Here is a 55,117-nt window from a genome sequence, read left to right on the forward strand (position 1 = left end):
GAACCCGAGATCGGAGCCCACGACCTGCCCGCACTCACCGCCTGAACCACCAACGAAGGAGAACGCAGCGCTACACCACTACCTGGGACTTGACCCAGGATCCCGCACCGGGTCGTTCCGCGAGCCCATCGGCAACCGAGAGCGCCAGATCGGGAGCTTCCTGTCGGGGCCGTCGCCTACTGTCCCGGTATGCAAGAGGATCGACGCTTTCACCAACTGAACGAGGAGTTCTACTCGGGCAACACCCCGAGCACGTACTTCCGCGATCGACTGACGCTGCTGGCTCTCCGAGCGGCGAAGCCCGAGGCGTTGGTCGATGCGGCCGGAAACGGCATCCTGTGGGGCCAACTCTGGATCGCAAGCGACGACGAGGGCAATGCCGAGATGCCAGAGGGCTACGAGGACGCCGCCCGCACCCGGTTCATCGCCACCGAATCCCAGGTCCTGTTCCATCACACAGTCGAGGCGTTGCTGCGGATGGTGCTGGCCCACGAGGGTCGGCCGGAGTGCCCGTGGCTTGAGATTGCAGCTCAGAAGGATCACGGAGCGTTTCGGGTCGCCGTTGCGGAGCTTGCGAAGTCGTCCTGGTCGGAGGAGCGGACCGCCCGGATCGCTGAGGTGCTCATGGGCGGGGTGCCGAAGGAGCCCACGCCAGAATGGATCGAGCACCGTGACAACGCGATCCGCCTCATCCGCATGCTTGCAGCTCGGCTCAACTCGCAGAGCACCCTGTACAACGCCGCTAAGCACGGGCTGACGATGATCGGCGGCACCGCCTCCATCCACTTCGTCCCTGCCGCCCAGAACCCGGATGAGCCTGAGTTCGACCCGGCGGCACCCTCCGCGCGCGTCATCAACGAGCGGGGCGTCGTTGGCGCCAACGGCATCAACGACGTCTACCTGGAGCGGGAGGGCAAGGCCAAGACCGGCTACACCTGGCATCACGTCACCCGCTGGTTCAGCCCAGAGGAGGCAGCGCTCCTCACGCACGTCTCGTTGATCTTGATGGATGCCCTCTGGGCTGTCGCGAAGGTCCGCTACCTGGATCAAGCGCCGCCAGTCCGAATGCAGTGGATCAACGGTGAGGTATTCGACGCGCTTGGCAAGATCGAGCGGGGCGGCCCCATTCAGACGTGGCGTAGGCAGGTGGCAACCGAGATGGCCGATCGCCCGCGGGCTGAGGAGGGTACCGGTGACTCACCCGACTCGGGGTGACGACTACGGCACGCCTTTGCCTGCGGCGGATCCGCGTGGTGGCACAGGAGAGACCTCGCGGGGGGCGCGATCGGGAGTAAGTCCCCCGCCGCCTAATGGAACAGGGACAGATCGCTTGTCTCGCTGAGGTCGCGAAAGCGCTTATCCCACGCTGACTCGCCGCGCTGCCGGATGCGCTCTATTGCCTCCTGCGGCAGGATGCCCGCAAGGGCGACCTCGTCGATGATGGCTTCGACGATTTCACGACCCTGCAGCGCCACACGCGCTGCGTTCGTGCTGCGGGGCTCGTCGAGGCCGACAAACCCGCGGCGAGTCTCGTCGTCGTCATCGTCAGCGGCGACGAAGACCAGCAGGTGCCGGCGAGCCCCGCCCTCGCCCTTCTGCCACAGGCATCGCCCGAAGCGCACCTGCAGGGGCTCGTCCTGCACTCCGATCCGCCGCAGGTCGAAGTAGTGGGTGGTCTCACCCTCGTTCCGCAACCTTTGCTCGATGATGTGGTGCTCGAGCGTCTCGCTGTCCTCGAAACTCGGCGCGACCTCTGTGACGATCATGAGCGTGCGGTCCCCGGTGGCGTCGCGCTCGTCGTAATGCGATGGCGTGAGCGTGAGCCCGAGGAACTCTAGGCGCTCCGCGCGCACCTCCTCGACCTCGCGTAGTGCGACGGTGAAGTGCCACGCCCCGCCGTTGGTGTTGGAGTGGCTGTGAGTTCCGACTACCCATCGGGTGCCGTCGTCGCCCTCCAGGGCGGCGCTCTCCTTGCGAGCAGCGTTGAGGTCGTCGGTGAGCTGGTCGGCCGCCGCGTCGGCACAGTTGAAGCCGATCTCGACCTCACGTAGGAGTCGACGCGAGTGTCGTGAGGTCTTGCCCTCGCCCTCCGTCGAGTCCACGTCGCGGAACTGGTCCAAGAGCTTCAGCATCATCTCAACATGTTGACACGAGGCACCGACAGTCAGGGTCTCGGACTTCGGGCGTGTCCAAGCCGACAAGCCATCCGCTTGTGGTGAGCGACACGCGCTGCGCCGTGAGCACTGCCTACGAGGGACCTCGATTTGGTCCCGCCCTCCGAGCTTCGTTCGTGGCGAGTCGAGCGCACTGAACGATGCATAGCCGATGCACGGGACAAGCAAAACGGCCCGCGATCTGCGTTTCCGCAGGTCACGGGCCGTTTCTGGGTGCTCCCCCGATTGGACTCGAACCAATAACCCTCCGGTTAACAGCCGAATGCTCTGCCAGTTGAGCTACAGGGGATCGCTTGTGCAGCGGGTGAAACCTTAGCAAGTCCGATCGGGTGGTGAGAAATCAGGAGTGCATCTAGAGACCCACGTCGGCACGGGCCGCGGCCAGCGCAGCCGCGGAGGCCCGGGCAACGGCCGGGTCGTCGGGGTCCACGCCCTCGTCGTACTCGAAGAACCACTCGATCTCGCCGTGTCCGCGCGACGGACGGCGACCGATCACCCGGACGCCGCGGCGCCCTGCCAGGGGCACGTGCCGCTGCAGCACCACGCTGGCCGTGACGCGTTCGCGGACGAGCTCGAGGAGTCGTCCCGGCTCGGTGAGGGCGTGGGAGTGGACGACCTTCTCCTCGCCCCACGCACCGACCAGCGAGACGCGGAGGGCGGATCCGTCGCGGTCCCAGTCGGCGGCCTCGACCCGCTCCCACGGCACCCGCACGACCGGGTCGGAGCCGATGTAGAAGGCGTCACGGGTCCCCGCGAGCACGACCCCGTCGACGCTCTCGCAGGAGGCGAGCACGCGCTCCCCCGCCGGCACGGCGAGCGGAGCCGGCGTCCTGCGCAACGACCTCACCAGCGACCTCATTGGGTCTTCACCTGCTGGTCGCGCAGGTTGCGGCGGTACTGCTCGAGCGCGACCAGCTCACCGAACATCTTGTTGTACGCCGCCGCGTGCTCGACCGGGTTGGTGCGCTGCAGGCGCGACTTCAGCTCGGCGATGCGCCGCATGGTGGTGAGCTCCTGGAGGCGGTAGACGTGCATGGCGACATAGGTCGCGGTCGGTGCGCTCGGGGTCAGGACCGGCTCCACACCGAGCTCGCTGATCGCCGAGGAGACAGCCGGATCGGCGACGGAGGACCGCACGCGGGTGCTCCACCCCTGGTCCTCGACACCGGCGGCCGGGCCACCGGCGGCGGCCACGGCCTCCCACACCCCGCGGTAGGTCGGGTGGCTGAAGTCGTCGGGTCCGACGCCGTTGATGACGCGACCGACGGAAGCCGGGTGCTGGATGACGATCTTGAGCGTCTCGCGCTCGATGGCGAACCGGGGGTCGCGCAGACTGGGCACCTGGGGCCGGGCCGGAGCGGCGGGCTCGGCGGATCCGTGGGCTGCCTGCGGCGTACGCCGATCGGCGGGCGGGCGAGAGGCCCGCGCGGCCGCACGGCGGACTTCGGAGCGCGCATCGTCGACGTCGACCCCGAGCATGCCCGCGATCTCGCGGGCGAAGGCGTCGACCTTCGACTTGTCGCGGATGCTCGAGACCAGGCCGGCCGCCTCGCGCAGCGCATCGATCCGGCCGTCGGCGCGGTCGAGGTCGTACTTGGAGGCGACGTTGGTGAGCACGAAGCGGTAGAGCGGCTGCCGCTTGGCGACGAGCTCGCGCACTGCCGCGTCGCCCTTCTGGATCCGCAGGTCGCACGGGTCGAGGCCCTCGGGCTCGATCGCGACGTAGGTCTGGGAGACGAAGTTCTGGTCGCCGTTGAAGGCCTTGAGCGCCGCTGCCTGCCCGGCCGAGTCGCCGTCGAAGGTGAAGATGACCTCGCCGCGGAACTCCTCGTGGTCGTGCAGGAAGCGGCGCAGCACCCGCGCGTGGTCGTCGCCGAAGGCGGTGCCGCAGGTCGCGACGGCCGTCGGGACGCCGGCGAGGTGGCAGGCCATGACGTCGGTGTAGCCCTCGACCACGACGGCCTGCGACGAGCGCGCCATGTCCCGGCGCGCGAGGTCGATGCCGTAGAGCACCTGGCTCTTCTTGTAGATCGACGTCTCGGAGGTGTTGAGGTACTTCGCCTCGATCTTGTCGTCGTCGAAGATGCGCCGAGCGCCGAAGCCGATCGTGTCGCCGCTGGCATCGCGGATCGGCCACAGCAGTCGTCCCCGGAAGCGGTCGTAGACCGATCGGCCGGAGGCCACCAGCCCGGCAGCGATCGACTCCTCGTCGGTCAGGCCGCGCCCTCGCAGGTGCCTGGCCAGCGCCTCGCCGTCGCGGGGCGCGAAGCCGAGGCCGAAGGTCGCCGCGGCGTCCTTGTCGAAGCCGCGCTGCGTCAAGAAGTCGCGGGCAGCGACGGCGTCGGCAGTCTCCAGCTGGCCGGCGTAGAACTCCTGGGCGATCTTGTTGGCCTCGATCAAGCGGCCGCGGGCCGGCCCCCTCGGGCGCTCCGGCGGACCGTCGCCGTCCTCGCGACGCAGCTGGACGCCGTACTTGTCGGCGAGGCGCTCGACCGTCTCTCCGAAGCTGAGGCCGTCGATCTTCATGAGGAAGGCGATGACGTCGCCGCCCTCCTGGCAGCCGAAGCAGTTGCCCGTGAGGATGTTGTCCTCGAGCGTGAAGGCGTGGCCTTCCGGTACCTCGGCGCAGAAGACCTCCTCGACGCGATCCGTCGGCTCGACGGACCGGACGACCCAACCGCGACGCGCATATGCCTTCGTGGTCGCGACGAAGCGCTCTCGGTGTTCGTCGATCAGGAAGAAGTTCTCCTGCAGGTCCTGGGAGACGAGGTGCACCCGGTGGAGGTCCGAGGGGTCGCGGCCCTCGAATCCCACCCGGGACTGGGTCGTGATCCCGTACGTCGCGATCCCCAGGCGAGTGCAGACGTCGCGAACGAACTCGAGGTTCTCCTTCTTTGCGGAATTGAGGATGACCGTGCCGTCGGCTGCGACGCACCCGTCCGCCGCGAAGTAGCCGGCGAGCCAACCGTAGAGATACGACACCGACTCGGTGAGAGACGGCAGCTCCTTGAAGAATGCGGGCAGATCGTGGACCAAGAGGTTGGGACCGGAGCTGCTGGTGTGGCACTGCGGGAACCACTTGAGCATCACTGCGTCCTTGGGCGGGCACAGGAGTGCCATCGCGCCGGTGCCGGAACGAGTGCCGTCGCCGAACGTGAATCCGTGTGCGACTCCGAATGGGGACGGTCGCGAGCGACGGATCTTGGAGCCCGGGAACTTGGTGACCAAGGTGTCGCCGGCCTTGAGGTCCGACGTCAGCAGTTCCTTGGAGTTCTTGAGCCCCTTGCCCGAGCGGATGAACCAGCGGTGCCCGTCGGTGGCGTAGAGCTCCTTGACCTGCTGGTTGCGCGTCACCGTGATCTTGTGGAGCCGCTGGACGCCGTACGACTTGAAGGGCGCATCAACCCACTGCGCGTTGGCACCGAGAACCCGATGGATGCCCCCGGCGAGGTCGCGAATCTCTTGGATCCCCTCACTCGTCAGGACCCGGGTCTCACCAGCGAGGCAGTGGAAGAACCCGCGCGAGGGCGTGACGTGGAAGGAGGGCGACTTCTCGTCGTGGAAGGGGCACAGCCCCTTGAGAGAGCCGCCGCCGGCCTTGCGGAGGGTGACATAGCCGGACACGACGTCGTCGATGCGTGCCTTCTCGCGCACTTCTGAGATGTCGTCCTCGCGGATCCTGCCTGCCACGTGGCGGAGTCTACGGGCGCCCACCCCCACCCGTAGGGGCGGAGGACATTCGATTCCGCGCGCCGACTTTGGCACTGTGGATCTCATGACCCACCACACCGGAGACGACCAGACTCTCGGGGCGCTGGTCCACCAGCTGACCACGCAGGTCCCCGAGCTCATCCGCTCCGAGATCAGGCTCGCGCAGGCCGAGGTGGCCCAGAAGGGCAAGGCCGCCGGGCTCGGGATCGGCATGTTCAGCGTGTCCGGGCTGCTGGGGTTCTTCGCCCTCGCCACGCTCGTCGCGGCAGCGGTGCTTGCGCTCGCCCTGGTGCTGGACGCCTGGCTGGCCGCGCTGGTCGTGGCGTGCGTGCTGCTGGTCGCGGCCGCGATCGCCGGCCTCGTCGGCAAGAAGAAGGTGGCCGCCGCCGGACCGCCGAAGCCCGAGCTGGCCATCGCCGGGCTCCAGGAGGACCTCAACGTCGTGAAGGGGAACCGCCATGTCTGAACAGAAGAGCCCCGCCCAGCTCGAGGCGGAGATCGAGGCCCAGCGCCTCGGGCTCGCCGAGACGGTGGACCAGCTCACCGCCAAGCTCGACGTGAAGTCACATGCCCGGGCTCGAGCGGCGGAGGCGCGCGACCGGGCCACCACCGCGGACGGCAAGCCACGACCTGAGGTCGTCGCGGCGGCCGGCGCGCTGGTCGCCGTCGTTGTCGCCCTCGTCGCCCTGCGCCGTCACCGCCGCTGACCACCTCAACGAACACCACAGGGAGCAATGCCATGAAGAAGCTCGTACTACTCGCAGCCGGCGGAGTCGGCTATGTCCTGGGCGCCCGCGCCGGACGCGGCCGCTACGACCAGATCGCCGGTCTGGCCACGAAGGTGAAGCAGGACCCGCGCGTCCAGGACGCCGCGCACCACGCCACCGAGACGGCTCGGGCGCAGGCCCCGGTCGTCAAGGACAAGGTGAGCTCGGCGGCCGGAGCGGCCGCCGACAAGGTGCGACCGTCCGGCTCGCACGCCGACCTGGAGTCACAGCTCAACCCGGACAACGTGGCCCTCCAGGACAACCCCTACCCCCAGGGCAACCTGCCCTGAGCCCGCAGCCCACCGTCAGCGCGTCAGCTCGGCGTGCCGGTTGGTCGCGCGCGCATCGGTGTAGGAGGCCACCTGGTCGACGATCACCCGGCGGCGGGCCGAGTCGTCCCCGGCGGCGTGCCAGTCCTCGACGAAGGACGGGTCGAGCCCGTCGGGGCCGAGCGCCCACAGCGCCTCGAACAGCTCGGCCATCAGGGTGCGCTGGCGCTCCATCAGGTCGACCCGGTCCTGGGCCTGCATGACGTAGTGGGCGGCGATCCCCTTGAGGATGCCGATCTCGATCTCGGTCTCCCGGGGCACCACCAGGTCCGCGCGGTGGCGGACGAAGGGGCCGTCGGACGCGGCGAAGGTGGCCGCCTGCACGCTGCCGCAGAACCGGCCGATGAGGTCGCTGGTGAGGTTCTTGATCGCGGCGAGCGAGCGCCGGCTCCCGTCGTACGGCGCCTGCGGCCAGCTCGCCTGGGCGCGCATCGACGCCAGGGACGCCGAGAGCTCCGCGTCGTCGCAGTCGGGGAGGTACCACGCGCGCACCGTCTCCCACAGCGCGTCGAGGTCGAGCCGGGTGAGGTCGAGCCGGGCCGCGACGATGCCGTCCTCGACGTCGTGGACGGAGTAGGCCACGTCGTCGGCGAGGTCCATCACCTGCGCCTCGAGGCACTTGCGGGTGCCGGCGATCCCCTGCCGCAGCCAGTCGAAGACCGCGCGGTCGTCGTCGTAGACGCCGAACTTGACCACGAAGCGCGGGGTGCCGTCGGCGTGCACTCCCCCGGGGTCGGTCGCCAGTGACCGGGTCCATGGGTACTTCGTGCACGCGTCGAGCGTGGCGCGGGTGAGGTTGAGGCCCACCGACCCGGACTCGTCGAACGTCTTGGCCTCCAGCCGCGTCAGCAGCCGCAGCGTCTGGGCGTTGCCCTCGAAACCGCCGCAGTCCTGGCTCAGCCCGGCCAGCGCGCGCTCGCCGTTGTGGCCGAAGGGCGGGTGGCCGAGGTCGTGGGCGAGCGCCGCGGTCTCGGTGACGTCGGGGTGGCAGCCGAGCGCCCGGGCCAGGTCGCGCGCCACCTGGGCGACCTCGAGGCTGTGGGTCAGGCGGTTGCGCACGAAGTCGTCGGACTGCGGGCCGACCACCTGGGTCTTGGCCGCGAGCCGCCGCGAGGCCGCTGCGTGCACCACTCGGGCGCGGTCGCGCTCGAAGGCGGTGCGAACCGGCGCGTCCACCCGCTTGGGCGGCTCCGCGACCAGGCGCTCGCGGTCGGCGTCGCCGTACAGCTCCTCGATGCTCATCGACTCGCGAGCCTAGCCCCGGGCACCGACGTCGTAGGCGTCGGCCAGCTGCGCCTCGGCGACGTCGAGATATCCCGCCAGCGTTCGCTCGGCCCCGGCGAGGTCGCCCGACTCGAGCAGCTCGAGGATCAGCCGGTTGTCGGCGAGGTAGGGCTGGTGGAAGGTCTGCGGTGCGGCCATGACGTGGAAGACGAGGCGGAGCTCGGCCAGCACGTGCTGCATGGACTCGTCGATGCGGGCGCTGCCCGCCAGTGCGGCGATCGCCTGGTGGAAGCGCATGTTGGCCGTGCCGACGTCGGCCCAGCGACCTTCATCAGCTGCCACTTCCCCGGCCTCGACGGCGGCGCGGACGTCGTCGAGCCCGTGCCCGCCGGCCCGGGCGATGGCCCCGCACTCCACGATCCGGCGGAAGCGGTAGAGGTCGCGGACGTCGTCGACGCTCAGCTTGCGCACGAACACGCCGCGGTTGAACTCGTGCACCAGGAGCCGCTCGTGGGTGAGCAGGCGGAACGCCTCGCGCAGCGTGTTGCGCGACACCCCCAGGGCAGCACAGATGTCCTCCTCCGAGAGCCGGGTGCCCGGCGCGAGCAGGCCCTCGGTGACGTGGGTGCGCAGCACGTCGGCCACGCGCGCGGCGGTGCTGGCGCGACCCAGCGCCGTACGCTCCGCGCCGAGTGCCTCGATCCATCCGTCCGACCCGTTCGCTGCTGCCACCGGACCCACCCCTTCCACGCTCCTCGCACCGCTGTGGCGGTGTCTCCTGCGCAGTGTAGGCCGATGAGGGTATTGACAGATTGTTGAACAATCCCTCATCGTGGTGTGACGCCGGTCTCAGCACCGGGATCCTCGACCGAAGGCACCGACATGGACAACGAGGCAACAGCAACGCAGCCCAGGCGGCCGGCCGCGGCAGCAGGGCGGGGCGCTCTCCTTGGCGCGATGTTCCTGATGGCGACGAGCGCGATCGGTCCGGGCTTCATCACCCAGACGACCGTCTTCACCGCGCAGCTCGGCGCAGCCTTCGCCTTCGCCATCGTCGTGTCGATCCTGGTCGACATCGCGGTTCAGCTGAACGTGTGGCGCGTCATCGGCGTCTCGGGCCTGCACGCCCAGGACCTCGCCAACAAGGTGCTCCCCGGCTCGGGCTACGTCCTCGCCGTCCTCGTCGTGCTGGGCGGCGCGGTCTTCAACATCGGCAACATCGGCGGCACCGCGCTGGGCATGAACGCCATGTTCGGCATGGACGTGAAGCTCGGTGGGGCGATCTCGGCGGCCATCGCCGTGGCCATCTTCCTGAGCAAGCGCGCCGGGGTCGCGATGGACCGGATCGTCGTCGTGCTCGGCGTGCTGATGATCTCGATGGTGCTCTACGTCGCGATCGTGTCCGACCCGCCCGTCGGCGAGGCCCTGCGCCAGAGCGTCCTGCCCGACGAGGTGAGCTTCCTGATCATCACCACCCTGATCGGCGGCACCGTCGGCGGCTACATCACCTACGCCGGCGCCCACCGTCTCGTCGACTCCGGCATCACCGGGACCGAGCACATCTCGATGATCACCCGCGGCTCCGTCACCGGGATCATCGTCACCGGCATCATGCGCGCGCTGCTCTTCCTCGCCGTCCTCGGCGTGGTGGCCGGCGGCGCCGTCCTCGCGACGGACAACCCGCCCGCCTCGGCCTTCCAGCACGCGCTCGGCGACGTCGGCGTCCGCATCTTCGGCGTCATCCTGTGGGCCGCCAGCATCACCTCGGTCATCGGCGCCTCCTACACCTCGGTCTCGTTCATGGCCGGCTTCATGGGCCGGCTGCGCGAGCAGCGCAACCTGCTGGTGGTCGGCTTCATCACCGTCTGCGCCGTGGCCTTCCTGGCGCTCGGCAAGGCACCGGTCACCCTGCTCGTGCTCGCCGGCGCGCTCAACGGGCTCATCCTCCCGGTCGGCCTCGCGATCATCCTGTGGGCGGCCGCCCGCCGCTCCGGCGACCTGCTCAAGGGCTACGCCTATCCGAAGTACCTCCTGGTGATCGGCATCCTGGTGTGGATGCTCACCGTCTACCTCGGCTGGAAGTCGCTCGGCGGCATCAGCGCGCTGTGGGGCTGAGGACGGTGCGCATCGACCTCAACGCCGACCTCGGTGAGGGCTTCGGCCAGTGGCGCCTCGGCGACGACGACGCACTGCTCGACGTCGTCACCAGCGCCAACATCGCCTGCGGCTTCCACGCCGGCGACCCCACCGTGCTGCGGCGGACGTGTGAACGGGCAGCCGAGCGCGGCGTCGTGATCGGGGCGCAGGTCGGCTACCGCGACCTGGCGGGCTTCGGGCGCAGGTTCATCGACATGGAACCGCACGACCTGACCAACGACGTGCTCTACCAGATCGGCGCCCTCGAGGCGTTCGCCCGCGTCGCGGGGACCAGGGTCAGCTACGTCAAGCCGCACGGCGCGCTCTACAACACGATCGTGCACCACGAGGCCCAGGCGGCTGCCGTCGTCGATGCCGTACGGCGATACGACCCCGACCTCGCCGTGCTGGGCCTGCCCGGCTCGGTGTGGTTGCGCCTCGCCGAGGAGGCCGGGCTGACCGTGGTCGCCGAGGCCTTCGCCGACCGTGCCTACACCCCGGAGGGCACGCTGGTCTCGCGGCGCGAGCCCGACGCGGTCCTTCATGACCCCGCGCTGGTCGCCGCTCGGTGCGTGCGGATGGCCACCGAGCGGCAGCTGGAGGCGGTGGACGGCTCGGTGATCGCTGTCGACGCCGGCTCCCTGTGCGTGCACGGCGACAGTCCCGGAGCCGTGCAGATGGCCACCGCCGTTCGCCGCGGGCTCGAGGAGGCGGGGGTGCAGATCACTCCCTTCGTCGAGGGACCACGGCCGTGAGGCTGCTGCCCTGCGCCGACACGGCGCTGCTGGTCGAGCTGACAGACCTGGACGAGGTGCTGGCGCTCTACACCGCGCTCGTCGACGATCCCCCCGACGGTGTCATCGACCTGGTGCCGGCGGCGCGCACGCTGCTGCTGCGCATCGATCCGGGGTCGACCGACGTCGGGCAGGTCGCGCGCTCGGTGCGACGCACCACGCCCCGGCGGGGGGCTCGGCCCGATGCGGGACGAGTCGAGATCCCGGTGCACTACGACGGTGAGGACCTCGCCGAGGTGGGTCGCCTCACCGGGCTGGGTGAACGCGGTGTCATCGACGCCCACACCGGCCGGGAGTGGACGGTCGCGTTCTGTGGCTTCGCTCCCGGCTTCGGCTACCTCGTGGGCGGCGACGAGCGACTCCGCGTCCCGCGCCGCAGCACGCCGCGCACCCGGGTGCCGGCCGGAGCGGTGGCGCTGGCCGGCGAGTTCGCCAGCGTCTATCCGCGGGAGTCGCCGGGTGGGTGGCAGCTGATCGGACACACGGAGGTCCGACCCTGGGACCTCGACCGCGACCCGCCCGCGCTGATGCTGCCCGGCGCCCGGGTCCAGTTCCTGGAGGCGTCATGAACAGCATCGAGGTGCTCGACGCGGGCCCCCTGACCACGGTCCAGGATCTCGGTCGCCCCGGTCTGGCGGCGCTGGGCGTCGGACAGTCGGGCGCAGCGGACGTCGCGGCGATGCGTCTCGCCAATCGCCTCGTCGGCAACGCCGAGCGCGCGGCGACGCTCGAGGTCACGTTCGGCGGCCTCCAGCTGCGCGCCCACGGGGGCGCCTGGGTCTCGGTCACGGGCGCTCCGTGCCCGATGAGCGTCGGTGGGCGCGCGGTGGCGCCGTACTCCGTGTTCTGGGTGCCGGACGGCGACGTGCTCCGTCTCGGCCTGCCCACGACCGGACTGCGCAGCTACCTGGCCGTGCGCGGGGGCGTCGAGGTGCGGCCCGTGATCGACTCGCGTTCGACCGACACCCTCTCGGCCGTCGGGCCTGCTCCGCTCGCCGCCGGCGATCGTCTGGAGATCGGCCACCGGCAGGCGGCGTTGTTGTCCGTCGACGTGGCGCCGGTGCGCCAGCCCGCGGCCGGTGACCTGCGTCTGCGGGTCGTGCTGGGCCCGCGCGACGACTGGTTCACTGGTGACGCGCGGCGGGCCCTGCTCGGCGAGCCCTACGAAGTGACCGCCGAGAGCAACCGCATCGGCATGCGCCTGGGAGGTACGCCGCTGGCGCGGTCGCGCACCGAGGAGCTGCCCAGCGAGGGGATGGTCTGCGGGGCACTGCAGGTGCCGCCGTCGGGCCAGCCCACGCTGTTCCTGGCCGACCACCCGGTCACGGGTGGTTATCCGGTGATCGCTGTCGTGGTCGCCGCCGACATCGGGCTGGCCGCCCAGGCGCGCCCCGGCCAGCGCTTGTTCTTCACCGAGGTGAAGGGGCCGGACCTCGGCTGAGGATCGTCAGGTCAGTAGACCGTGACGTGCACGTGGTCGTAGTGGTTGGCGGTGGTGGAGCCACGGTCGGACATGTAGCGCCAGCCCTCGCCACTGCGCTCCACGGACCACATCTTCTGGGAGTAGATGATGTATTCGATGCCCAGGGCGGAGTAGTTGGCACGCAGGAACTCCGCGATCTCCCACCCGGTGTCGCCACTGATCATGATGTCGATGGCGCGGCCCTCGCCGTGCTCGCCGTCGTTGCGCCAGGTGCCGTAGGACGTGATCTCGGGCCAGTTGGCGCACACCGCGTCGTGGATCTCGTAGAGGGACGCGCGGCCCGCGTCGATGACGGAGCCGTTGGTGCAGGCGCCGCCGAGCGACGGACCGGTCTCGGGCTTCTCGTCCGTGAGGTAGCCGGCGCTGACCCAGCGCGACTTGCCGTCGATGACGACCTCGACACGATCGTTGTCCTTGCGGCCGGTGAGGAGCACCTTCTCGATGCCGTCGAGGACGCCGAGCTTGTCGGCCTGCTTCTCCGGGCCGGACCACAGGTTGAGCTCGGTGGTGGTCCACAGCTTCGTGTCCGCGCGCTCGATCGCACGGAGCGTCGCCTTCTGCTCCTGCTTGGCCTCGCGCTTGGCGATCTTGCGTGCGAGCAGGCGGGACTCGGAGCGGGAGACGATGTCGTCCCGGGTGACGGCGTTGGACAGGGAGCCTGCGGCGGCGCTGATGTCTCCGGCGCCGGCACTGCTGGGGGTGGCCAGGAGGTTGTCGTTCTGCGGGGTCGCGGTCAGGACACCGAGGCTGACGGCGGACACCGTCGCCATGATGGCGATGGGTCCTGCGACCTGGATGGCCTTGGGGCGGCGGGCATTGGTTTCCCGCTTGTGGCGATGCTGAGCCACAGCGTTGGTCCTTTGCTGATCGTGTGCAGGGGCTGCGTCAGGCGCTCAAGCGGGGAAGGCGAGCACGAGACACGATTGACGAGTCAAGCACAGGTTCGTGGCCCTGTCCCATTTCCCGGCGGGTGTTGTGGAGGTGTTTCCGCTCACCCGCCGGTGACCTCGTTGGCGTCCTCACGCACGTGCAGGTCGCGTCCGTCGGTGTCGTCGAGCCACCCCTCCGGCAGCACGACGCGCTTGCGCGGAGCCCCCTGGCGACCACGCGGGGTGCCGAGCTCGCCGGTCGGGAACGGTGCGCTCGCGTCCAGCTCGGTGAGCAGGACCTCCAAGGTGGCCAGCGAGTCGATCAGCGCCAGCGAGCGGCGCAGCTCGCCCCCGGCCGGGAAGCCCTTGAGGTACCACGTGACGTGCTTGCGGAACTCCTTGCAGCCGCGCTCCTCCCCCATGTGCTCGCTCAGCAGCTCGGCGTGGCGGTGCATCATGCGGGCCACCTCGCCGAGGTTGGGCAGGGTGGACACGGCCTCGCCGTTGAACGCGGCCGCGAGGTCGCGGAACAGCCAGGGCCGCCCGAGGCAGCCGCGTCCGACCACGACGCCGGCCACCCCGGTCTCCTCGACCATCCGCAGCGCGTCGGCCGCCTCCCAGATGTCGCCGTTGCCCAGGACCGGGATGTCGACGGACTCGACCAGCTGTCCGATCGCGTCCCAGTCGGCGCTGCCGGAGTAGGCCTGCTCGACGGTCCGACCGTGCAGGGCGATCGCCGCCGCACCGGTCTCCTGCGCGATCCGCCCGGCGTCGAGGAAGGTGAGGTGGTCCTCGTCGAGTCCCTTGCGGGTCTTCATCGTCACGGGCACGTCGTACGCCGCTGCGGCGCCGACCGCAGCGGTGAGGATGTCCGCCAGCAGGCCGCGCTTCCACGGCAGCGCTCCCCCGCCGCCCTTGCGGGTGACCTTGGGGACCGGGCAGCCGAAGTTGAGGTCGACGTGGGCGACGCCGTAGTCACCGCACAGGATCTCGACCGCCTTGCCGACGTAGACCGGGTCGGTGCCGTACAGCTGGACGCTCCGGACGGACTCGAGCTCGTCGAAGACGAGCATCTTCTTCGTGGTCTCGTCGCCCTCGACCAGACCGCGCGAGGTGATCATCTCGCAGACGTAGAGCCCTGCGCCCTGCTCGGCACACAGGCGGCGGTAGGCCGCGTTGGTGATGCCGGCCATCGGCGCGAGCACGACCGGGGTCTCGATGGTCAACGACCCGAGGGTCAACGGGGTGGAGCGGGACATGCACCCATTCTCACCGGTCACCGCGGCGCACCACGATTCAGCGGCGCTTCCGCGCCGGCTCCTGCCCCCTCTTGCCCTTCTTCCTGACGGGCTTGTCGACCGTGAGGTCACCCGACCAGGTGATCGGCGCCACCTCCGTCGACGGCTGGAAGGTCACGGACTCGAACGTCGCCCCCGGCGAGCCGAAGAAGACGAGGCAGAGCTCCACCTCGCTGCCCGGCCCGAACGGCACCGGCAGCGGCCCCGAGTCGCACGGCCCGAATGCCCGGGCGAACCCCCAGGGCGGGCTCAGGACGCCGTTGGAGTCCTGGAGGTAGAGGGGCGCGTCGAGCCCGCCGAAGTCGACCTCTCCCTCGTTGGAGATGACCGCATCGACGTAGAACGGCTGGTTGGCCTCGGTGATCCCGGACCCGCCGAGACCGGCGAAGTCGCTGAAGTAACCCTCGCGGACGCGGTCGACGCTGATCGTCAGCGCGCCCGCCAGGCTGGTTGTCGGGGCCCACTCGACGGGCTGCACGTAGCCGAACGCCAGCCGGGTCGGCTCCGCCGGCACCGTGGGGGTCGGCGACGCGGTCGTCGGGACCACCGCGTCGGGCTCCGCTGACCGCGAGGCGCACGAGGTGAGCGAGCTGAGCGCGCACGCCAGCGCGAGGGGCAGGAGCGCACGACGCATCATGGCGTCATTGTGCCCGAGAGGATCAGCAGCCCAGCAGCTTCTCGGCGAAGTAGCGGCTGATGCCGTCGAGGCTCACCCGCTCCTGGCTCATCGTGTCGCGCTCTCGGACGGTGACGGCGTTGTCGTCGATGCTCTCGAAGTCGACGGTCACGCAGAACGGCGTGCCGATCTCGTCCTGGCGGCGGTAGCGGCGACCGATGGCCCCGGAGTCGTCGAACTCGACGTTCCAGTTCTGGCGCAGCTCGGTCGACAGGGCCTTCGCCTTGGGCGACAGGTCGGCGTTGCGGCTCAGCGGCAGCACCGCGACCTTGACCGGCGCGAGGCGCGGGTCGAGCTTGAGCACGACGCGCTTGTCGACGCCGCCCTTGGTGTTGGGGGCCTCGTCCTCGGTGTAGGCGTCGATCAGGAACGCCATCAGGCTGCGCGTGAGACCGGCCGCCGGCTCGATGACGTAGGGGATGTAGCGCTCGTTGCTGGCCTGGTCGAAGTAGGAGAGGTCCTTGCCGGAGAACTCGCTGTGCTGCTTGAGGTCGAAGTCGGTGCGGTTGGCGATGCCCTCGAGCTCCTCGAAGTCACGCCCGGAGAAGCCGAAGCGGTATTCGATGTCGACGGTGCGCTTGGAGTAGTGCGAGAGCTTCTCCGCCGGGTGCTCGAAGTGGCGGATGTTGTCGGGGTTGATGCCCAGGTCGACGTACCACTGCGTCCGCTGGTCGATCCAGTGCTGGTGCCAGTCCTCGTCCTCGCCGGGCTTGACGAAGAACTCCATCTCCATCTGCTCGAACTCGCGGGTGCGGAAGATGAAGTTGCCGGGGGTGATCTCGTTGCGGAACGACTTGCCCATCTGGGCGATGCCGAACGGCGGCTTGCTGCGGCTCGTGGTCACCACGTTGGCGAAGTTGAGGAAGATGCCCTGGGCGGTCTCGGGGCGCAGGTAGTGCAGGCCCGACTCGTCCTCGATGACGCCGAGGTAGGTCTTGAGCATCATGTTGAAGTTGCGCGGCTCGGTCCACGCGCCACGGGTGCCGCAGTTGGGGCAGGCGACGAGCTCGTTGATGTTGACGGTGTCGGGGTCCTCGATGCCCTTCTTCGTCGCGTAGTCCTCCTGCAGGTGGTCCTCGCGGAAGCGCTTGTGGCACGACTGGCACTCGGTGAGCGGGTCGCTGAACGTCTTCAGGTGGCCCGAGGCCTCCCACGTCTTCGTCGGCAGGATGACGCTGGAGTCGAGGCCGACCACGTCGTCGCGACGGGTGACCATGAACTTCCACCACTGCCGCTTGATGTTCTCCTTCAGCTCGACCCCGAGCGGGCCGTAGTCCCACGCCGACTTGGTGCCGCCGTAGATCTCGCCGCAGGGGTAGACGAAGCCGCGACGCTTCGCGAGCGAGACGACGTTGTCGAGGGCGGTGGGAGCAGGCTTGGCCACAGTGAATCCTTGGGGTCGGCTGGCTGGCTGCCAGTCAGGAGATGAGCGAGCACTCAGCCTAGTGCGCGGGGCGAGGCGACATTGAGGTCGGTGCCTGGCTCGACGACTTCGTAGGCGCTCGGTTCGTCGAGCGCCCTGCTCAGGAGGGGTACGGCGTGCATCTTGACGTCGTAGGCCGACAGCGCGCGCCGATAGGCGCCGACGTGCTCCCATCGTGTCGAGAGCACCCACAGGTCGGGGTCGTCGACATTGCGCCCCAGGGTGCCGCGGACGTAGCCGGGCCGCGCGGCCAGCGCGGCGTGCGCGACCTCCATGTCGCGGCGGAACGCGTCGACCTCGGCTGCGGGGACACGGAAGCGGGAGACGACGAGCACGGTCGAAGGGTACTGCCACCCATTTTGACAACGATTCTCAGCAAAGCGAGAATCATTCTCATGTTGACCGGTTCTCGCGCCCTCGTCGCCCTCACCCTCGCTCCGCTGCTGCTCACCGGCTGTGCCGGGGGCACCGAGGCGGGCAGCGACGACCACCGGGCGGTGGCTGCGTTCTATCCGCTGCAGTGGGTCACCGAGCAGGTGGCCGGCGAGACGTGGCAGGTCACCGGCCTGACCTCCCCCGGCGCCGAGCCGCACGACCTCGCCCTGGGGATCTCCCAGACGCTCGCCCTCGACGAGGCCGACGTCGTGGTCTTCCAGCACGGCTTCCAGCCCGCCGTGGACGAGGCCGTCGACAACGTCGGCGACGCCACCGTGGTCGACGCCGAGCAGGTGATCGACCTGCTGCCGGCCGAGGAGGGTCACGAGCACGAGGAGGAGACCGACGCCGAGCACGCCGAGCACGGCGACTCCGACCCGCACTTCTGGCTGGACCCGCTGCGGATGGCCGACCTCGCCGACGCAGTCGCCGAGGCGCTGACCGAGTCCGATCCCGACGGCGCCGGCGACTACACGGCCAACGCCGAGGCGCTGCGCGCTGACCTCGAGGAGCTCGACGCGACGTACGCCGAGGGCCTGGCGTCCTGCGAGCGCGACCACGTCGTCGTCAGCCACGACGCGTTCGGCTACCTCGAGCGCTACGGACTGCACTTCGAGGGCATCGCCGGGCTGACCCCCGACGCCGAGCCCGCCCCGGCCGTGCTCGCCCACCTCCAGGACCTCATCGCCCGCGAAGGCATCACCACGGTCTTTTCCGAGCGCCTCGCCTCCCCCGCGATGGCCGAGTCGCTGGCCGGCGACGCCGGGGTCGAGACCGCGGTGCTCGACCCCCTCGAGGGACCCGGCGACGACGGTGCAGGCAGCGACTACGTTGCTCTCATGGAGCAGAACCTGACGGCCCTCAAGGTGGCCAACGGATGTTGAACGCCCTCGGCGCACCGGTCGTGGAGGCGCAGGCGGTGACGGTCACCATCGGTGGCCGGCCGGTGCTGCGCGGCAACGACCTGACCGTGCGCGAGGGTGAGTTCGTGGCCCTGATGGGTGCCAACGGCTCGGGCAAGTCCACCCTGGTGCGGGCCCTGACCGGGCTGCGTCCGCTGACCCAGGGGTCGGTCCACCTCTTCGGCACGCCCTTGGAGGACTTCCGCGACCGCAGCCGCATCGGCTTCGTCCCCCAGCGCGCGACCGCCGCCGGCGGTGTCCCGGCGAGCGTGCGCGAGGTCGTCGCCTCGGGTCGGCTGACCCGGCGGCGCCTGCTGCGCCTGCCGAGCCGCGCCGACCGTACGGCGATCGACGACGCCCTCGAGGTCGTCGGTCTGGCCCATCGGGCTCACGACGGCGTCTCCACGCTGTCCGGCGGGCAGCAGCAGCGGGTGCTGATCGCCCGGGCCCTCGCGGGCCAGCCCGACCTGTTCTTCCTCGACGAGCCGACCGCGGGCGTCGACCTCCCCAACCAGCACGCGCTCGCCGCTGCCCTGCGCACGCTCTCCGAGCGCGGCGCGACGGTGGTGCTGGTCGCCCACGAGCTCGGCCCGATGGCGTCGCTGGTCGACCGCTCGGTCGTCATGCGCGACGGCCGGATCGCCTACGACGGACCTCCCCTCTCCGAGCAGGCCGTGCACGGGCACCACCACCCGGCTCCGGGCCGCCACGACCACGTGCCGCACGTGGGCTCGCCCTTCGACACCTTGGAGGGCGGCCGATGAACCTCCTCGACCTGCTCGGCCACGACTTCATGCAGCGCGCGCTGCTCGCGGCGCTCTTCACCGGCCTGGCCGCACCGGCCATCGGCACCTTCCTGGTGCAGCGGCGGCTGGCGCTGCTCGGCGACGGCATCGGCCACGTCGCGGTCACCGGCGTGGCGCTCGGGCTGCTCACCGGCACCTCTCCGACCTGGACCGCGGTCGTCGTGGCCATCCTCGGTGCGGTGGCGATCGAGGTCATCCGCGAGCTCGGGCACACCAACGGTGACGTGGCGCTGGCCCTGCTGTTCTACGGCGGTCTCGCCGGCGGCGTGCTCATCACCGGGCTGGCCGGTCAGGGCGCCAACAAGCTGCACTCCTACCTCTTCGGCTCGATCACGAGCCTGTCCGACGCGGACGTCTGGTTCACCATCGGGCTCGGCGTCTGCATCGTGGCCATCACGCTCGGGCTGCTCCCGCAGCTGTTCGCCGTCGCCTCCGACCCCGAGTTCGCCCAGGTCGCCGGGCTGCGCGTGCGCGGCTACAACCTCCTGGTCGCTGTGCTCGCAGCCGTCACGGTCACCGTCGCGATGCGCACCGTCGGCCTGCTCCTCGTCTCCGCCCTGATGGTCGTGCCGGTCGCCACGTCCCAGCAGCTGGCCGGGTCGTTCCGGTCGACGCTGGCCGGCGCGATGGGCGTCGGCGGCCTGGCCGCGGTGGGCGGCCTGCTCATCGCCGCGTCGTTCCCGGTCGGCATCACCGTGGCGCCGGGGCCGACGATCGTGCTGCTGGCGCTGGCCATGTTCGCCTCGACCTGGCCGATCGGCGTCTGGTTGCGGCACCGCCGCCGGGTCCGGGCACCCTTCCCCGCCGTACCGGACGACGGGCACGACCACCACGTCATCGAGGACGGCCACGCCCACGTGCACGGGGACGACTGCGGGCACCCGGCCGTGCAGCACGGCGACCATGTCGACTACGTCCACGACGGCCACCGGCACGCGCCCCACGGAGAGCACTATGACGAGCACTGAGCGCACGGATCGCCCGACCATGCGACCGACGCGGCAGCGGACCGCCGTGGTCGAGGCGATGACGTCCTTCGACGACTTCCGCTCCGCGCAGGACATCCACGACCTGCTCGGCAGGGGAACGACCCCGGTCGGCCTGGCCACGGTCTACCGCACGCTGAACGCGCTGGTCGAGGCCGGCGAGGTCGACATGCTCCGCACCGAGGACGGCGAGGCGATCTACCGCCGCTGCTCGGAGACCCACCACCATCACCTGGTGTGCCGCGAGTGCGGTGCCACCATCGAGGTCGAGGGGCCGGCCGTCGAGCGCTGGACCCGCACGATCGCCGCCGAGCACGGCTACTCCGACGTCGCGCACACCTTGGAGATCTTCGGGACCTGCGCCGCCTGCCGGCGGGCCTAGAAGTTGGGCGCTGCTCCGCCGTACCGCCGGTCGCGGCCGGCGTAGATCTCGATCGCGCGCCACAGGTCGCGACGGTCGACGTCGGGCCAGAGGACGTCGGTGAAGACGAACTCGCTGTAGGCCGCCTGCCAGAGCATGAAGTTGGAGAGCCGCTGCTCCCCCGACGTCCGCCAGATCAGGTCGGCATCGGCCAGCTCGGGGACGTAGAGGTGGCGGGCGATCGCGCGCTCGTCGATCTTGTCGGGCTTGATCTTCCCGGCGGCGACCTCGCGGGCGACACCGCGCACGGCGTCGACCAGCTCGGAGCGGCCGCCGTAGTTGACGCACATCGTCAACGTGCAGACGTCGTTGTCCTTGGTCAGCTCCTCGGCGACCTTGAGCTCCTTGATCACCGACTTCCACAGCCGCGGCGCGCGCCCGGCCCAGCGCACCCGCACCCCGAGCTCGTGCATCTCGTCGCGGCGCCGGCGGATCACGTCGCGGTTGAATCCCATCAGGAAGCGCACCTCGTCGGGCGAGCGCGACCAGTTCTCGGTCGAGAACGCATAGGCCGAGATCGCCTTCACGCCGATCTCGATCGCGCCCTCGACGACGTCGAAGAGCGAGCTCTCACCCTGCTCGTGACCGGCGGTGCGCGGCAGGCCACGGTCCTTGGCCCACCGGCCGTTGCCGTCCATCACGATCGCGACGTGCCTCGGCACGAGATCGGCGGGTACGGCGGGTGGTCGCGCGCCGCTGGGGTGCGGGGTCGGCCGGCGGACGGATCGGTTCACGGGCGAAGACTAACGAGCGTGCTCGCTCAGCGCTCGACGTACGCCATCGAACGCAGTCCGCGCTCGAGGTGCCAGGCGAGGTACGCGGCGACCAGCGAGCTCGCCTCGCGCAGGTGGCGGGGGTCTGTGGCACCGACGCACGCCCAGTCGCCGGTGAGCAGCGCGGAGAGGACGCGGATCGTCTCGTGGGCGGGCGAGGCGGAGCCGGGGATCTTGCACGTCGTGCAGAGCACGCCGCCGGCCGACGGGTTGAAGTAGCGATGGGGACCCTCGACGCCACAGCTCGTGCAGTGGTCGAAGGACGGCGCATAGCCGGAGACGGCGAGCGAGCGGAGGAGGTAGGAGTCGAGGACCTGGTTGGCGGCGTGCTCCTCGGCGGCCATCGCGCGCAGCCCGCCGACGAGCAGGAGGAAGTGCTGGACCGAGGGCTGCTTCTCCTCGGTCACCAGCCGCTCGGCGGTCTCGAGCATCGCGGTGCCGGCGGTGTAGCGCTCGTAGTCGAGGCCGAGCCGCGCGTGGAACGGGTCGATCGTCTCGGCCTGGGTGATCGTGTCGAGGTTGCGGCCCTCGGCGAGCTGGAGGTCGACGTGCATGAACGGCTCGAGCCGCGAGCCCCAGCGCGAGGTCGTGCGGCGCACTCCCTTGGCAACGGCGCGCACCCGCCCGTGCTGACGGGTCAGGAGGGTGATGATGCGGTCGGCCTCGCCCAGCTTGTGGGTGCGCAGCACGATCGCCTCGTCGCGATAGAGAGGCACGGAGCCATTCTCCCCCATCGCCGGGCCGGCGCCGGGATCTGCGGGCCGTGACCTCAGGTGGCGCGGCGGCGCGAGCGCTTCGGGGTCTCCCAGCAGGACGTCGCGAAGTCGACCGCGAGGGCGGTGAGTCGCTCGGGCCGGGCGCGCCACTCCAGGATGGAGCGGGCGCTCACGAAGGTCGCGTTGGGCATCTCCTCGGCCACCATGGCGGCGTCCGCGGCGGGGTGGATCGGGTCGGCCGGGTGGCCGATGACCAGCGCCGGGACGGTGATCGCGCGGCGCTGTCGCGACGAGGGTGCGATCCGGCCGAAGAAGATGCCGTGGACGGTGGCCGCCATCGGCTCCGCGCGCTGGTTGCAGGTGTCGAGGACGATGCCGGCCCAGAACGGCACGATCCCGCGCGGGATCGGCCGGGTCACCCAGCGCAGCGCCGAGACCGTCAGCGGCAGGAACCTGGCGGTGAACAGCAGCGGGCCGAAGGTCATCAGCCCTGCCTCGAGGCCATTGTCGAGGACGGGCATCTCGAGCAGCAGCCCCTTGACCCGCCCCGGTGCGAGCACCGCGACCTCGAGGGACACGTTGGCCCCCAGGCTGGTGCCGCCGACGACTGCCCGGTCGACGCCGAGGTGGTCGAGCAGCGCGACGACCTGCTCGGCGAAGGCCGTCATCGAGTAGACCAGCGGGTCCGCCGGGCGGTCCGAGCGGCCGTGGCCGAGCAGGTCGAGGGTCACCACGTGCAGGCCGTGGCCCGCGAGCGCACGCGCCAGCGGCTGGTGCATCCGGCGCGGCATCAGCTGCCCGTGCAGCAGCACCACCCAGTGGTCGCCGGAGCCGTACTCCGTGTACTCCAGTCGGTCCCGACCGCTGTCGGGGTGACTCAGGAAGAACTGCCCAATGCGCTCGGAGACCAACATGGCCCGAATCTAGGTGAAATCTCCGCGGTTCCGCGGGACGTCCACCTAGCGGTTGGCGCGGTTGACCGCGCTGATCACGGCCTTGAGGCTCGCGGTCACGATGTTGGCGTCGAGCCCGACCCCCCACAGGACGTGGTCGCCGACCGCGCACTCGACGTAGGCCGCGGCGATCGCGTCGCCACCGGCGCTGAGTGCGTGCTCGTGGTAGTCGAGCACCCGCACGTCGAAGGAGTCGTGGTTGGCGCGCTGCACCGCGTTGATCGCGGTGACGAAGGCCGACAGCGGGCCGTTGCCCTCTCCGGACAGGGCATGCAGCTGGCCGTCGACGTAGACGTTGACCTTGAGCTGGTCCTTCTCCCCCTCGGCGCTGGAGGTGTGCACGGAGTCGAGCTTGAGCGGGGCCTCGCGCTCGAGGTACTCGGTCGAGAACGTCTCCCAGATCTGCTCCGGGCTGACCTCGCCGCCCTCGGAGTCCGTGTGGGCCTGGATGACCCGCGAGAACTCGATCTGCGCGCGTCGCGGCAGGTCGAGCTTGTGGTCGTTCTTGAGGATGTAGGCCACGCCGCCCTTGCCGGACTGGCTGTTGACGCGGATCACCGCTTCGTAGGACCGGCCGACGTCCTTGGGGTCGATCGGCAGGTAGGGCACGGCCCACGGCTGCTCGTCGACCGGCACGCCCGCGCGCGCGGCGTCGCGCTCGAGTGCCTCGAAGCCCTTCTTGATCGCGTCCTGGTGGGAGCCGGAGAACGCGGTGTAGACGAGGTCGCCGCCGTAGGGGTGGCGCTCGGCGACCGGCAGCTGGTTGCAGTACTCGACCGTGCGGCGGATCTCGTCGATGTCGCTGAAGTCGATCTGCGGGTCGATGCCCTGGGTGAACAGGTTGAGGCCGAGCGTCACCAGGCACACGTTGCCGGTGCGCTCGCCGTTGCCGAACAGGCAACCCTCGATCCGGTCGGCGCCGGCGAGGTAGCCGAGCTCGGCCGCCGCCACCGCCGTACCGCGATCGTTGTGGGGGTGCAGCGAGAGGAGGACGAACTCGCGGCTGCGCAGGTGGCGCCCCATCCACTCGATGGAGTCGGCATAGACGTTGGGCGTCGCCATCTCGACGGTCGCGGGCAGGTTGATGATGACCGGCTTGTCGGCCGTCGGCTTCCACACGTCGATGACGGCGTTGCAGACGCGGACGGCGTACTCCAGCTCGGTGCCGGTGTAGGACTCGGGCGAGTACTCGTAGTAGATCTCGGTGTCCGGCAGCAGCTCTTCGTACTTCTTGCAGATCTCCGCGCCGCGTACGGCGATGTCGAGGATGCCCTCCTCGTCGAGACCGAACACCACGCGCCGCTGGAGGGTGGACGTCGAGTTGTAGAGGTGCACGATGGCCTGCTTGGCGCCGCGCAGGGACTCGTAGGTGCGCTCGATCAGCTCCTCGCGCGCCTGGGTGAGGACCTGGATGACGACGTCATCGGGGATCAGGTCCTCCTCGATCAGCATCCGCACGAAGTCGAAGTCGGTCTGGCTCGCCGCCGGGAACCCGACCTCGATCTCCTTGTAGCCCATCTTCACGAGGAGCTCGAACATCTTCTTCTTGCGGGCGGGGCTCATCGGGTCGATGAGCGCCTGGTTGCCGTCGCGGAGGTCGACCGCGCACCAGCGCGGGGCCTGGCTCATCCGCTTGGTCGGCCAGGTGCGGTCGGTCAGGTCGACCGGGATGAACGGCTCGTAGCGCTGGTGGGGCATGCCACTCGACTGCTGCGGGTTGCGGTCGTGTGCTGGGCTGCTGGAGATCATGACGGTGTCCTCGAACTGGTGTGGGTGGTGCCGGCGCGCACACACTCTCCGCAGCGAGGGGTCCGGCTGGTCAGGCCCCGCTGCGGCAGCGAAGAAGGAGGCTGCGCGTCATGATGAGGACAGCCTAGCCCCGTCGGGTTCACGACGAAAAGTTGTCCCGGCATCGTGAGACGCGACCCGTCCTCGCACCGCGAACGCGACGGCGGTGATCTCGAACGGACCGTCGCCGAGCTGGGCCCGGCAGTGCTCGCGCAACCGCTGCACGCCCGCCTCGTCGAGGGCCGCGACCGCCTCGCCGATCGGACCGACGCCGTGGAGGTAGGGCTCCCACCACTCCTCGAAGTCCGGGTGGGTGACGGTGACCGCGAGCTCGGTGCCCTCGACGTCGTGCAGTCCGGCCCCGACGAAGAGCTCCTCGAGCTGGCCGGCAGCCCCGCCCGGCAGCGACCGCTCGCCCGACGGAGCCGCCTGCGCGGGGCCGACCGCTGCGAGCGCGGACCACACGGGCGCCATCGGGGCGCGCTCGCCGGCGAGGTCCCACACCGTCGCGCCGACCCAGCAGCCCGGACGGGTGACCCGGGCCATCTCGGCGATGCCTGCCGCGGGGTCCGCCATGAAGTGCACGACGAGACAGGCGCCTGCGAGGTCGAACGACGCATCGCCGTACGGCAAGGACTCGGCGCTGCCCTGGCGCACGTCGACGACGGGGAACCGCTCCCGGCACGCGTCCACGAAGGAGGGCGACGGATCGACGGCCGAGACCCGGCCGGCCCCGAGACGCTGCACGAGGTGCTCGGTCCAGGCGCCGGGGCCGCAGCCGACGTCGAGGGCACGCTCCCCGGCCCGCACGTCGAGCCAGTCGGTCAGCGCACCGGCCAGCGGTCGCGAGTAGCGCCCCATGAACCGGTCGTATGCCTCGCCTGCCACGTCGAACGTCACGGCATCCGACGCTACTCCTGTGCCCGCCCCGAGTGGCCTGTTCTCTTCTAGGCTGACGGCATGGCCCGACTCCTGATCGTCCACCACTCCCCCACCCCGACGGTGAGCGCGCTGACCGAGGCCGTGGTCGCGGGCGCCGGCGACGAGGCGATCGAGGGTGTCGAGGTCGTGGTGCGCGAGGCGCTCGCGGCCAGCGCGGACGACGTGCTCGCCGCCGACGGCTACCTGCTCGGCACGACCGCCAACTTCGGCTACATGTCCGGCGCGCTCAAGCACTTCTTCGACACGATCTTCCTCCAGGCCGGCGGCGCGCTGGCCGACGACGGGTCCGCGGGGTCAGCGACCGGCGGCCGCAAGCCCTACGGGCTGTGGGTGCACGGGCGCTACGACACGACCGGCGCCGTGCGGTCGGTCCAGTCGATCGTGCAGGCCCTCGGCTGGCAGCAGTCGGCCTCCGTGCTGGAGGTCCTCGGCGACGTCGGCGACGAGGAACGCGCGTCCGGCTACGAGCTCGGGGGTACGATCGCGGCGCTGCTGAGCGAGTGACGAGACGGGGAGACACATGGCCGAGCGCCTGCTGACGGTTCCCCTCCTCACCCTGCTGCTGCTCGCCACTGCGTGCTCCCAGGACACGGGCGCGGAGGACGCGACCTCGGTGGCGGCTCCCGAGCTCGGCGCCTGCCGCCTGTTGGCTCCCGATGACGTCGCCGCGTCGGCCAACTCCGCCCCCACCGTCGACTGCGCGGAGGACCACACGGCCGAGACCTATGCCGTCGGGCCGCTGCCCTCCGAGCTCGACGACGCGGCGTACGACGATCCCGACATCGGTGCCTTCGCCTATCAGACCTGCACGCGGGCGTTCATGAACTTCCTGGGCGCCGACGAGAGCCTGGCGATGCGCACGCTCTTGTCGTGGGCATGGTTCCGCCCGTCCGAGGAGGCGTGGGACAACGGCGCGCGCTGGTACCGCTGCGACCTCGTCGGCGGCACGGAGGAGGCGACCGAGTTCGTCACGCTGCCCGAGACGGCCGAGGGGCTGATGTCCTCCGGCGTGCCGGACGACCAGTGGATGTCGTGCGTCGACGGCGAGGCCGTGCCCGGCGCACCCCGGATCCCCTGCAGCGAGGACCACACGTGGCGCGCGGTGACCACGATCAAGGTCGGCGCCGAGGGCGACCCCTATCCCGGTGACCGGCTCGTCGAGGTCACGTCGCGCGACTACTGCGACGACTCGGTGAGCGCCTGGCTCGGCTACCCCTTGCAGTACAAGTTCGCCTACACGTGGTTCCACGAGGCCGAGTGGAAGACCGGCAACCGGCGCTCGATCTGCTGGGCCTGGACGACGACATGAGACCCATCGCCGTGCTGCTCCTGGCGATCGTGCTGGCGGGCTGCACCGATCCCGCACCGCCCGTCCCGTCGTCCTCCCCGTCCCCCTCGGCGTCCTCGTCCGAGCCGTCAACCACCGCGACCTCCTTGCCCCCGCGTCCGGTCCGCAACGGCTGCCACCGCCTGAGCTACCGGCAGGCCGTCGCGCCCGTCGTCGGCGGCACCGACGTCTCGTGCAGGAAGCCGCACACGTCGCAGACCTACAAGGTCGGCAGGCTCTCTCTCCTCTCCGACGGCCACCTGCTGGCGGTCGACTCCCCGTCGGTCCAGGACGCCGTGGCGACCTCGTGCACCTCGCTGCTGGGTGCCCACGTCGGCGGCTCGCCGGAGGACCTGCGCCTGAGCATGGTCCAGGCGGTCTGGTTCACACCGTCCGTCGAGGAGGCGGCCGCGGGCGCGGACTGGTTCCGCTGCGACGTCGTCGCCCTCGCGAGCGATGGCCGGCTCGCTCCGCTGCCCCGGTCCTCAGCGGGTCTCGTGGGGTCGTCCTCCCGCTTCGCGATGTGCGGTACGGCGACGCCGGACGCTGCGTCGCACCGGCGGGTCACCTGCTCGGCGAAGCACTCGTGGGTGGCCGTCGCGACGGTGGCCCTCACCGGGAAGTCCTATCCGTCCGCCGTCGAGGCCAGCACGCAGATGGAGTCGGCCTGTCGCGCCGCCGCCCGCTCGCGCGCCGACGACCCGCTCGACTTCACCTGGTCCGAGGAGCGCCCGTCCCGCGCCCAGTGGGACGCCGGCCAGCACCACGGCATCTGCTGGGCACCCGCGTGAGCCCGGCATGAGCATCGTCGAGCTCGGACCCGAGGACTGGCAGGAGTGCCGCGCCATCCGGTTGCGGGCGCTCGCCGACGCCCCGGACGCCTTCTCGGTCATGCTCGTGGACGCCGAGCAGCGACCCGACGAGCTGTGGCGCGAACCCCTGTCGCTGCAAGGCCCGACCATCGCCGTACGCACCGCCGGCGGGCTCGTCGCGATGGGCGGCGGCTACCTGTCGCCCGAGCAGCCGGACGTGATGATGGTGTGGGGCATGTGGACCGCCCCCGAGGCCCGCGGTCGCGGTCACGCCCGCTCCCTGGTCTCCTGGCTGCTGGACTGGGCGCGGGCCCACGGCATCAGCACCGTCGAGCTGCACGTCACCGAGGGCAACGACGCCGCGCGCGCCCTCTACGAGAGCTGTGGTTTCGTCGCCACCGGCGAGTGGGGATCGCTGCGCGAGGGCTCGCCGCTCCGGATCGAGCTGCTCAGACGATCCAGCACCCGCGCATCAGAAGACACTCAGAAGCCGAGCTTGCGCAGCTGACGCGGGTCGCGCTGCCAGTCCTTGGCGATCTTGACCTGCAGGTCGAGGTAGACCGGGGTGCCGAGGAGCGCCTCGATCTGCTTGCGGGCGGCGGTGCCGACCTCGCGCAGGCGGGCGCCCTTGTGGCCGATCATGATCCCCTTCTGCGAGTCGCGCTCGACGTAGAGGTTGGCGTAGATGTCGAGCAGCGGCTTGTCGTCGTCGCGGCCCTCACGCAGGCCCATCTCGTCGACCAGGACGGCGATCGAGTGGGGCAGCTCGTCGCGGACGCCCTCGAGCGCGGCCTCGCGGATCAGCTCGGCGACGAGGACGGCCTCGGGCGCATCGGTCAGGTCGCCGTCGGGGTAGAGCGGCGGTCCCTCGGGCAGGAGCGCGAGGAGCAGGTCGGCCAGCAGGCTGACCTGGTCGCCCGAGACGGCCGAGACCGGGACGATCTCGGCCCACTCGGTGTCGGTCTCGGTGCCGAGCGTGGCGATGTCGAGGAGGTGCTCGCCGAGCTGCTCGGGGGTGACGAGGTCGGTCTTGGTCGCGACCGCGATCTTGATCGTACGGCGGACCTTGCCGAGCTCCTTGACGATGAACCGGTCTCCGGGACCGATCTTCTCGTTGGCCGGGAAGCACACCGCGACCACGTCGACCTCGGCCCACGTCGTCTTCACCAGGTCGTTGAGCCGCTCGCCGAGCAGGGTGCGCGGACGGTGCAGGCCGGGGGTGTCGACCAGGATCAGCTGGCCGTCCGGTCGGTGCACGATGCCGCGCACGACCGTGCGGGTCGTCTGCGGCTTGGAGGACGTGATGACGACCTTGGAGCCGACGAGCGCGTTGGTGAGCGTGGACTTCCCCGCATTGGGCCGGCCGACGAAGCTGGCGAAGCCGCTGCGGAAGCCCTCGGGACGGGTGCCGTAGATCGGGCCCGCGGGCTCGATCCCGCTGACGTCGAAGTCCTTGTCCCGCTCACTGTCGTGCTCGTTGCTCATTCGGTCTTCTCTCGTGCTGCGTCGTAGTCGGCCCAGATCTGCTCGTCACTCTTCCCTGCCGCCTTGCCGGCGCGCCAGATGGGTCCCGGATCGACCGCGCGGGGCTGCCGCTTCTGGCCACCGCCGCGCCAGTAGCCCATGACGTCGTACGCCGCCGACGGCAGCTGTCGCTCCCGCATGAGGTGCTTGCGGATCGCCCGCATCTGGGCCGACTCCCCCGCCATCCAGAAGTAGCCGGACCCCTCCGGCCAGTCGATGGCGGTGACGATGTCCGACGTCGCGGTCTCCAGGCCGTCGGGCGGCGTGGACCAGCTGACGTCCCCGTCGACGTACGCACGGATCGGCTCGTCGGGCGTCTCGACCCACGCCGTGACCGGGACCGACACCGTCTCCATGATCCGCGCGACCGCGGGCAGGGCGGTGAGGTCGCCGACGAGCAGCAGCCACGAGGCGTCGGCGGGCATCGCGAAGGAGCCCTTCGGCTCGCTCACCGTGACCACGTCGCCGACGCAGTCCGTCGAGGCCCACTCGGTGACCAGGCCGTGCTCGTGGACGACGATGTCGAGCGTGAGCTCGGCCCCGTCCCACGCACGCACGGTGTAGTAGCGCATCTGGAACTGGCCGGGGATGACGAGCGCGACCCACTCGTCGGGGATGCCGGTCGAGGCGAACTCCGCGAGTCCGGGACCGCCGAGGACGAGGCGCACGAAGTGCGACGAGAGCTGCTCCCGTCGCACGACCTGCGCCTGGAACTGCCTTGCTCGGGTGCTCACCGGGCAAGGTTACGGCGTCCAGTCCGGGCGCAGCGGGAAGGCTGCCGGCCCGGTCTCCTCCGCACGCGTCGCGAGCACGTGGTGCAGCTCGATCTCGCCGCGCTCGAAGCCGATCCGGGACCCGGCCATGTAGAGCCCCCAGACCCGGGCGGTGCTCTCGCCCACCTCGGCGACGCACTCGTCCCAGCCGACCTCGAGGTTGTGGCACCACTGGGCGAGCGTGAGCGCGTAGTGCTGGCGCAGGTTCTCCGTGTGCTGCACCTCGAGCCCGGCGTCCTGCGCCGCGCGGATGACGCTGCCCGACCCGATCAGCTCCCCGTCGGGGAAGACGTAGCGGTCGATGAACGCCCCGGTCTCCTGCCTGCGGTTGTGCGGTCGGGTGATGCAGTGGTTGAGCAGCCGGCCACCGGGCTTGAGCCGGTCGCGCAGGTGGGCGAAGTAGGCGGCGTGGTTGCGCACCCCGATGTGCTCGGTCAGCCCGATCGAGCTGACCGCGTCGAAGCCGTCCTCGACCACGTCGCGGTAGTCGAGGTGGCGCACCTCGGCGAGGTCGCCGAGGCCCTCACGATCGATCGCCGCCTTCGCCCACTCGGCCTGCTGCAGGGACAGCGTGACGCCGAGCGACCGGACGCCGTGCTCCCGGGCGGCGTGGCGCACCATCCCGCCCCAGCCGCACCCGACGTCGAGCAGCCACTGCCCCGGCTCGAGGGCCAGCTTGCGGCAGATGAGGTCGAACTTGGCCGCCTGCGCCTCCTCGAGGGTGGCGTCCGGCTCCTCGAAGACCGCGCAGGTGTAGGCCATGGACGGACCGAGCACGAGCTCGTAGAAGCGGTTGGAGACGTCGTAGTGGTGGGCGATCACCTCGGCGTCGCGGGCCATCGAGTGCCGCACCCCCTCGACCGCGCGGCGCCAGCGCGGCAGGTGCTCCTGCGGCGGAGGAGGCGGGGGCCGAAGCCGGCCCAGGCCGAGGTCGCGCACCAGCGCCAAGGCCTCGGCCGGCGGCGGCATCCGGAACCGCACGTTGTCCTTGAGCAGCAGGAGCGCGTCGTAGGGATCACCCGGGTGGACGCCGGACAGGTCGAGGTCGCCCATGACGTAGGCGCGTGCCATGCCGAGGTCGCCGGGCGCCGTCAGGAGGTAGGCCAGGCCGCGCTCGTTGTGCAGGTGCAGGCCGATCGCCGCGCCTGCGGGGCCGGTCTCACTGCCGTCGTAGGCCGTGAAGCGCACCGGCATCCCGCCGCGCATCAAGGTCGCGAAGGCGTCCGCGATGGTCGTGCTCATCTCCGCTCCACCACCTTCTCGTAGAGACCGGTCAGCCGGTCGTCGGGGTCGTACCTCTTCTTCACGGCCGCGAGGTTGGCGCCGGCATAGAGCGCGTCGAACGTGTCCCGGTCGTAGAACGCCTCGGAGTAGAGCGACTTGTGGCCGCCGAGCTCGTGCACCTTCGTCTCGATCGCCCGGTTGCGCGGGGAGGTCGGCGCCTCCTGCCCGACCGGGACGTTGCCCCAGAACCCGACGTTGACGTAGGTGGTGCCGGCCCGTAGCGGATAGGAGGGCCACGGCTGGGCCGGGCTCGTGCGGCGCAGGCGCAGGGGGCACAACCACACCGGCCGCATCCCGATCTCGGCGTCGAACCAGGCCAGGAACTCCGGCAGCCGCTCGACCGGGACCTCGACGTCCTGGACGACCCGCTCGCTGCGCGGGCGGCCGGCGCGCCGGTCGAGGCGGTCGCCGATCCCCCACCGGCGATCGAGGGCGACCAGCGACATGTAGACGTCGGATCGGCGGAGGCGACGGGGCCACAGGCGGCGTACGACCGGGTGCTGTGCCCCGAAGGCGCGCGAGCACCAGAACCAGTCGGTGTCCCAGCGCCACACGTGGTCGAGCATGCTCAGCCGGTCGGTCGAGCGCTGCTGGATCGAGCGGTAGTAGACCTGCTGGCCGGTGTAGTCGCTGGTCGGCCCGGGCTCGTCGGTCCAGCGCGCCAGCGTCAGGTAGGCCTCGTCGGGCGCGAAGACGACACCGTCGAGGCCGTCGACGCGCTCGCCCTCCCACTCGCCCGTCGCGACGATCCGCGAGATGGCCTGGGGCAGGCCCTCGGGATCGTCGAGGCGCACGTGCCGCAGAGCGGCGTACGGCGAGACCCGCTCGAGCTCGATCCGCAGCCGTGTCGCATAGCCCAGCGAGCCGTAGGAGTTGGGGAAGGCGTCGAACAGGTCACGGTGCTCGTCTCCCGGGCAAGGCCGGGTGGTGACGACCTCCCCCGCGCCGGTGAGGACGTCCATCTCGAGCACCGACTCGTGCGGCAGTCCGTTGCGGAAGCTGGTCGACTCGATGCCGAGCCCGCTCACCGCACCACCGAGGGTGATCGTCCGCAGCTGCGGCACCACGAGCGGGATCAGGCCGTGCGCGAGCGTGACCTCGACGAGGTGCTCGTAGGTGCACATGCCCTGCACCTCGGCGACGCTGCGGCCGTCCGCACGCTCGACGGCGATGACCCCGTCCAGGCCAGAGACGTCGAGGCCGGCGCCCCGGGGAGCGCGCCCGCGGAACAGGTTGGACGTGGGCTTGGCCAGCCGCACGGGAGCATCACCGGGCAGTGCGGCCCAGGACTGACGGAGCCGCGCGACACCCTCCCGATGTGTCTCCCACCCGACCGCGGTGCGCACTCCTCCACGCTAGCGCGTCGGCTGCCTCAGGTGGAGAGGGTCGAGCCGATGGTTCCGCGGACGTCGCCGACGTGGACCGGCACCCCGGCCCCGGCGAACTCCGTCGCAGCGGCCAGCCCGGGCACCTCCTCGGCGGAGGTGAGCACGACGGCCGCCTCGAGCCCGCGCGAACCGGACGCGATCGCCATTGCCACGCACACGTCGAGCGCAGCCAGGGCCAGCGACGGCAGCGCGACGGTCGCCGCGGCATAGGTCCGGCCGTCGAGGTCGCGGACGGCGGCCCCCTCGGCGGCGTTGGTGCGGGCGCGGGTGGCGCGCGCGAGCGTCACCAGCTTCTGGTCCTCGGCGCTGAGGTCAGTCATCGTCGTTCTCCTGCTCGTCGTCATCGTCGTCCTCGACCACCACGCTCACCAGCACGGTGCCGATCTTGTTGCGTCGACCGGTGAGGCGCTCGGCCTCGAACCGGAGCCCGTGGCACTCGACCACCGATCCGGGGATCGGCACCCGGCCGAGGTGCTTGGCCATAAGCCCGCCGACGCTGTCGACCTCCTCGTCGTGCACCTCGATGCCGACGACCTCGTCCAGGTCGTCCACGGGGAAGCGTGAGGAGACGCGGTACGTCGAGTCGTCGACGTACTCGACCTCGATCTCCTCCTCGTCGTACTCGTCGGTGATCTCGCCGACGATCTCCTCCAGGACGTCCTCGATGGTCACGATGCCGGCAGTGCCGCCGTATTCGTCGATGACGACCGCGATGTGCTGGCGCCGGGCCTGGAGCTCGGTGAGCAACGCGTCGACGGGCTTCGACTCGGGCACCCAGTGCACCGGCCGCATGACCTCGTCGACGCGCTGGGTGAACTCGACGTCCGGCTGCTCGAAGTCGCGGCGGACGAGGTCCTTGAGGTAGGCGATGCCGACGACCTTGTCGAGGTTGTCGTCGATGACGGGCACCCGGGAGAAGCCGCTGCGCAAGAACAGCGACATCGTCTGGCGGAGGTTCTTGTGGCGCTCGATGTAGACGACGTCGGTGCGCGGGACCATCACCTCGCGGGTCGTGGTGTCACCGAGCTCGAACACCGAGTGGATCATCTTGCGCTCGCCCGACTCGATCACGGCGGACGCCTCGGCGAGGTCGACGAGCTCGCGCAGCTCGGTCTCCGTGGAGAACGGTCCCTCGCGGAAGCCGCGGCCCGGGGTGAGGGCGTTGCCGACGAGGATGAGCAGCTGCGGGAGCGGACCCAGGATCGAGGTGACGAAGTAGAGCGGGGCTGCCGCGAACAGCGCCACCGACGCGTCGTGCTGGCGTCCCAGGGTGCGCGGGGCGACCCCGATCGCGACGAAGGAGACCAGCAGCATCGAGCCCACGGCCGTGAGGTAGGCCGGCCAGAAGTCACCGTCGTAGAGGTCGTGGATCCACAGCGCCACCAGCACGATCGCGGCCGTCTCGCACAGCAACCGGATGAGCAGCGCGGTGTTGAGGTAGCGAGCCGGGTCGTCGAGGATCCGCACCAGCCGGCGCGAACCGGGCCGGCCCTCGTCCTCGAGCTCCTCGGCACGGGCGTGCGAGAACCCCGCGAGAGCGGCATCGGCGGCGGAGAAGAGTCCGGCCAGGAGGACGAGCAAGGCTGCTACGAGGAGCAGCCACAGATCGCCGCTCACTGGGCCGGGTCAGCGGCGGGGGCTCGCCACTCCTCCAGCAACCGGTCCTGCAGCCCGAACATCTCGCGGTGCTCCTCCGGCTCGGCGTGGTCGTAGCCGAGGAGGTGCAAGATGCCGTGGACGGTGAGCAGCTCGATCTCGGCGTCTCGGCCGTGACCGGCCTCGACTCCCTGGCGCTCGGCGATGGCCGGGCAGAGCACGAGGTCGCCGAGCACGCCCTCCTCCGGCTCCTCGGTCACCTTGCCGGGACGCAGCTCGTCCATCGGGAAGGCCAGCACGTCGGTGGGACCGGACTTGTCCATCCACTGCTCGTTGAGCAGCGCGATGGTGTCCTCGTCGACGGCCTTGATGCACAGCTCGGCCTGCGGGTGGACCCGCATCTTGTCCATGACGAACCGGGACAGGGTCGAGAGGCGGCGTACGTCGATGTCGGTGCCGGACTCGTTGAGGATCTCGACACTCATGAACGGGTCCCCCGGGGTCGGCCGGGCTCGGCGTGCGGAGCGGAGGCGTCGAACTCGTCGTAGGCCGCGACGATCCTGCCCACCAGCTTGTGGCGGACGACGTCGCTGGCGGTGAGGCGGTTGAAGGAGATGTCGTCGATGCCGTCGAGGATGCCCTCGATCACGCGGAGGCCGGACTTGACCCCGCTGGGCAGGTCGACCTGGGTCACGTCACCGGTGACCACGATCTTGGAGCCGAAGCCGAGTCGCGTGAGGAACATCTTCATCTGCTCGGGCGAGGTGTTCTGGGCCTCGTCGAGGATGATGAACGAGTCGTTGAGCGAGCGGCCGCGCATGAAGGCCAGCGGTGCGACCTCGATGGTGCCGGCGGCCAGCAGCTTGGGGATCGACTCGGGGTCGACCATGTCGTGCAGCGCGTCGTAGAGCGGGCGCAGGTAGGGGTCGATCTTCTCGCTCAGCGTGCCGGGGAGGTAGCCCAGCCGCTCGCCGGCCTCCACGGCCGGACGGGTCAGGATGATCCGCGTGACCTCCTTCGCGTGCAGGGCCTGCACCGCCTTCGCCATCGCGAGGTAGGTCTTGCCGGTGCCGGCCGGGCCGATGCCGAAGGTGATCGTGTGCTTGTCGATCGAGTCGACGTAGTGCTTCTGGTTGACCGTCTTGGGCCGGATCGTGCGGCCACGGTTGCTGAGGATGTTGAGCGAGAGCACCTCGGCCGGGCGCTCCTTCGTCTCGGCCTTCATCATCGTGACGATGCGCTCGACGACGTCCTCGCTGATGCCCTGGCCGGTGCGGATGATGGTGACGATCTCGTCGAGCAACCGCTCGGCCAGCGCGATCTCGGCGGGCGGCCCGCTCAGCGTGATCCGGTTGCCCCGGACGTGGACGCTCGCACCGAAGGCCCGCTCGACGATCCGCAGGTGCGCATCGCCGGGACCGAGCACGTTGACCATGTCGATGCTGTTGGGCACGACAACGGTGTGTGTCGGTGCTGGTGAGGTGTCAGTCATGAATGCCCATGGTGGGCGGCCTTCCCGGATCGCGGAGACGGAAGCGTCGCTCAATGGTAGCGAGCGGGACCGACGACGCCCACCGGGTTCTGCTCGACGCCGGGGCGGCGCCACGTCCGGGCTCAGGGACGCGTGACCTGCAACATCCCCAGGCACATCTCGTCGGTGGTGCCCTCGCCCCAGACGACGTAGCGGTCGGGCTGGCCCTCGAAGGACGGCAGCTGGTCGCGCAGCCACTGCACGTGCTTGCAGGTGACCTCCACGGTGTCGCCCGGCTGGAGCGTCACCGGCTCGATGTCACGGGCGCCCTGGTCGTCGAAGTCCCAGACCGGGATGTCGAGCACGGTCTCGGCCTCGGGCGTTCCCGGGTTGGTCTCGATCCGGATCTGGCGCCCCAGCAGGTGCATGTGTCCACCGGTCGCGTGGATGGTCATCGGCTCCCGGATCGTGCGCGTGCAGCTCTGCACCTGCCCGGCCCTGGGCTCGCCGCCGCACAGGAGGTAGAGCGCGTTGGCGGTGCGCGATCCCTCCGGGCCGAAACGGTCCAGCACGTCGAACATGGCGGCGTCGCGGTCGCAGAGCGGACCGTCGGCGTGCTTCGCCCGGCACGGGAGCTCGACCGGCGCGGGCAGCAGCATGGTGTGCAGCTGCTGCATCTCGCGGTCACCCGGAGCCAGGCGCAGCTGCGCGGCCGACGTGTCCGGCGCCGTACCGGCCAGGAGGTTGTAGTGGACCTGCATGATGATCCGGCTGCCGGCGCGCAGCTTCACGCCCAGGCCGGGCCTGCGCACGGACTCCGTGCCGCCGGGCGCCCAGGCCCCGATCCACGGGGCGTCGTCGACGTCCTGGAACTCGTCGAGCCCGGTGCCGCCGAAACAGGTCCAGCCCTCGCCGATCTCCTGGGTGTCGAGCTGCTCGGCGGCGTCGACCTGCTCGGGCGGGACCTGGAAGAGGATGACGTGGTGCACGACCTCGGGGTTGCCGGGCTGCACCGTCGTCCCCGTCAGCCACTCGTCCTCGGCCAGCTCGGGGTCGAGGAGGAAGCAGCGGTAGTCGTCGGTGCCGGCGCCGAACGGGGCCGACGGGGAGTAGGCCTCCGGCATGGTCAGCGTCGCGCGGCGCTCGCCCTTGCGGAGCGGGACCTCCTTCGCCGGCTCGGCCGCCTCGTGACCGTCGTGGCCCGTGGCGACCGGCTCGGCGGTCTCGCTCGGTGACTGGGTCGCCGTCGTGGGGCCGTCCTCGCGCGAGGCACCCGTGCCACCGCAGGCCGACAGGACGAGCATGGCGGTCGCGGCCAGCGCGACCAGGCCGCGACGTGCGCGCAGTTCACCCATCCCGCCAGCCTAGGGGCACGCGGTGCTCCCGGAAGCGCCTTCCTCAGATCGCCTCGCGCGCGTCCACCAGCACGTCGCCGGCGGGCACCGACTCCACGAACGTGACGCGGGGCCGCACGCGCAACGAGGCGCGGGTGCGCTCCTCCGCGGCCGTGGTCACCATGGCGCGGTCGGCGCCGCTGCCGGCGACCAGCTCGAGCCTCAGCTCGTCCCGGTCCGCGTCACGCAGCACGACGTAGCGGCCGCCCTCGACGCCCAGGTCCCGCAGTCCGCGGACCACCTCGGCGGCCTGGTGCGGGTGGATGAACATTCCGCGCGCCTTGACGGCTGCGCCGACCCGGCCGAGCACGCCGCCCAGCCGCAACCGATCGCCCTCGTCGAGCTGCCAGCGCGAGATGTCGCCGGTGCCGAAGCGCAGCAGCGGCGTGCCCGCCCCCACCATCGTCACCACGACCTCGCCCGGGGAATCGTCGAGCACCGGCACGCCGCTCTCGGGGTCACAGACCTGCACGAAGACGTGGTCGGGCACCTCCAGCCCGGCACCCGGCTCGACCTCGTGGCCGATGAGGCCGGCCTCGGCCGTGCCGTAGGCCATCAGCACCGTCGGGACCCTCTGCACGAGGCGCTCGCGCAGCGCGTCGGGCAGGGGCTCCGCCGTCACCAGCGCCTTGTCGACGTGCCAGCGATCGGTCGGCAGGTCGAGGTTGTCGAACGCCTCGACCAGCGCCGCGAGATAGCTCGGCAGCCCGATGTAGGCAGTCACACCGATGTCGGACACGACCCGCGCCTGGACCTCCACCGAGCCGACCCCGCCCGGCACCACGGTCGCGCCGACGGCGCCGCAGGCCAGGTCGAACATCATGCCCGCGGGCGAGAGGTGGTAGCCGAAGCAGTTGAGGACCACGTCCCCCGCGCCGATCCCGCACGCCTGGAGCGCCGCCGCCCACTGCCACGGGTCCTCGCCCTCGAGCTGGACCTCGTAGATCGGTCCGGGCGAGGCGAACACCCGTGCCACGGGCGTGCCTTCGGCCACCAGACCGCCGTACGGCGGATAGGCACGCTGCAGCGCAGGCAGGGCGTCCTTCGTGAGGACCGGGACCGAGTCGAGGTCGACGGCGGTGAGCCCTGAGCTGCCCACCCCCGCTGCGGCCAGCCGGTCGCGGATGGACGGGACCCGGTCCACCATGCGCCCGACCGCACCGGCGGCCTCGGCGCCGCGCTTGTCGTAGTAGTCCCGGACCGCCTTCATGTCAGACACCGTTCCCCCTCCTAGAGCCAACGCTTGCGACGCTTGTAGTGCTTGACCTCGCGGTAGTTCTTGGCGCCACCCTCGCCGCCGAGGCCGAGGTAGAACTCCTTCACGTCCGGGTTCTCCGAGAGCTCGGCCGCCGTCCCCTCGAGGACGATGCGGCCGCGCTCGAGGATGTAGCCGTGGTCGGCCACCTCCAGGGCGCGGCGGGCGTTCTGCTCGACGACCAGCACGGTGAGCCCGGTCTCCGCGTTGAGGTTGCGGATGTGGCCGAAGATCTCCTGGACCAGCAGCGGGGCCAGGCCCAGTGACGGCTCGTCGAGCATCAGCAGCCGCGGCTTGGCCATCAGGGCCCGGCCGATGGCCAGCATCTGCTGCTCACCGCCGGAGAGATAGCCGGCCACGCGGCTGCGCATGTCGGCGAGCTTCTCGAAGTAGGTGTAGACGAGGTCGAAGTCCTCGGGCTTCGCGCCACCACGGGAGTAGCCGCCCGCCACGAGGTTCTCGTGCACCGTCAGGTGCTCGAAGACGTGACGCCCCTCCATGCACAGCGAGAGACCTGCCTTGACGCGTGCTGCGGCGTCCATCCGGGTGATGTCCTGGCCGTCCAGGACGATCTTGCCGTCGGAGATCTCGCCGCGCTCGCTGGGGAGCAGCCCGGAGACAGCCTTGAGCGTGGTCGACTTCCCCGCGCCGTTGGAGCCGAGCAGGGCGACGATCTTGCCCTCCGGCACCGACAGCGAGAGACCGCGCAGGACGAGGATCACCTCGTCGTAGATCACCTCGATGCTGTCGACGCTCAGCAGCGAGCGGCCCGCCGCCGCGGCCGGGACGTGCCCGGCCGCGGCGGACTGGATGGACGTGTCGCTCATTCCGGCGTCACACCGGTCTCGAGCGGCTTCATGGAGCCACCCTCGGCGACGTAGACACCCGAGCCGGTGGAGCCGCGGTGCGAGTCACTGCTGAACTCGACCGTGCCCGTGCCCACGACACCGCCGGTGTCGATCGGGCCCATCGTCTCCAGGGCCTCCTTGATCGCGGGACCGGAGAGGTCGTCACCGTCCTCGAGCACCTGGCGGATGCCCTCGGCGAGGATGTGCATCGTGTACCAGCCCTGGACGTAGTGCACGCCCTCCTCCTCGAGGGAGGAGCCCTTCTCGGAGAGGTAGGCCTCGATGTCGGCGTGGCCCTCCTGGTCGGCGGTCACCGGCGCGAACGGCTGCACCAGCACGCTGCCCTCGGCCGCGTCGCCCGCGGTCTCGATGAACAGCTCGTCGGAGCACCAGTTCAGGCAGACGATCCGCATGTCCAGGTTCTGCGCGGCGATGTCCTTGGCGACCGTGGCCGCCGGGCTCGACACGTTCTGGATCAGGACGTACTTCGCGCCCTGGGCCTTGGCACGCGCGAGCAGGCCGACGTAGTTGGCCGCACCGGCCGGCATCGGGTAGGCCTCCATCGAGATGTCGAGGCCCTTCTCCTCGATCCAGGCCTCGGCGTCCGCGAGCGGCGCGAGGCCGAAGGGCGAGTCGTTGTGGAAGAACGCGACCTCAGCCGTGGCGTCGGAGTCCTCGTCGATCCAGTTCAGGCCGACACGCGCCTGGTCGGAGTAGGTCGGCGCGACCACGAAGTTGTACGGCGCCTGCGCGGGGTCGGTCAGCGCCTCGGCGTACGACGCGGACATGAAGGGGATCTCGTCCTGCGACACCTTGCCGGACAGTGCCTCGGAGTCACCGGTGCCCCAGCCCTGGATCGCGACCGCGCCCTCGTTGAGGTATTCCTTGTAGAGGCGCTCGGCCGTCGGCACGTCGTAGGCGTAGTCCTTCGACGTGGCGTCGATCTCGCGGCCCTCGATGCCGCCCTCGCTGTTGATCCAGTCGATGTAGCCGAGCATGCCGTCGTTGTAGGGCGTCCCGACGTCGCCGGTGGCACCGGTGAGGTCGGCGATGACGCCGACCGGGATGGCGCCGCCCTCGTCGCCACCCTCGTCGGCACCGGGGGGAGCACAAGCGGTGAGCGCGACCAGGGCGGAGGCCGCGAGCGTGGCCGTCCAGCGAATCCTGAACATGAGGTTTCTCCTTGTGGGTTGGGGCGGTGCTGACGTGGTGCTGACGTGGTGCGGGGTGGAGCTGGGAGGTCAGTAGCGGAACGGCCAGAAGCGGATGTAGTCCTTCATGCGTTGCCAGATCTGGGCCAGGCCGCGTGGCTCGAACAGGAGGAAGAAGATGATGACGAGGCCGAAGACGACCTGCTCGATGGCCGGCACCCGGCTGAGCAGCACGGGCACCGAGTCGCCCACGGCGCCGACGGTCTCCTGGATGAAGACCGGCACCAGCACCATGAAGGCCGCGCCGTAGACCGAGCCGGCGATGGTGCCGAGCCCGCCGACGATGATCATCGCGAGGTAGAGGATGGAGACGTCGAGCGTGAACGCCTCCCAGGTGACCGTCTCGGTGTAGTGCGCCGAGAGCGCTCCGGCGAGACCGACGAAGCCCGAGGAGACGGCGAACGCCGTGACCTTGGCCCGGGTGATGTTGACGCCGATCGCGGACGCCGCGATGTCCTGGTCGCGCACGGCCATGAACGAGCGGCCCAGCGACGAGCGGAACAGGTTGCGGGCCGCGAGCACGGCCAGCACCGCGAAGGTGAGCAGGATCCAGTACCACTGCCACTCGAAGTACTGGCGCTCGATCTCGAAGCTGCCCAGGCTCAACCGGTCGACCGTCAGCGGGGCGCTGCCGTCGCGCAGGAAGGTCCAGCGGCGGGCGACGAAGACGATGATCTCCTGGCTGGCGAGCGTGGCGATCGCGAGGTAGAGCCCCTTGATCCGCAGCGCCGGCAGGCCGAACAGTGCGCCGGCCACGGCCGTGATGACGACCGCGCAGGCGATGCTCAGCGGCGCAGGCAGGTCAGCGCGCTGGTAGAGCAGGGCGGACGAGAACGCGCCGATGGCGAGGAACCCGCCCTGGCCCAGCGAGATCTGGCCGGTGAAGCCGACCAGGATGTTGAGCCCGACGGCGCCGATGACGGCGATCAGGATCGTGTTGACGATCGAGAGCCAGTAGTTGTCGAGGACGTAGGGCGTCACGAGCAGGCCCACGATCATCAGCGCGAGGCGGAAGTACTCCGCCTTCGTGTGCCGCAGGGCGCTCTCGCGTCGATAGCTGCGGTGGTAGACACCGGTTGCGGTGGCAGACATCTCAGACCCTCTCGATCCGCGTCTCGCCGAACAGCCCGTAGGGGCGGACGAGGAGGATGGCGACCAGCAGCAGGTACGGCGCGATCTGGGCCAGGCCCGGATCCCAGTAGCTGCTGACGTACTGGCCGGAGAGCCCGATCACCAGGCCGCCGACGATCGTGCCGGGGACCGAGTCGAGGCCGCCGAGGATCACGACGGGGAAGACGAGCAGCCCGAAGGTCGTGAGCCGGCTGCTCACCTCGGTGATGTCACCGAGGAGCACGCCGCCGATGAGCGCGCTGACGGCGGCGAGCGCCCACGCCATCGCGAAGATCCGGCGGACCGAGATGCCGAGCGTGAGCGCGGCCTGCTGGTCGTCGGCGACGGCGCGCATCGCGATGCCGTGGCGGCTGCGCTGGAAGAACAGGGTGAACAGCGTCAGCACGACGGCTGCGATCACGATCACCAGGATGCGGTTGAGGGGGAACGTGGCGCCGGCGAGCTCGATGGTGGTGCGCGGCAGGACGGCGGGCTGGGTGACGGCGCGGGTGCCGAAGAACAGCTGGGCCACGGCCTTGAGGACGGCCGCGAGCCCGATGGTCACCATGATCACGCTGATCGCGCTCTCACCCACCAGTGGTCGCAGGATCAGCCGCTCGATCAGGACGCCCATCACGATCGCGAACAGGATGCCGACCACGACGGCGAGCACCAGCGGCAGCTGGAAGACGACGAAGGCGGCGTAGACCGTGTAGGCACCGATGAGCAAGAACTCGCCCTGGGCGAAGTTGATGACGCCGGTGGACTTGTAGATCAGCACGAAGCCGAGCGCGGCCAGCGCGAGGATCGCGCCGTCGGAGACGCCGTAGATCGTCTGGGTCAGGAAGTTGCTCATCGCCGACCACTCCAGACCGGGCGCTGCTTGCTGTGTTGCGGGGGCACGTATCCCTCCAGGTGGTGGATGTCGAGAGTGATGGCCCGTTTGGTCGACGTGCCGTCCTGATAGGAGACGGTGTTGGTCATGGCGACCCGGTCGTCGCCGCGGTCCAGCGCCTCGATGAGCTCGGCATAGCGCTCGTTGATGACGCTGCGGCGGACCTTGCGGGTGCGCGTGATCTCGTCGTCGTCGGGGTCGAGCTGCTTGAAGAGCACCAGGAAGTGCTTGACCTTGATGCTGTCGGGGAGCTCGGCGTTGGCCCGGTGGACCTCCTGCTTGAGGAGCTCGGCGACGCGGTCGTTGCCGGCCAGGTCGGTGTAGGTCGTGTAGCCGATGCGCTCGTGCTCGGCCCACGACCCGACGGTGGCCGGGTCGATCGTGACCATCGCCGTGATGTCGGTCGTCCCGAAGGCGACCGCCTCCTCGACGTACGGCGAGAACTTGAGCTTGTTCTCGATGAAGGCGCTCGAGAAGCGGGTGCCGTCGGGTGCGGTGAGCACGTCCTTGGCGCGGTCGATGACGACGAGGTGGCCGTCCTCGAGGTAGCCCGCGTCGCCGGTGTGCAGCCAGCCGTCGGCGTCGACGGTCTCGGCGGTGGCCTCCTCGTTGCCGACATAACCGGAGAAGACCGACGAGCTGCGCAGCAGGATCTCGCCGTCGTCGGCGATCCGCATCTCGGTCTCGGGCAACGGCACGCCCACGGTGTGGAAGCGGACGTCGTTGCTGTGGTGCAGCACCGCGATGCCACAGATCTCGGTCTGGCCGTAGATCTGCTTGAGGTTGACGCCGATCGCGTGGAAGAAGCGGAAGACGTCGGGGCCCAGCGGCGCGCCACCGGTGTAGCAGCGCTTGACCCGGGCGAGCCCGAGCTGGTCGCGCACCGGGCGCAGGGCGACCCAGTCGGCGAGCAGGGCCAGCAGCCCGAGCAGCGGGCCCGCGCCCTTGCCGTTGACGCGGCGGGCGGCGACCTTGTCGCCGACGGAGTAGGCCATGCCGAACACGCGTCGCTTGAGCCAACCAGCCTCGTCGATGCGCACCTGGACCTCGGAGAGCATCGACTCCCAGATCCGCGGCGGGCTGAACATGACGTTGGGGCCGATCTCGCGCATGTCGGAGCGCTGGGTCGCGGAGTCCTCGGGGAAGGAGAGCGTGAAGCCGCGCAGCAGCCCGCAGGCCACGGCCATCATCTGCTCGCCGATCCAGGCCAGCGGCAGGAACGAGACGAACCTGTCCTTGGGTCCCAGCGGATCGACGCTGGTGAGGTGCTCGGCCATCGACAGGAGGTTGTGGTGGGTGAGCTGACCGAGCTTGGGCAGCGAGGTCGTGCCCGAGGTCGTGCAGACCACCGCCACGTCGTGAGCGGTGCCGAGCGCGACCTCCTGCTCGAACCAGCCCGGCCGGTCGGTCGCCCACTCGCGACCGCGCGCTGCGAGGTCCTCGAAGTCGGCGAGCCACTCGTCGGCGTACTCCTCGAGGCCGTGCGGGTCGTAGTAGGCGACCTGCTCGACGTGCGGGAGCAACGGGCGGACCTTGAGCAGCTTGTCGACCTGCTCCTGGTCCTCGGCGATGACGACACGGGCCTTGCTGAGCTCGAGGATGTGCACGATCTCCTCGTCGAGGCTGGTCGGGTAGATCCCGACCACAGCGGCGCCCAGCGACTGGGCGGCCAGCTCAGAGATCAGCCACTCGGGGCGGTTGTCCCCGATGACGGCGACGATCTCCCCGCGGCGTACGCCCAGCGAGGCCATGCCGTGGGCGATGTCGCGCACGCGCTCGGCATATTCGGCCCAGGTGATCGGCTGCCAGATGCCGTAGAGCTTCTCCTGCAGGGCGATGCCCTGCGGTCGGTCGGCGGCACGCTCGGCCAGGAGGCGCGGCATGGTCGTGCTCATGAGTCGGCCCCGAGGTAGGCCTCGACGACGGCGGGGTTGGCGCGCACCTCGGCGGGTGTCCCGTCGCCGATCAGCCTGCCGAAGTCGAGGACGCTGACGCGGTCGGAGATGTCCATGACGACTCCCATGTCGTGCTCGATCAGCATGACGGTCACGCCGCGCAGCTCGTTGACGTCGAGGATGTAGCGCGCCATGTCCTCCTTCTCCTCAGCGTTCATGCCGGCCATCGGCTCGTCGAGCAGCAGCAGCCCGGGCTCGATGCACAGGGCGCGGCCGAGCTCGACCCGCTTCTGGATGCCGTAGGACAGGGCGCCGACGTGGGCATGCCGGTGTTCCTGGAGCTGGAGGAGGTCGATGACCTCCTCGACGAACTCGCGGTGCGCGAACTCCTGCTTGCGGGCCGGGCCGAACCACGCCAACGACGGGAGCAGGCTGTGCTTCATGTGGATGTGGCGCCCGAGCATGAGGTTCTCGAGGAGCGTCAGGTGGCCGAAGAGCTCAATGTTCTGGAAGGAGCGCGCCACGCCGTGGCGGGCGATCCGGTGGGGCGGCATGGCCACGACGTCGTGGGTCCGCGCGACACCCTCCTCGGAGCGGGTGTGCAGCGTGATGTGTCCGTCCTGCGGCTTGTAGAGCCCGCTCGCACAGTTGAGCAGGCTGGACTTGCCGGCACCGTTGGGGCCGATGACGGAGTGCACGTCGCCCTGGCGGACCGTGAACGACACCTCGGAGAGGGCGCGGATGCCGCCGAAGCGCAAGGAGACGTCGCCGATCTCGAGGAGCGGCTCGCCCACCGGCACGCGGCTGGAGTTGAGCTCGAAGCGGTATGCCCGACTGAGCACCTGGTTCCTCCCTGTGGCGCCCGAACCGTCGGGCGGAGTGATGTGACCTGCACCTCACCATAGATTCCACTATGTGGAAGTGCAACCCCCTATTTGAAATCGGCTTCCGCTGATAGCCTGACGGCCACACATAAGCGGAAGGGACTCGATGAGCGACGTACGGGGCGAACCCACGGAGGTGCGCGGGACACTGGGGACGGTCCGCAACGCGGTGCGCCTCCTCGACCTGCTGGCCGACGGCTCGGCCTACCAGCAGCTCACGGACCTGGCCGAGCGCTCGGGCCTGTCCGTGCCGACGGCCCACCGCCTGCTGCGCTCACTGGTCCTGGCGGACCTGGTCGAGCAGGACCCGCGCTCCTCGCGCTACAGCCTCGGCCCGGAGGTCACGCGCCTGTCGCAGCGCTACCTCGGTCGGCTGCCCATCCTCGGGGCTCTCTCCCCCTATCTCGTGTCCTTGCGCGACACCTTGCAGACGACCATCCACGTCGCGGTGCTCGTGCGCGAGTCGGTCGTCTACGTCGACCGCATCGACGCCAGCGACGGCGGTCCCTACCGCGACAGCCACCGCGTCACCGACGCCCTGTCCACCGCCGCGGGCCGGATGCTGGCCGCGCGCGCCGGCGACGAGGTGTGGAAGCAGTGCGTCGCGTCCCACGCCGGGCTCGTCGACGAGGACCCCGACCGGCTGCGGGCCGAGTGGTCACGAGCCGCTCACCTCACCTCCGGCGACGAGATCGCCGTGGTCGTGCACGACGCGGGCGAGACCCCCGTCGCCGCCCTGTCCGCGACCGTCCCGCCCGGCGCGGACGCCGCCCGGGTCGAGGTCATCGCGACACACCTGTCCCGCGCCGCAAGCGCAGCAGGAAGGACGCTGGGTCATGGCTGAGACCGCGCGGGACACCGCTGCCTACTTCGCTGCCTGGGCCGAGGCCGCCGGCACCCTGACGTGGGACACCCCCTGGACCGAGCTCTTCCGTGAGCAGCCGCCCCTGCACGACTGGTTCGTCGAGGGCCGTCTCAACCTGTCGGTCAACTGCATCGACCGCCATCTCGCCGAGCGCGGCGACCGCGCCGCCATCCTGTGGGAGGGCGAGCCGGGAGACCGTCGCGTCGTCACCTACCGCGAGCTGCACATGCAGGTCGTCCGCCTCGCCGCCGCCCTGCGCGCGCTCGGGGTCGGCCAGGGTGACCGCGTCGCCCTCCACCTCGGGTGGGTGCCGGAGGCGGTCACCGCGATGATGGCGTGCGCCCGGATCGGTGCCGAGTACACCGTCATCCCGGTGGCGCTGCCGACCGAGGCCCTCGCCGTGCGCGTCGACGACTTCGGGCCCAAGGTCCTCTTCACCCAGGACGGCGGCTGGCGCCACGGCGCGATCCTGCCGCTGAAGTCGCGGATCGACGAGGCGCTCGAGGCCAGCAGCGGCGTCGAGGCCACGGTCGTGGTGCGCCGCACCGGCGTCCAGGTCGACTGGTACGAAGGCGATCGGTGGTACGACGACCTGCTGACCGCCGCAGATCCGCGTGACGGCGAGCCCGTCGCCGTACCCGCCTCGCACCCGGTCGCCTGCGTCCACCTCGCCAACCGCCGTGGCCGGGCGGTCGCGATCCACCACGGCACCGCCGATCTCGCGGTCGTCGCGCTGGCCAACCACCTCCACGTCATGGGCGAGGGCGACGTCTTCTGGGGCGCCGCCGACATCTCCTGGCTGGGCGCGCAGGCGCACGGCGTCGTCGGTCCGCTGCTGGGCGGTGCGAGCACGGTGATGTACGAGGGCACCCTCGACGTCCCGGCGCCTGCTCGCACGTGGCAGATCATCGAGCGCTACGGCGTGACCGCGATGATGACGTCCCCCTCGATCGTGCGCGCGCTGCGCGGCTGGTCCCTCACGCCGACCGGCGCCACCGGGTCGCTGCGCCGCCTGACCACGATCGGCGACCGGCTCGAGCCCGACCTCCGGGCCTGGCTGCGTGAGGTGCTCGGCGACGGCGTCAGGGTGTCGGACGCCTGGGGCCAGCTCGAGCTCGGCGGGATCGTGACGAGCGACGAACCCTCACCGGCGATGCCGGACCCGGGTTTCGCCATCGTGGACGCCGAGGGCGACGAGGTCGCGGCGGGCGAGCCCGGCGAGTGGGTCATGGTGCTGCCCTGGCCCGGCGTCCTGCGCGGGGTCGAGGCACCCGACGGCACGGACCCGACGTCCTACCACTGGGAGCGGCACCCCGGCGTCTACGCCACCGGCGACGTGGCCCGGCGCACCGCGTCCGGGGAGGTCGAGTTCCTCGGCCGCCTCGACGAGGTCATCTCGGTGTCGGGGCAGCTCGTCTCGCTCAACGAGGTGCGCGACGTGCTCCGCGACCAGCCGTTCGTCACCGACGCGGAGGCGTTCGAGACGACCGACCAGCGACTCGGTCGCGTCGTGGGGGCCGCCGTGGTCCTGGCCGACGAAGCAGCGCCGACCCCGGCGACGTTGCGCGACCTGCAGGACGCCGCGCGCGAGCTGCTGGGCGGTCTGAGCCGGCCCCAACGACTGCTGGTCGTGGACCGGCTCGGGACGGGGCTCGACCCGGCCATGCGACGCCGGTCGCTGGCCGTGCTGGCCCACGGCCACGACCACCGCATCGTCACCTGGGACCAGGTCGTCGACACGGCGCGGGACCTGCCCAGCTCCTGAGCGATCAGCCCGGTGGCCAGGTCATCGACCGGCCGCCGAGGACGTGCAGGTGGGCGTGGAACACGACCTGGCCCGCACCGGCGCCGGTGTTGACCACCGTGCGGTAGGAGTCGAGCCCCTCCGTCTCGGCCACGGCGTCGGCCACGCGCAGCATCTCGGCCGCGCTCACCGGCTCGTGGTGCGCGAGCTCGGCCGCCGTCTCGTAGTGGCTGCGCGGGATCACGAGCAGGTGTGAGGGGGCCTGGGGGTTCAGGTCGCGGAAGGCGACGGTCGTGTCGCCCGCGTGGACGATCTCCGCCGGGATCTCACCGGTGACGATCTTGCAGAAGACGCAGTCATCAGGGCGCTCTGGAGAAGTCATGGCCTTCACAGTAGATCGTGCGGGCGCGGCGTGTAACCGGCTGCGACCGCCGTACGTCCCACTAGCGTGAAACACATGACTTCCCCCTCCCGTCGACTTGCTGCCCTCCTCTCGCTCGGCGCGCTCGCCCTGGGCGCGACCGCGTGCAGCGAGGAGGTCCCTGACCGCGACACGTCGCCCGCGGCCGAGACCGCCACGGAGACGCCGACCGATTCCCCCACCGACTCCCCCACGAGCGACCCGGGCGAGGCCGGCGAGACCGAGGCGGCGGCCGGCGAGACGGTGGTGCCGGTCTACTTCGTCGGCGACACCCCGCAGGGGCCGCGACTGTTCCGGGAGTTCCGCGCCGTACCCGCAGACAACCCGCTGATGGAAGCGACGGCGCTGATGCTCGCCGGCGACTCCCTCGACCCCGACTACCGCACTCTGTGGCCCCCGGTCGAGGTCTCCTCGGTGGGTGCGACCGACGGCGTCCTGCTCGTCCAGATCCCCGGCGACGGCTTCACCGCGCGCCCCGACGGAATGTCGAGGAAGGCCGCGAAGCTGGCCCTCCAGCAGCTCGTCTTCACCATCCAGGGCGTTCAGCAGGAGCGCGTGCCGGTCGTTGTCAAGCGCGGGGGCACAGACTTCCGGCTGTTCGGGCTGAGCACCGAGCAGGAGTTCACCAACGCCGCCCCGCTCGACGTCATGGGTCTCGTCAACATCACCACCCCCGAGCAGGGTGCCGTCGTCACGGGCGACACGCTCGAGGCCAGCGGTGTCGGCTCCTCCTTCGAGGCCACCATGCTCTGGGAGATCCGCCGGGGCGACGAGGTCGTCCTCGACGGCTTCGCGACCGCCGAGGGCTGGATGGACAAGCTCTACCCGTGGGAGACCTCGATCGACGTCTCCGGGCTGGAGCCCGGCGACTACACGTTCGTCGCCCGCACCGACGACCCCTCCGGCGGTGCTGAGGGCTCCGGGCCGCACGAGGACACCAAGGACTTCACGATCGAGTAGGCGCCACCTTGCGCAGAAACGTCCCTCTGGCTGATTCTGCGCAGGGTCTCGCGCTCACACCGGGCGACGGCGCGTGCAGATTCGTCCGCGTGGACGATTCTGCTCGCGCAGCTCAGCTCCAGCGAGACGTCCGCGCGAGCAGGGCACTGACGGCGGCGAGCCCGGCGGTCGACGTACGCAGGACCTCGTCCCCGAGGCGGACGGTCACGGCGCCGGCGGCCTCGAAGGCGGCGAGCTCATCGGGCGCGATGCCGCCCTCGGGGCCGACGATGACGACGACCTCACCGGCGCTCGGCACGTCGAGCGAGGCCAGGGGCGTCGTCGCGTCCTCGTGGAGTACGGCGACCAACGCAGCGTCCGAGAGCAGCGCCACCACCTCCGCGGTGGACGAGAGGGGCGAGACCGAACAAGACCAGGAGCGGCGCGCCTGCTTGCCGGCCTCGCGGGCGGTGGCCTGCCACTTCGCGTGCGACTTGGCGGCGCGCTCGCCCTTCCAGACGGCGACCGAGCGGGAGGCGGCCCACGGGACGACGGTGTCGACACCGATCTCGGTCAGCACCTCGACCGCCAGTTCGCCGCGGTCGCCCTTGGGCAGTGCCTGGACGACGGTGAACGAGGGAGCGGGACGAGCCACGAGCTCGAAGGACGTCACCGAGACGGCGAAGACCCGCTTCCCGGTCGACGCGACGGACCCGACGACGCGGTGACCCGCACCGTCGGTGAGCACGACCTCCTCGCCGACCCGCAGACGCCGTACGGCGACAGCGTGGTGTGCCTCGTCACCGGTCACCTCGACGCTGGACCCGACGGCGACACCGTCGAGCGACGGCACGAGATGGACCGGGAGCGACATGGCTCAGTGCTGCTGGAAGGCGTCGCGGAGCCGGCCGAAGACGGACCTCTGCGACGACTGCACCTGGCCGGTGGGCGACTCCTCGCCACGGAGCGCGGCGAGCTCGCGCAGGAGCTCCTCCTGGCGCTCGTCGAGCCGGGTCGGGGTGTCGACGACGACGGTGACGATCAGGTCGCCGCGACCGCCGCGCAGGCCCGGCACACCGAAGCCGCGCAGGACCTGCTGGCTGCCCGACTGGGTGCCCGGCGCGATCTCGAGGTCGTAGTCGGTGCGGACCTCGGAGTCCTCGCCGGTCTCGAGGTCGGCCTCGAGCAGCGGCAAGGTCAGCGTCGTGCCGAGCGCAGCCGCGGTCATCGGCAGCGTGACCGTGCTGTGCAGGTCGTTGCCGTGGCGGGTGAAGGTCGGGTGGGGCTCGACGTGGATCTCGACGTAGAGGTCGCCGGGCGGGCCGCCACCGGGGCCGACCTCGCCCTGCTCGGTGAGCTGGACCCGGGTGCCGTGGTCGACACCGGCGGGGATCTTGACGTTGAGGGTGCGGCGCGAGCGGACGCGGCCGTCGCCGGAGCACTCGCGGCACGGCTCGGGGATGATCTGGCCGAAGCCGCGGCAGGCCGCGCACGCGCGCAGCGTGCGGATCTCGCCGAGGAACGACCGCTGGACCTGGGCGACCTCGCCGGCACCGCGGCAGGTCTCGCAGGTGATCGGCTTGGAGCCGGGCGCCGCCCCGTCGCCGTGGCAGGCGGTGCAGACGACGGCGGTGTCGACCTTGAGCTCGGTGGTGGTGCCGAAGGCGGCCTCCGCCAGCTCCACGTCGAGGCGGATCAGGGCGTCCTGGCCACGGCGCACACGCTGGCGCGGACCGCGTCCCTGGCCGCCGCCGCCCGGGGCGCCGCCGCCGAAGAAGGCGTCCATGATGTCGGTGAAGGAGAAGCCCTGCCCCTGACCGAAGCCGGCCTGGCCGCCGCCGAAGGGGTCGCCACCGCGGTCGTAGGCGGCGCGCTTCTGCGGGTCGGAGAGGACCTCGTAGGCGCGCGAGACCTCCTTGAACTTCTCCTGCGTCGCAGGGTCCGGGTTGACGTCCGGGTGGAGCTGGCGCGCGAGGCCCCGGTAGGCCTTCTTGATGGCGGCCGCGTCGGCGTCGCGGGAGACACCGAGCAACTCGTAGAGGTCTTGGCTCACTGCTGTCCTTCGTCGAGGATCCGGGAGACGTAGCGCGCAACAGCACGCACGGCAGCCATCGATCCGGGGTAGTCCATGCGGGTGGGGCCGACGACGCCGAGCGTCGCGAGGGCCTGGTCAGGGGGGCCGTAGCCGGTGGCCACGACGCTGGTGGAGGCGAGCTCGGAGTAGGGGCCCTCGTGGCCGATGCGCACCGTGACCGCGTCGCCGGCGGTGACCTCGCCGATCAGCTTGAGCAGCACGACGTGCTCCTCGAGCGCCTCGAGCAGGGGTCGCACCGCGGTGTCGAAGCTGTCGCCGAACCGCGCGAGGTTGGCCGCGCCGGCCACGGCCACGCGCTCGTCGCTGCGGTGGTCGGACATCGCGTCGGTGAGCACGTCGGCGAGGCAGCGCGTCAGCGCTTGGTCGGCGTGGGGTACGCCGTCGGGCAGGCGCCCCAGGGCAGCCGCACCGTCGGCGATGCGCTCCCCCGCGGCGGCCTGGTTGAAGCGGATGCGCAGGTCGGCGAGCTGGGTCTCCGACATCTCGCCCGGGATCTCGACGAGGCGCTGCTCGACCCGGCCGGTGCTCAGGATCAGGATCACCATCACCCGGGTCGGCGTGATCGAGACCATCTCGATGTGGCGCACGGTGCTGCGCGAGAGCGTCGGGTACTGAACGATCGCGACCTGGCGGGTCAGCGTGCTCAGCAGCCGCACCGAGCGCTGGACGACGTCGTCGAGGTCGACCGCGCTGTCGAGGAGGGTGGCGATCGCCCGCTTCTCGGCGGTGCTCATCGGCTTGACCGAGCTCAGCCGGTCGACGAACAGCCGGTAGCCCTTGTCGGTCGGCACCCGGCCGGCGCTGGTGTGGGGCTGGTGGATGAAGCCCTCGTCCTCCAGCGCGGCCATGTCGTTGCGCACGGTGGCCGGCGAGACGCCCAGCCCGTGCCGCTCGACGAGGGCGCGGGAGCCGACGGGCTCCTCGGTGGCGACGTAGTCCTCCACGATCGCGCGCAGGACGGCGAGCTTGCGGTCCTCGACCATCTCGCCCTCCTCCCGTGTTCTGGCACTCCGACTGTGTGAGTGCCAAGACTACTAGGTGGAACGCGGAGGCCCGCCCTCCGTGTGGGAGGGCGGGCCGGGGGCTGGCGCGGGAAGGCTCGGGTCAGAGGGCGCCCTGGCGCCAGGGGCCGGTGATCGCCAAGGTGATGCCCGGGCTCTGGATGTTGAGGAAGAGCCAGCTGCCGTTGCTCGGCTCGAACACCGCACCCGCCCACTCCGAGCCGCGGTAGTCGTTGGCGGGCACGTTCTTGCCGGCCGTCCCGTCGCGCAGGTCGGCGTCGTTGGCGGCGAAGCGGAAGATCTCGCCCTCGGTGCTCAGGCCGTGCACGTACTCCGTGCCGCCGCCGTCCTCGCACAGCACCAGGCCGCCGCGCGGGCTCACGCACATGTTGTCCGGCGCGTTGAGCACCTCACCGCTGGGTGAGGCGAACAGGACGCCCAGCCGGTCGGTGACCGGGTCCAGCTCGAACACCTGGCCCTGCCGCGCCGGTCCCCCGTCGGTGGTGATGACGTAGATGCGGCCGTTGCCGTACCAAGCGCCCTCGAGCCGCGAGAACACCGCCGCGCCCTTGCCCTGCGCCTCGACGCGCACCGTGTCGGTCGCCGGGTCCGGCTCGTCGATGTCGACCCAGCCGACGGCGCCGTACGACGTGCCGGAGCCGTCGCGACGGGTGTCCACCTTCGTCGAACCGATCGTCAGGGCCTGCAGCCGGCCGCCGTCGGCCAGCCGCCCCGGCGTGGTCGGGACGAAGCGGTAGAGGCAGGCGTCGCCGCGGTCCTCGGTCTCGTAGACGATGCCGGTGGCCGGGTCGATCGCTGCGGCCTCGTGGTTGAAGCGGCCCATCGCCTTGTACGGCGCCGGGTTGCCCTTGCCCGTGGGCGGCACCTCGAAGACGTAGCCGTGGCGCATGCCGCCGGCCTCGCTGAAGGTCTCCTCGCAGGTGAGCCACGTGCCCCAGGGCGTCACGCCGCCCGCACAGTTGCGCACGGTCCCGCCGAGGCTGCCCCACGACTCCGTGAACTGGCCGGCCTCGGGGTCGAACACGATCGTGGTGGTCCCGCCACCGCCGAGCGGGTTGTAGGCCGGCTGGGTGAAGGCAGCCGACGGGTTCCGCTCGTGGTTGCGGACGATGTGCACGAGGTCGCCGAGGCGGTAGGCGCCCATGCCGTCGTGCGCGTTGGGCGTCGGCGTGCCGTCGCTCATGAGGTCGTTGGTCCAGCCGTAGGAGAGGTACTCGAAGCCGCGTGGCAGCGAGATGAGCTGCAGCCCGGTGGCCTGGTCGACCGCGGGCAGGAGAGGCCCGTAGCCGGCGTCGGAGAAGACGGCGGACGCCGCAGTGGCGCCCTCCGCGCGGGTCGCCAGCGAGGCGAATGGGAGGCCGGCCACGCCGGCTGTCAGGGCGGCGCCGCGGAGCAGGTTGCGGCGCGAGGTCTGCGGGGTGGAGGTCATGGCGTCGACGCTAGGAGCCGTCGACGGTCCTGCCCGCGACGTACGCCTGAACTCTGGCGGTACGTAGGGTGGCAACGTGAAGACCGACGGCATCATCACTGAGGTGGCCCCACGGGCCTGGGTCGCCCACTACGACTGGATGGCCGTCAACATCACCCTGATCGGTGGCGACGACGGCCTGGTCATGGTCGACACCCACGGCTCCGAGAAGCAGGCGCGGGTCGTCGCCGACGACGTGCGCCGGCTCGGCGCCGGCCCGATCACGGCCCTGGTCAACACCCACGACCACTGGGACCACTGGTACGGCAACGACGTCCTCCTCACGGAGTACGGCGACCTGCCGGTGCACGCCACCGACTTCGCGCTCGACCGGATGGTCGCGACGCAGGGCCGCCACGACCCACACCTGGCTGACAACTCCCGCGCCGACGAGATCCTGGCCACGACCCTGCGCCCGGCGACCCGCGGCTTCTCCTCGGTCGTCGCGCTGGACCTCGGCGACCGGGTGATCGAGCTGATCCACCCAGGCCGCGGCCACACCGCCGGCGACCTGGTCGTCCGTGTGCCCGACGCCGACGTGATCGTCGGCGGCGACCTGGTCGAGGAGTCGGACAAGCCGTTCATCGGCGACGACTCGTTCCCCCTGGAGTGGCCGCTCACGCTCGACCTGGTGATGGGCTTGATGACCGACGCCACGGTGGTCGTCCCCGGCCACGGCAAGGTCATCGACCGCGACTACGTCCAGGACCAGCGCGTGGAGCTCGGGATCATCGCCGAGACGATCCGCGACCTCGCGAGCCGGGGTGTGCCCGTCTCCCAGGCGCTCGAGCAGGGTGAGTGGCCCTGGGATCCTGCGCTGCTCGCCTCCGCCGTACGCCTCGGCTATGAGCACCTGCCGCGCGCGCAGAAAAGGCTGCCGCTCGTCTGAAGGGGTGTTTACTCCCCGGCGCGAGGCGCGTAGGAACGAGGCATGACCGAATCGAGCGAAGTGCCCCAGGCGTCCTCCACGAGCAGCGAGGCCGACGCCGACCACGACGGCTCCTCCGCGGCGCCCGAGGACCAGCAGCTGGCCGGCCTCTCCGACCACTCCGACGACGACCTGCTGCCCGAGGACCTGCAGCCCGGCGACGACAACCCGCTGGCCGAGCCCCTGGATCCCGACGCCGAGGAGACGAAGGACCCCGAGGAGCTGGGCATGGACGACACCCAGGAGGACACCCCCGGCACCTACGAGTCCACCGGGCCCACTCCCTCGACCGAGGAGCCGGAGCACGCCGACACCGACTCGGCGGCCAGCGCGAGCGCGGAGGCACAGGAGCCGAGCGAGGA

At 70.7% G+C, this 55,117-nt stretch carries 57 protein-coding genes, 1 tRNA gene and 1 pseudogene (1 of these 59 cut by a window edge); 21 read left to right on the plus strand and 38 right to left on the minus strand.

Annotation, left to right across the window (positions count from 1 at the left end; genetic code table 11):
- Positions 1–189: 189 nt before the first annotated feature.
- Positions 190–1,215, plus strand: a complete 1,026-nt coding sequence (locus C9J87_RS16360) for a hypothetical protein (RefSeq protein WP_010832586.1) — start codon at positions 190–192, stop codon at positions 1,213–1,215.
- A 92-nt stretch (positions 1,216–1,307) separates the two neighbouring features.
- Here the strand turns inward: C9J87_RS16360 and C9J87_RS16365 are convergent, their stop codons facing one another.
- From C9J87_RS16365 to C9J87_RS20320, 5 genes and pseudogenes are all read right to left on the minus strand, one after another.
- Positions 1,308–2,132, minus strand: coding sequence for a hypothetical protein (locus tag C9J87_RS16365; protein ID WP_156887176.1), 825 nt, complete (start codon positions 2,130–2,132; stop codon positions 1,308–1,310).
- A gap of 258 nt (positions 2,133–2,390) precedes the next feature.
- Positions 2,391–2,463: transfer RNA gene (locus tag C9J87_RS16370), tRNA-Asn, on the minus strand.
- 63 nt (positions 2,464–2,526) lie between these two features.
- Entirely contained in the window at positions 2,527–3,021 is a 495-nt protein-coding gene (locus C9J87_RS16375) for a hypothetical protein (RefSeq protein ID WP_198652383.1), read from the minus strand.
- Between the two features lie 8 nt (positions 3,022–3,029).
- Positions 3,030–5,294, minus strand: a complete 2,265-nt coding sequence (gene dnaG / locus C9J87_RS16380) for a DNA primase (protein ID WP_332871077.1) — start codon at positions 5,292–5,294, stop codon at positions 3,030–3,032.
- 327 nt (positions 5,295–5,621) lie between these two features.
- A pseudogene (locus C9J87_RS20320) lies at positions 5,622–5,864 on the minus strand (CHC2 zinc finger domain-containing protein); the annotation flags it as partial.
- An 85-nt stretch (positions 5,865–5,949) separates the two neighbouring features.
- Here C9J87_RS20320 and C9J87_RS16385 point away from each other — a divergent pair.
- Genes C9J87_RS16385 through C9J87_RS16395 form a run of 3 tightly spaced genes read left to right on the plus strand, consistent with a single transcriptional unit; the run spans position 5,950 to position 6,942 of the window.
- On the plus strand, positions 5,950–6,351 hold the full coding sequence (locus C9J87_RS16385) for a phage holin family protein (protein ID WP_107706076.1): 402 nt from the start codon (positions 5,950–5,952) through the stop codon (positions 6,349–6,351).
- Positions 6,344–6,592, plus strand: a complete 249-nt coding sequence (locus C9J87_RS16390) for a DUF3618 domain-containing protein (protein ID WP_010832581.1) — start codon at positions 6,344–6,346, stop codon at positions 6,590–6,592. Before C9J87_RS16385 ends, C9J87_RS16390 begins: the two co-directional genes overlap by 8 nt.
- Before the next feature lie 32 nt (positions 6,593–6,624).
- A complete protein-coding gene (locus C9J87_RS16395) occupies positions 6,625–6,942 on the plus strand; it encodes a hypothetical protein (RefSeq protein WP_010832580.1) in 318 nt (105 codons plus the stop codon).
- A 15-nt stretch (positions 6,943–6,957) separates the two neighbouring features.
- Here the strand turns inward: C9J87_RS16395 and C9J87_RS16400 are convergent, their stop codons facing one another.
- Positions 6,958–8,223 (minus strand): deoxyguanosinetriphosphate triphosphohydrolase, encoded by a 1,266-nt coding sequence (locus C9J87_RS16400; protein WP_010832579.1) that lies wholly within the window; start codon positions 8,221–8,223, stop codon positions 6,958–6,960.
- A 12-nt stretch (positions 8,224–8,235) separates the two neighbouring features.
- The gene (locus C9J87_RS16405) at positions 8,236–8,937 is read right to left on the minus strand and encodes a GntR family transcriptional regulator (RefSeq protein ID WP_036492548.1); all 702 of its coding nucleotides are present in this window, start codon (positions 8,935–8,937) and stop codon (positions 8,236–8,238) included.
- A gap of 150 nt (positions 8,938–9,087) precedes the next feature.
- Here C9J87_RS16405 and C9J87_RS16410 point away from each other — a divergent pair, with 150 nt between their 5' ends.
- Genes C9J87_RS16410 through C9J87_RS16425 form a run of 4 tightly spaced genes read left to right on the plus strand, consistent with a single transcriptional unit; the run spans position 9,088 to position 12,576 of the window.
- Positions 9,088–10,320 (plus strand): NRAMP family divalent metal transporter, encoded by a 1,233-nt coding sequence (locus C9J87_RS16410; protein WP_107706108.1) that lies wholly within the window; start codon positions 9,088–9,090, stop codon positions 10,318–10,320.
- A gap of 11 nt (positions 10,321–10,331) precedes the next feature.
- The gene (locus tag C9J87_RS16415) at positions 10,332–11,096 is read left to right on the plus strand and encodes a LamB/YcsF family protein (RefSeq protein WP_198017015.1); all 765 of its coding nucleotides are present in this window, start codon (positions 10,332–10,334) and stop codon (positions 11,094–11,096) included.
- Complete coding sequence (locus tag C9J87_RS16420; RefSeq protein WP_010832575.1) at positions 11,093–11,704, plus strand: 5-oxoprolinase subunit B family protein; 612 nt, start codon at positions 11,093–11,095, stop codon at positions 11,702–11,704. The genes C9J87_RS16415 and C9J87_RS16420 overlap by 4 nt, the downstream gene beginning before the upstream one ends.
- A complete protein-coding gene (locus C9J87_RS16425) occupies positions 11,701–12,576 on the plus strand; it encodes a 5-oxoprolinase subunit C family protein (protein WP_010832574.1) in 876 nt (291 codons plus the stop codon). Before C9J87_RS16420 ends, C9J87_RS16425 begins: the two co-directional genes overlap by 4 nt.
- Positions 12,577–12,587: 11 nt before the next feature.
- On the opposite strand, the gene C9J87_RS16430 is transcribed toward C9J87_RS16425, so the two are convergent.
- The 5 genes from C9J87_RS16430 to C9J87_RS16450 form a co-directional block, all read right to left on the minus strand.
- A complete protein-coding gene (locus C9J87_RS16430; RefSeq protein WP_010832573.1) occupies positions 12,588–13,466 on the minus strand; it encodes an SH3 domain-containing protein in 879 nt (292 codons plus the stop codon).
- Positions 13,467–13,609: 143 nt separating this feature from the next.
- A complete protein-coding gene (gene dusB, locus C9J87_RS16435; RefSeq protein WP_010832572.1) occupies positions 13,610–14,746 on the minus strand; it encodes a tRNA dihydrouridine synthase DusB in 1,137 nt (378 codons plus the stop codon).
- 37 nt (positions 14,747–14,783) lie between these two features.
- Positions 14,784–15,422 (minus strand): hypothetical protein, encoded by a 639-nt coding sequence (locus C9J87_RS16440; protein ID WP_010832571.1) that lies wholly within the window; start codon positions 15,420–15,422, stop codon positions 14,784–14,786.
- Positions 15,423–15,444: 22 nt separating this feature from the next.
- Entirely contained in the window at positions 15,445–16,845 is a 1,401-nt protein-coding gene (locus C9J87_RS16445; protein ID WP_010832570.1) for a glycine--tRNA ligase, read from the minus strand.
- Positions 16,846–16,898: 53 nt separating this feature from the next.
- Positions 16,899–17,219: an antibiotic biosynthesis monooxygenase family protein gene (locus C9J87_RS16450; protein WP_010832569.1), complete on the minus strand. Its 321-nt coding sequence runs from the start codon at positions 17,217–17,219 to the stop codon at positions 16,899–16,901.
- A 60-nt stretch (positions 17,220–17,279) separates the two neighbouring features.
- Between C9J87_RS16450 and C9J87_RS16455 the strand changes: the two genes are divergently transcribed.
- The 4 genes from C9J87_RS16455 to C9J87_RS16470 are packed head-to-tail and all read left to right on the plus strand — an operon-like array spanning position 17,280 to position 20,395.
- Entirely contained in the window at positions 17,280–18,203 is a 924-nt protein-coding gene (locus C9J87_RS16455; protein ID WP_010832568.1) for a metal ABC transporter substrate-binding protein, read from the plus strand.
- Entirely contained in the window at positions 18,197–18,985 is a 789-nt protein-coding gene (locus C9J87_RS16460; protein ID WP_010832567.1) for a metal ABC transporter ATP-binding protein, read from the plus strand. The genes C9J87_RS16455 and C9J87_RS16460 overlap by 7 nt, the downstream gene beginning before the upstream one ends.
- Positions 18,982–19,995 carry a metal ABC transporter permease gene (locus C9J87_RS16465; protein ID WP_010832566.1) on the plus strand — a complete coding sequence of 338 codons (1,014 nt, stop codon included), beginning with the start codon at positions 18,982–18,984 and terminating at the stop codon, positions 19,993–19,995. The genes C9J87_RS16460 and C9J87_RS16465 overlap by 4 nt, the downstream gene beginning before the upstream one ends.
- A complete protein-coding gene (locus C9J87_RS16470; protein ID WP_051204151.1) occupies positions 19,982–20,395 on the plus strand; it encodes a Fur family transcriptional regulator in 414 nt (137 codons plus the stop codon). The genes C9J87_RS16465 and C9J87_RS16470 overlap by 14 nt, the downstream gene beginning before the upstream one ends.
- On the opposite strand, the gene C9J87_RS16475 is transcribed toward C9J87_RS16470, so the two are convergent.
- From C9J87_RS16475 to C9J87_RS16495, 5 genes are all read right to left on the minus strand, one after another.
- Positions 20,392–21,168, minus strand: coding sequence for an isoprenyl transferase (locus C9J87_RS16475; protein WP_107706078.1), 777 nt, complete (start codon positions 21,166–21,168; stop codon positions 20,392–20,394). The genes C9J87_RS16470 and C9J87_RS16475 overlap by 4 nt on opposite strands.
- A gap of 26 nt (positions 21,169–21,194) precedes the next feature.
- The gene (gene recO / locus C9J87_RS16480) at positions 21,195–21,923 is read right to left on the minus strand and encodes a DNA repair protein RecO (protein ID WP_010832563.1); all 729 of its coding nucleotides are present in this window, start codon (positions 21,921–21,923) and stop codon (positions 21,195–21,197) included.
- 53 nt (positions 21,924–21,976) lie between these two features.
- A complete protein-coding gene (locus C9J87_RS16485) occupies positions 21,977–22,837 on the minus strand; it encodes an alpha/beta fold hydrolase (RefSeq protein ID WP_010832562.1) in 861 nt (286 codons plus the stop codon).
- A gap of 45 nt (positions 22,838–22,882) precedes the next feature.
- Positions 22,883–24,625, minus strand: coding sequence for a 2-isopropylmalate synthase (leuA, locus tag C9J87_RS16490; RefSeq protein WP_232820088.1), 1,743 nt, complete (start codon positions 24,623–24,625; stop codon positions 22,883–22,885).
- Positions 24,626–24,733: 108 nt separating this feature from the next.
- On the minus strand, positions 24,734–25,564 hold the full coding sequence (locus tag C9J87_RS16495) for a class I SAM-dependent methyltransferase (RefSeq protein WP_010832560.1): 831 nt from the start codon (positions 25,562–25,564) through the stop codon (positions 24,734–24,736).
- 60 nt (positions 25,565–25,624) lie between these two features.
- Here C9J87_RS16495 and C9J87_RS16500 point away from each other — a divergent pair, with 60 nt between their 5' ends.
- From C9J87_RS16500 to C9J87_RS16515, 4 genes are read left to right on the plus strand one after another with little or no spacing between them, the layout of a single operon-like run.
- Complete coding sequence (locus C9J87_RS16500) at positions 25,625–26,110, plus strand: flavodoxin family protein (RefSeq protein WP_010832559.1); 486 nt, start codon at positions 25,625–25,627, stop codon at positions 26,108–26,110.
- A 16-nt stretch (positions 26,111–26,126) separates the two neighbouring features.
- On the plus strand, positions 26,127–26,915 hold the full coding sequence (locus C9J87_RS16505) for a septum formation family protein (RefSeq protein WP_010832558.1): 789 nt from the start codon (positions 26,127–26,129) through the stop codon (positions 26,913–26,915).
- Positions 26,912–27,724: a septum formation family protein gene (locus tag C9J87_RS16510; protein WP_036492530.1), complete on the plus strand. Its 813-nt coding sequence runs from the start codon at positions 26,912–26,914 to the stop codon at positions 27,722–27,724. Before C9J87_RS16505 ends, C9J87_RS16510 begins: the two co-directional genes overlap by 4 nt.
- 7 nt (positions 27,725–27,731) lie before the next feature.
- Positions 27,732–28,253: a GNAT family N-acetyltransferase gene (locus tag C9J87_RS16515; protein WP_107706079.1), complete on the plus strand. Its 522-nt coding sequence runs from the start codon at positions 27,732–27,734 to the stop codon at positions 28,251–28,253.
- Here C9J87_RS16515 and era read toward each other — a convergent pair.
- From era to C9J87_RS16595, 16 genes are all read right to left on the minus strand, one after another.
- Positions 28,229–29,230, minus strand: a complete 1,002-nt coding sequence (gene era, locus C9J87_RS16520; protein WP_010832555.1) for a GTPase Era — start codon at positions 29,228–29,230, stop codon at positions 28,229–28,231. The two genes, C9J87_RS16515 and era, sit on opposite strands and share 25 nt — an antisense overlap.
- Entirely contained in the window at positions 29,227–30,003 is a 777-nt protein-coding gene (locus C9J87_RS16525) for a siderophore-interacting protein (protein ID WP_036490492.1), read from the minus strand. Before C9J87_RS16525 ends, era begins: the two co-directional genes overlap by 4 nt.
- Positions 30,004–30,012: 9 nt before the next feature.
- Positions 30,013–31,284: a class I SAM-dependent methyltransferase gene (locus C9J87_RS16530; protein WP_107706080.1), complete on the minus strand. Its 1,272-nt coding sequence runs from the start codon at positions 31,282–31,284 to the stop codon at positions 30,013–30,015.
- Complete coding sequence (locus C9J87_RS16535) at positions 31,281–32,672, minus strand: FAD-binding oxidoreductase (protein WP_107706081.1); 1,392 nt, start codon at positions 32,670–32,672, stop codon at positions 31,281–31,283. The genes C9J87_RS16530 and C9J87_RS16535 overlap by 4 nt, the downstream gene beginning before the upstream one ends.
- Positions 32,673–32,698: 26 nt before the next feature.
- The gene (locus C9J87_RS16540) at positions 32,699–33,034 is read right to left on the minus strand and encodes a hypothetical protein (protein WP_010832551.1); all 336 of its coding nucleotides are present in this window, start codon (positions 33,032–33,034) and stop codon (positions 32,699–32,701) included.
- A complete protein-coding gene (locus tag C9J87_RS16545) occupies positions 33,027–34,331 on the minus strand; it encodes a hemolysin family protein (RefSeq protein WP_107706082.1) in 1,305 nt (434 codons plus the stop codon). The genes C9J87_RS16540 and C9J87_RS16545 overlap by 8 nt, the downstream gene beginning before the upstream one ends.
- Positions 34,328–34,795, minus strand: coding sequence for an rRNA maturation RNase YbeY (gene ybeY / locus C9J87_RS16550; RefSeq protein WP_010832549.1), 468 nt, complete (start codon positions 34,793–34,795; stop codon positions 34,328–34,330). Before ybeY ends, C9J87_RS16545 begins: the two co-directional genes overlap by 4 nt.
- Entirely contained in the window at positions 34,792–35,802 is a 1,011-nt protein-coding gene (locus C9J87_RS16555; RefSeq protein ID WP_010832548.1) for a PhoH family protein, read from the minus strand. Before C9J87_RS16555 ends, ybeY begins: the two co-directional genes overlap by 4 nt.
- A gap of 122 nt (positions 35,803–35,924) precedes the next feature.
- Positions 35,925–37,136, minus strand: coding sequence for a hypothetical protein (locus C9J87_RS16560; protein ID WP_107706083.1), 1,212 nt, complete (start codon positions 37,134–37,136; stop codon positions 35,925–35,927).
- Positions 37,137–37,179: 43 nt separating this feature from the next.
- On the minus strand, positions 37,180–38,385 hold the full coding sequence (locus tag C9J87_RS16565) for a phenylacetate--CoA ligase family protein (RefSeq protein ID WP_107706084.1): 1,206 nt from the start codon (positions 38,383–38,385) through the stop codon (positions 37,180–37,182).
- A 20-nt stretch (positions 38,386–38,405) separates the two neighbouring features.
- On the minus strand, positions 38,406–39,257 hold the full coding sequence (locus tag C9J87_RS16570; protein ID WP_010832545.1) for an ABC transporter ATP-binding protein: 852 nt from the start codon (positions 39,255–39,257) through the stop codon (positions 38,406–38,408).
- Positions 39,254–40,450, minus strand: coding sequence for an ABC transporter substrate-binding protein (locus tag C9J87_RS16575; protein ID WP_107706085.1), 1,197 nt, complete (start codon positions 40,448–40,450; stop codon positions 39,254–39,256). Before C9J87_RS16575 ends, C9J87_RS16570 begins: the two co-directional genes overlap by 4 nt.
- A gap of 69 nt (positions 40,451–40,519) precedes the next feature.
- A complete protein-coding gene (locus tag C9J87_RS16580) occupies positions 40,520–41,581 on the minus strand; it encodes a branched-chain amino acid ABC transporter permease (RefSeq protein ID WP_010832543.1) in 1,062 nt (353 codons plus the stop codon).
- 1 nt (position 41,582) lies between these two features.
- Complete coding sequence (locus tag C9J87_RS16585) at positions 41,583–42,455, minus strand: branched-chain amino acid ABC transporter permease (RefSeq protein WP_010832542.1); 873 nt, start codon at positions 42,453–42,455, stop codon at positions 41,583–41,585.
- Positions 42,452–44,389 carry an AMP-binding protein gene (locus tag C9J87_RS16590; RefSeq protein WP_010832541.1) on the minus strand — a complete coding sequence of 646 codons (1,938 nt, stop codon included), beginning with the start codon at positions 44,387–44,389 and terminating at the stop codon, positions 42,452–42,454. Before C9J87_RS16590 ends, C9J87_RS16585 begins: the two co-directional genes overlap by 4 nt.
- Positions 44,386–45,231, minus strand: coding sequence for an ABC transporter ATP-binding protein (locus tag C9J87_RS16595; RefSeq protein WP_010832540.1), 846 nt, complete (start codon positions 45,229–45,231; stop codon positions 44,386–44,388). The genes C9J87_RS16590 and C9J87_RS16595 overlap by 4 nt, the downstream gene beginning before the upstream one ends.
- Positions 45,232–45,379: 148 nt before the next feature.
- On the opposite strand from C9J87_RS16595, the gene C9J87_RS16600 reads away from it, so the two are divergent.
- Positions 45,380–46,117, plus strand: a complete 738-nt coding sequence (locus C9J87_RS16600; protein WP_051204149.1) for an IclR family transcriptional regulator — start codon at positions 45,380–45,382, stop codon at positions 46,115–46,117.
- The gene (locus C9J87_RS16605) at positions 46,110–47,903 is read left to right on the plus strand and encodes an AMP-binding protein (RefSeq protein WP_010832538.1); all 1,794 of its coding nucleotides are present in this window, start codon (positions 46,110–46,112) and stop codon (positions 47,901–47,903) included. Before C9J87_RS16600 ends, C9J87_RS16605 begins: the two co-directional genes overlap by 8 nt.
- A 4-nt stretch (positions 47,904–47,907) precedes the next feature.
- On the opposite strand, the gene C9J87_RS16610 is transcribed toward C9J87_RS16605, so the two are convergent.
- On the minus strand, positions 47,908–48,264 hold the full coding sequence (locus C9J87_RS16610) for a histidine triad nucleotide-binding protein (RefSeq protein WP_036492495.1): 357 nt from the start codon (positions 48,262–48,264) through the stop codon (positions 47,908–47,910).
- Between the two features lie 75 nt (positions 48,265–48,339).
- Between C9J87_RS16610 and C9J87_RS16615 the strand changes: the two genes are divergently transcribed.
- On the plus strand, positions 48,340–49,263 hold the full coding sequence (locus C9J87_RS16615; protein WP_107706086.1) for a Gmad2 immunoglobulin-like domain-containing protein: 924 nt from the start codon (positions 48,340–48,342) through the stop codon (positions 49,261–49,263).
- Positions 49,264–49,375: 112 nt separating this feature from the next.
- On the opposite strand, the gene C9J87_RS16620 is transcribed toward C9J87_RS16615, so the two are convergent.
- From C9J87_RS16620 to C9J87_RS16635, 4 genes are all read right to left on the minus strand, one after another.
- Entirely contained in the window at positions 49,376–50,116 is a 741-nt protein-coding gene (locus C9J87_RS16620) for a 16S rRNA (uracil(1498)-N(3))-methyltransferase (RefSeq protein ID WP_107706087.1), read from the minus strand.
- A gap of 3 nt (positions 50,117–50,119) precedes the next feature.
- Positions 50,120–51,295, minus strand: coding sequence for a molecular chaperone DnaJ (gene dnaJ / locus C9J87_RS16625; RefSeq protein ID WP_107706088.1), 1,176 nt, complete (start codon positions 51,293–51,295; stop codon positions 50,120–50,122).
- A complete protein-coding gene (gene hrcA / locus C9J87_RS16630; protein ID WP_010832533.1) occupies positions 51,292–52,320 on the minus strand; it encodes a heat-inducible transcriptional repressor HrcA in 1,029 nt (342 codons plus the stop codon). Before hrcA ends, dnaJ begins: the two co-directional genes overlap by 4 nt.
- 121 nt (positions 52,321–52,441) lie before the next feature.
- Positions 52,442–53,788, minus strand: a complete 1,347-nt coding sequence (locus tag C9J87_RS16635) for an alkaline phosphatase PhoX (RefSeq protein WP_107706089.1) — start codon at positions 53,786–53,788, stop codon at positions 52,442–52,444.
- A gap of 76 nt (positions 53,789–53,864) precedes the next feature.
- Here C9J87_RS16635 and C9J87_RS16640 point away from each other — a divergent pair, with 76 nt between their 5' ends.
- Positions 53,865–54,716 carry an MBL fold metallo-hydrolase gene (locus C9J87_RS16640; RefSeq protein WP_010832531.1) on the plus strand — a complete coding sequence of 284 codons (852 nt, stop codon included), beginning with the start codon at positions 53,865–53,867 and terminating at the stop codon, positions 54,714–54,716.
- 42 nt (positions 54,717–54,758) lie between these two features.
- Positions 54,759–55,117: the 5' portion of a hypothetical protein gene (locus tag C9J87_RS16645; RefSeq protein ID WP_010832530.1), read on the plus strand. The gene runs 4 nt beyond the window's last position; 359 of the gene's 363 nt are visible here — the first part of the coding sequence; its start codon is at positions 54,759–54,761; the stop codon falls past the right edge of the window.

It is taken from the genome of Nocardioides allogilvus, from assembly GCF_003047285.1.
Lineage (GTDB): Bacteria > Actinomycetota > Actinomycetes > Propionibacteriales > Nocardioidaceae > Nocardioides > Nocardioides allogilvus.

Coding starts and splice junctions, on each gene's coding strand:
- C9J87_RS16360 (WP_010832586.1), top strand. CDS start 190: ATGCAAGAGGATCGACGCTTTCACCAACTGAACGAGGAGTTCTACTCG.
- C9J87_RS16365 (WP_156887176.1), bottom strand. CDS start 2,132: ATGCTGAAGCTCTTGGACCAGTTCCGCGACGTGGACTCGACGGAGGGC.
- dnaG (WP_332871077.1), bottom strand. CDS start 5,294: ATGGCACTCCTGTGCCCGCCCAAGGACGCAGTGATGCTCAAGTGGTTC.
- C9J87_RS16385 (WP_107706076.1), top strand. CDS start 5,950: ATGACCCACCACACCGGAGACGACCAGACTCTCGGGGCGCTGGTCCAC.
- C9J87_RS16390 (WP_010832581.1), top strand. CDS start 6,344: ATGTCTGAACAGAAGAGCCCCGCCCAGCTCGAGGCGGAGATCGAGGCC.
- C9J87_RS16395 (WP_010832580.1), top strand. CDS start 6,625: ATGAAGAAGCTCGTACTACTCGCAGCCGGCGGAGTCGGCTATGTCCTG.
- C9J87_RS16400 (WP_010832579.1), bottom strand. CDS start 8,223: ATGAGCATCGAGGAGCTGTACGGCGACGCCGACCGCGAGCGCCTGGTC.
- C9J87_RS16410 (WP_107706108.1), top strand. CDS start 9,088: ATGGACAACGAGGCAACAGCAACGCAGCCCAGGCGGCCGGCCGCGGCA.
- C9J87_RS16425 (WP_010832574.1), top strand. CDS start 11,701: ATGAACAGCATCGAGGTGCTCGACGCGGGCCCCCTGACCACGGTCCAG.
- dusB (WP_010832572.1), bottom strand. CDS start 14,746: ATGTCCCGCTCCACCCCGTTGACCCTCGGGTCGTTGACCATCGAGACC.
- C9J87_RS16440 (WP_010832571.1), bottom strand. CDS start 15,422: ATGATGCGTCGTGCGCTCCTGCCCCTCGCGCTGGCGTGCGCGCTCAGC.
- C9J87_RS16455 (WP_010832568.1), top strand. CDS start 17,280: ATGTTGACCGGTTCTCGCGCCCTCGTCGCCCTCACCCTCGCTCCGCTG.
- C9J87_RS16460 (WP_010832567.1), top strand. CDS start 18,197: ATGTTGAACGCCCTCGGCGCACCGGTCGTGGAGGCGCAGGCGGTGACG.
- C9J87_RS16465 (WP_010832566.1), top strand. CDS start 18,982: ATGAACCTCCTCGACCTGCTCGGCCACGACTTCATGCAGCGCGCGCTG.
- C9J87_RS16470 (WP_051204151.1), top strand. CDS start 19,982: ATGACGAGCACTGAGCGCACGGATCGCCCGACCATGCGACCGACGCGG.
- C9J87_RS16485 (WP_010832562.1), bottom strand. CDS start 22,837: ATGTTGGTCTCCGAGCGCATTGGGCAGTTCTTCCTGAGTCACCCCGAC.
- leuA (WP_232820088.1), bottom strand. CDS start 24,625: ATGATCTCCAGCAGCCCAGCACACGACCGCAACCCGCAGCAGTCGAGT.
- C9J87_RS16500 (WP_010832559.1), top strand. CDS start 25,625: ATGGCCCGACTCCTGATCGTCCACCACTCCCCCACCCCGACGGTGAGC.
- C9J87_RS16505 (WP_010832558.1), top strand. CDS start 26,127: ATGGCCGAGCGCCTGCTGACGGTTCCCCTCCTCACCCTGCTGCTGCTC.
- C9J87_RS16510 (WP_036492530.1), top strand. CDS start 26,912: ATGAGACCCATCGCCGTGCTGCTCCTGGCGATCGTGCTGGCGGGCTGC.
- C9J87_RS16515 (WP_107706079.1), top strand. CDS start 27,732: ATGAGCATCGTCGAGCTCGGACCCGAGGACTGGCAGGAGTGCCGCGCC.
- era (WP_010832555.1), bottom strand. CDS start 29,230: ATGAGCAACGAGCACGACAGTGAGCGGGACAAGGACTTCGACGTCAGC.
- C9J87_RS16530 (WP_107706080.1), bottom strand. CDS start 31,284: ATGAGCACGACCATCGCGGACGCCTTCGCGACCTTGATGCGCGGCGGG.
- C9J87_RS16540 (WP_010832551.1), bottom strand. CDS start 33,034: ATGACTGACCTCAGCGCCGAGGACCAGAAGCTGGTGACGCTCGCGCGC.
- ybeY (WP_010832549.1), bottom strand. CDS start 34,795: ATGAGTGTCGAGATCCTCAACGAGTCCGGCACCGACATCGACGTACGC.
- C9J87_RS16555 (WP_010832548.1), bottom strand. CDS start 35,802: ATGACTGACACCTCACCAGCACCGACACACACCGTTGTCGTGCCCAAC.
- C9J87_RS16560 (WP_107706083.1), bottom strand. CDS start 37,136: ATGGGTGAACTGCGCGCACGTCGCGGCCTGGTCGCGCTGGCCGCGACC.
- C9J87_RS16565 (WP_107706084.1), bottom strand. CDS start 38,385: ATGAAGGCGGTCCGGGACTACTACGACAAGCGCGGCGCCGAGGCCGCC.
- C9J87_RS16570 (WP_010832545.1), bottom strand. CDS start 39,257: ATGAGCGACACGTCCATCCAGTCCGCCGCGGCCGGGCACGTCCCGGCC.
- C9J87_RS16575 (WP_107706085.1), bottom strand. CDS start 40,450: ATGTTCAGGATTCGCTGGACGGCCACGCTCGCGGCCTCCGCCCTGGTC.
- C9J87_RS16580 (WP_010832543.1), bottom strand. CDS start 41,581: ATGTCTGCCACCGCAACCGGTGTCTACCACCGCAGCTATCGACGCGAG.
- C9J87_RS16585 (WP_010832542.1), bottom strand. CDS start 42,455: ATGAGCAACTTCCTGACCCAGACGATCTACGGCGTCTCCGACGGCGCG.
- C9J87_RS16590 (WP_010832541.1), bottom strand. CDS start 44,389: ATGAGCACGACCATGCCGCGCCTCCTGGCCGAGCGTGCCGCCGACCGA.
- C9J87_RS16600 (WP_051204149.1), top strand. CDS start 45,380: ATGAGCGACGTACGGGGCGAACCCACGGAGGTGCGCGGGACACTGGGG.
- C9J87_RS16605 (WP_010832538.1), top strand. CDS start 46,110: ATGGCTGAGACCGCGCGGGACACCGCTGCCTACTTCGCTGCCTGGGCC.
- C9J87_RS16610 (WP_036492495.1), bottom strand. CDS start 48,264: ATGACTTCTCCAGAGCGCCCTGATGACTGCGTCTTCTGCAAGATCGTC.
- C9J87_RS16615 (WP_107706086.1), top strand. CDS start 48,340: ATGACTTCCCCCTCCCGTCGACTTGCTGCCCTCCTCTCGCTCGGCGCG.
- C9J87_RS16620 (WP_107706087.1), bottom strand. CDS start 50,116: ATGTCGCTCCCGGTCCATCTCGTGCCGTCGCTCGACGGTGTCGCCGTC.
- hrcA (WP_010832533.1), bottom strand. CDS start 52,320: ATGGTCGAGGACCGCAAGCTCGCCGTCCTGCGCGCGATCGTGGAGGAC.
- C9J87_RS16635 (WP_107706089.1), bottom strand. CDS start 53,788: ATGACCTCCACCCCGCAGACCTCGCGCCGCAACCTGCTCCGCGGCGCC.